Source organism: Paraburkholderia sp. Cy-641, from assembly GCF_011752945.1.
Taxonomy (GTDB): domain Bacteria; phylum Pseudomonadota; class Gammaproteobacteria; order Burkholderiales; family Burkholderiaceae; genus Paraburkholderia.
In genome coordinates this window covers 1-57,671 of sequence record NZ_VWWM01000032.1, presented here as the reverse complement: position 1 = coordinate 57,671, position 57,671 = coordinate 1, and the positions used below count along the sequence as shown (strand labels likewise).

At 65.2% G+C, this 57,671-nt stretch carries 46 protein-coding genes and 1 pseudogene (1 of these 47 running past the window's edge); 19 read left to right on the top strand and 28 right to left on the bottom strand.

Features of this window, described 5'->3' with window-relative positions; translation table 11 throughout:
• The 3 genes from F3J20_RS19025 to F3J20_RS19015 all read left to right on the top strand — a co-directional run.
• Window positions 1–665, top strand: the 3' portion of a protein-coding gene (locus F3J20_RS19025; protein WP_167048902.1) for an isocitrate/isopropylmalate dehydrogenase family protein. The gene continues 409 nt to the left of window position 1, outside the view; only the last 665 of its 1,074 coding nucleotides appear in the window; its start codon lies off the left edge, out of view; it ends in the stop codon at window positions 663–665.
• Between the two features lie 143 nt (window positions 666–808).
• The gene (locus F3J20_RS19020) at window positions 809–2,122 is read left to right on the top strand and encodes an MFS transporter (protein ID WP_167284205.1); all 1,314 of its coding nucleotides are present in this window, start codon (window positions 809–811) and stop codon (window positions 2,120–2,122) included.
• A gap of 44 nt (window positions 2,123–2,166) precedes the next feature.
• A complete protein-coding gene (locus F3J20_RS19015; RefSeq protein WP_167284204.1) occupies window positions 2,167–3,210 on the top strand; it encodes an amidohydrolase family protein in 1,044 nt (347 codons plus the stop codon).
• 14 nt (window positions 3,211–3,224) lie between these two features.
• Here F3J20_RS19015 and F3J20_RS19010 read toward each other — a convergent pair whose 3' ends face one another.
• The 11 genes from F3J20_RS19010 to F3J20_RS18960 form a co-directional block, all read right to left on the bottom strand.
• Window positions 3,225–5,669, bottom strand: coding sequence for a TonB-dependent receptor (locus F3J20_RS19010; protein ID WP_167284203.1), 2,445 nt, complete (start codon window positions 5,667–5,669; stop codon window positions 3,225–3,227).
• 127 nt (window positions 5,670–5,796) lie between these two features.
• On the bottom strand, window positions 5,797–7,170 hold the full coding sequence (locus tag F3J20_RS19005; RefSeq protein WP_167284202.1) for an MFS transporter: 1,374 nt from the start codon (window positions 7,168–7,170) through the stop codon (window positions 5,797–5,799).
• Window positions 7,171–7,226: 56 nt separating this feature from the next.
• Window positions 7,227–8,864, bottom strand: coding sequence for a gamma-glutamyltransferase family protein (locus F3J20_RS19000; RefSeq protein ID WP_167284201.1), 1,638 nt, complete (start codon window positions 8,862–8,864; stop codon window positions 7,227–7,229).
• Between the two features lie 85 nt (window positions 8,865–8,949).
• Window positions 8,950–10,023 carry an ornithine cyclodeaminase gene (locus F3J20_RS18995; protein ID WP_167284200.1) on the bottom strand — a complete coding sequence of 358 codons (1,074 nt, stop codon included), beginning with the start codon at window positions 10,021–10,023 and terminating at the stop codon, window positions 8,950–8,952.
• Between the two features lie 35 nt (window positions 10,024–10,058).
• Window positions 10,059–11,180 (bottom strand): M14 family metallopeptidase, encoded by a 1,122-nt coding sequence (locus F3J20_RS18990; RefSeq protein ID WP_167284199.1) that lies wholly within the window; start codon window positions 11,178–11,180, stop codon window positions 10,059–10,061.
• Window positions 11,181–11,406: 226 nt separating this feature from the next.
• Window positions 11,407–12,336, bottom strand: a complete 930-nt coding sequence (locus tag F3J20_RS18985; RefSeq protein WP_167048916.1) for a LysR substrate-binding domain-containing protein — start codon at window positions 12,334–12,336, stop codon at window positions 11,407–11,409.
• Between the two features lie 166 nt (window positions 12,337–12,502).
• A complete protein-coding gene (locus F3J20_RS18980; RefSeq protein ID WP_167284198.1) occupies window positions 12,503–14,398 on the bottom strand; it encodes an ABC transporter ATP-binding protein in 1,896 nt (631 codons plus the stop codon).
• Entirely contained in the window at window positions 14,395–15,225 is an 831-nt protein-coding gene (locus F3J20_RS18975) for an ABC transporter permease (protein ID WP_167048920.1), read from the bottom strand. The genes F3J20_RS18980 and F3J20_RS18975 overlap by 4 nt, the downstream gene beginning before the upstream one ends.
• On the bottom strand, window positions 15,226–16,167 hold the full coding sequence (locus F3J20_RS18970; RefSeq protein ID WP_167284197.1) for an ABC transporter permease: 942 nt from the start codon (window positions 16,165–16,167) through the stop codon (window positions 15,226–15,228).
• An 8-nt stretch (window positions 16,168–16,175) separates the two neighbouring features.
• A complete protein-coding gene (locus tag F3J20_RS18965) occupies window positions 16,176–17,786 on the bottom strand; it encodes an ABC transporter substrate-binding protein (protein WP_167284196.1) in 1,611 nt (536 codons plus the stop codon).
• A gap of 488 nt (window positions 17,787–18,274) precedes the next feature.
• Window positions 18,275–19,192: a LysR substrate-binding domain-containing protein gene (locus F3J20_RS18960; protein ID WP_167048926.1), complete on the bottom strand. Its 918-nt coding sequence runs from the start codon at window positions 19,190–19,192 to the stop codon at window positions 18,275–18,277.
• Between the two features lie 711 nt (window positions 19,193–19,903).
• Here F3J20_RS18960 and F3J20_RS18955 point away from each other — a divergent pair.
• The gene (locus F3J20_RS18955; RefSeq protein WP_167048928.1) at window positions 19,904–21,106 is read left to right on the top strand and encodes a porin; all 1,203 of its coding nucleotides are present in this window, start codon (window positions 19,904–19,906) and stop codon (window positions 21,104–21,106) included.
• A gap of 132 nt (window positions 21,107–21,238) precedes the next feature.
• Here F3J20_RS18955 and F3J20_RS18950 read toward each other — a convergent pair whose 3' ends face one another.
• The 7 genes from F3J20_RS18950 to F3J20_RS18920 form a co-directional block, all read right to left on the bottom strand.
• Window positions 21,239–22,459, bottom strand: coding sequence for a sialate O-acetylesterase (locus F3J20_RS18950; RefSeq protein ID WP_167284195.1), 1,221 nt, complete (start codon window positions 22,457–22,459; stop codon window positions 21,239–21,241).
• A 133-nt stretch (window positions 22,460–22,592) separates the two neighbouring features.
• Window positions 22,593–23,939: an MFS transporter gene (locus F3J20_RS18945; RefSeq protein WP_167048932.1), complete on the bottom strand. Its 1,347-nt coding sequence runs from the start codon at window positions 23,937–23,939 to the stop codon at window positions 22,593–22,595.
• A gap of 145 nt (window positions 23,940–24,084) precedes the next feature.
• Window positions 24,085–25,416 (bottom strand): MmgE/PrpD family protein, encoded by a 1,332-nt coding sequence (locus F3J20_RS18940; RefSeq protein WP_167284194.1) that lies wholly within the window; start codon window positions 25,414–25,416, stop codon window positions 24,085–24,087.
• A complete protein-coding gene (locus F3J20_RS18935) occupies window positions 25,413–26,510 on the bottom strand; it encodes an aminopeptidase P family N-terminal domain-containing protein (protein WP_167284193.1) in 1,098 nt (365 codons plus the stop codon). The genes F3J20_RS18940 and F3J20_RS18935 overlap by 4 nt, the downstream gene beginning before the upstream one ends.
• Before the next feature lie 26 nt (window positions 26,511–26,536).
• The gene (locus tag F3J20_RS18930; RefSeq protein ID WP_167284192.1) at window positions 26,537–27,640 is read right to left on the bottom strand and encodes a Xaa-Pro peptidase family protein; all 1,104 of its coding nucleotides are present in this window, start codon (window positions 27,638–27,640) and stop codon (window positions 26,537–26,539) included.
• Window positions 27,637–29,373, bottom strand: coding sequence for a hydantoinase B/oxoprolinase family protein (locus tag F3J20_RS18925; RefSeq protein ID WP_167284191.1), 1,737 nt, complete (start codon window positions 29,371–29,373; stop codon window positions 27,637–27,639). Before F3J20_RS18925 ends, F3J20_RS18930 begins: the two co-directional genes overlap by 4 nt.
• Entirely contained in the window at window positions 29,370–31,436 is a 2,067-nt protein-coding gene (locus F3J20_RS18920) for a hydantoinase/oxoprolinase family protein (protein WP_167048942.1), read from the bottom strand. The genes F3J20_RS18925 and F3J20_RS18920 overlap by 4 nt, the downstream gene beginning before the upstream one ends.
• A gap of 78 nt (window positions 31,437–31,514) precedes the next feature.
• Between F3J20_RS18920 and F3J20_RS18915 the strand changes: the two genes are divergently transcribed.
• On the top strand, window positions 31,515–32,555 hold the full coding sequence (locus tag F3J20_RS18915) for a LysR family transcriptional regulator (protein ID WP_167048944.1): 1,041 nt from the start codon (window positions 31,515–31,517) through the stop codon (window positions 32,553–32,555).
• Between the two features lie 126 nt (window positions 32,556–32,681).
• Here the strand turns inward: F3J20_RS18915 and F3J20_RS18910 are convergent, their stop codons facing one another.
• The 9 genes from F3J20_RS18910 to F3J20_RS18870 form a co-directional block, all read right to left on the bottom strand.
• A complete protein-coding gene (locus F3J20_RS18910) occupies window positions 32,682–34,034 on the bottom strand; it encodes an MFS transporter (protein WP_167048946.1) in 1,353 nt (450 codons plus the stop codon).
• 8 nt (window positions 34,035–34,042) lie between these two features.
• Window positions 34,043–35,041 (bottom strand): amidohydrolase family protein, encoded by a 999-nt coding sequence (locus tag F3J20_RS18905; RefSeq protein ID WP_167284190.1) that lies wholly within the window; start codon window positions 35,039–35,041, stop codon window positions 34,043–34,045.
• A gap of 65 nt (window positions 35,042–35,106) precedes the next feature.
• Window positions 35,107–36,087, bottom strand: coding sequence for a porin (locus tag F3J20_RS18900; protein WP_167284189.1), 981 nt, complete (start codon window positions 36,085–36,087; stop codon window positions 35,107–35,109).
• A 325-nt stretch (window positions 36,088–36,412) separates the two neighbouring features.
• Window positions 36,413–36,688 (bottom strand): hypothetical protein, encoded by a 276-nt coding sequence (locus F3J20_RS18895; protein ID WP_167048952.1) that lies wholly within the window; start codon window positions 36,686–36,688, stop codon window positions 36,413–36,415.
• Window positions 36,651–38,276 carry a malonate decarboxylase subunit alpha gene (locus F3J20_RS18890; protein WP_167048954.1) on the bottom strand — a complete coding sequence of 542 codons (1,626 nt, stop codon included), beginning with the start codon at window positions 38,274–38,276 and terminating at the stop codon, window positions 36,651–36,653. The genes F3J20_RS18895 and F3J20_RS18890 overlap by 38 nt, the downstream gene beginning before the upstream one ends.
• 55 nt (window positions 38,277–38,331) lie before the next feature.
• Window positions 38,332–39,078: an amino acid ABC transporter ATP-binding protein gene (locus tag F3J20_RS18885; protein WP_167048956.1), complete on the bottom strand. Its 747-nt coding sequence runs from the start codon at window positions 39,076–39,078 to the stop codon at window positions 38,332–38,334.
• A 2-nt stretch (window positions 39,079–39,080) separates the two neighbouring features.
• Entirely contained in the window at window positions 39,081–40,013 is a 933-nt protein-coding gene (locus tag F3J20_RS18880; protein ID WP_167284188.1) for a dihydrodipicolinate synthase family protein, read from the bottom strand.
• A gap of 51 nt (window positions 40,014–40,064) precedes the next feature.
• On the bottom strand, window positions 40,065–40,745 hold the full coding sequence (locus F3J20_RS18875) for an amino acid ABC transporter permease (RefSeq protein ID WP_167048960.1): 681 nt from the start codon (window positions 40,743–40,745) through the stop codon (window positions 40,065–40,067).
• Window positions 40,746–40,758: 13 nt separating this feature from the next.
• Entirely contained in the window at window positions 40,759–41,610 is an 852-nt protein-coding gene (locus tag F3J20_RS18870; RefSeq protein WP_167284187.1) for a transporter substrate-binding domain-containing protein, read from the bottom strand.
• Between the two features lie 275 nt (window positions 41,611–41,885).
• Here F3J20_RS18870 and F3J20_RS18865 point away from each other — a divergent pair, with 275 nt between their 5' ends.
• The 11 genes and pseudogenes from F3J20_RS18865 (at window position 41,886) to F3J20_RS18820 (ending at window position 52,555) form a co-directional block, all read left to right on the top strand.
• A complete protein-coding gene (locus tag F3J20_RS18865) occupies window positions 41,886–42,830 on the top strand; it encodes a LysR substrate-binding domain-containing protein (protein WP_167284186.1) in 945 nt (314 codons plus the stop codon).
• Between the two features lie 248 nt (window positions 42,831–43,078).
• Window positions 43,079–44,290, top strand: a complete 1,212-nt coding sequence (locus tag F3J20_RS18860; protein WP_167048966.1) for a CaiB/BaiF CoA-transferase family protein — start codon at window positions 43,079–43,081, stop codon at window positions 44,288–44,290.
• A gap of 43 nt (window positions 44,291–44,333) precedes the next feature.
• Window positions 44,334–45,497, top strand: coding sequence for an acyl-CoA dehydrogenase family protein (locus tag F3J20_RS18855; RefSeq protein ID WP_167284185.1), 1,164 nt, complete (start codon window positions 44,334–44,336; stop codon window positions 45,495–45,497).
• A gap of 41 nt (window positions 45,498–45,538) precedes the next feature.
• A complete protein-coding gene (locus F3J20_RS18850) occupies window positions 45,539–45,943 on the top strand; it encodes a MaoC/PaaZ C-terminal domain-containing protein (RefSeq protein ID WP_167048970.1) in 405 nt (134 codons plus the stop codon).
• Between the two features lie 20 nt (window positions 45,944–45,963).
• Window positions 45,964–46,398 (top strand): MaoC/PaaZ C-terminal domain-containing protein, encoded by a 435-nt coding sequence (locus tag F3J20_RS18845; protein ID WP_167048972.1) that lies wholly within the window; start codon window positions 45,964–45,966, stop codon window positions 46,396–46,398.
• A gap of 74 nt (window positions 46,399–46,472) precedes the next feature.
• Window positions 46,473–46,820, top strand: coding sequence for a DUF4286 family protein (locus F3J20_RS18840; RefSeq protein WP_167284184.1), 348 nt, complete (start codon window positions 46,473–46,475; stop codon window positions 46,818–46,820).
• A gap of 654 nt (window positions 46,821–47,474) precedes the next feature.
• Window positions 47,475–49,019, top strand: a complete 1,545-nt coding sequence (locus F3J20_RS18835; RefSeq protein WP_167284183.1) for a PAS domain-containing methyl-accepting chemotaxis protein — start codon at window positions 47,475–47,477, stop codon at window positions 49,017–49,019.
• A gap of 119 nt (window positions 49,020–49,138) precedes the next feature.
• On the top strand, window positions 49,139–49,726 hold the full coding sequence (locus F3J20_RS18830) for a thiamine phosphate synthase (protein WP_167284182.1): 588 nt from the start codon (window positions 49,139–49,141) through the stop codon (window positions 49,724–49,726).
• Between the two features lie 166 nt (window positions 49,727–49,892).
• Window positions 49,893–50,150, top strand: a pseudogene (locus F3J20_RS32165) (porin); the annotation flags it as partial.
• Window positions 50,151–50,212: 62 nt separating this feature from the next.
• The gene (locus F3J20_RS18825) at window positions 50,213–51,532 is read left to right on the top strand and encodes an MFS transporter (protein ID WP_167284181.1); all 1,320 of its coding nucleotides are present in this window, start codon (window positions 50,213–50,215) and stop codon (window positions 51,530–51,532) included.
• A 63-nt stretch (window positions 51,533–51,595) separates the two neighbouring features.
• The gene (locus F3J20_RS18820) at window positions 51,596–52,555 is read left to right on the top strand and encodes a dihydrodipicolinate synthase family protein (protein WP_167048988.1); all 960 of its coding nucleotides are present in this window, start codon (window positions 51,596–51,598) and stop codon (window positions 52,553–52,555) included.
• A 77-nt stretch (window positions 52,556–52,632) separates the two neighbouring features.
• On the opposite strand, the gene F3J20_RS18815 is transcribed toward F3J20_RS18820, so the two are convergent.
• A complete protein-coding gene (locus F3J20_RS18815; protein ID WP_167048990.1) occupies window positions 52,633–53,493 on the bottom strand; it encodes a prohibitin family protein in 861 nt (286 codons plus the stop codon).
• A 721-nt stretch (window positions 53,494–54,214) separates the two neighbouring features.
• Between F3J20_RS18815 and F3J20_RS18810 the strand changes: the two genes are divergently transcribed.
• From F3J20_RS18810 to F3J20_RS18800, 3 genes are all read left to right on the top strand, one after another.
• Window positions 54,215–54,526 (top strand): hypothetical protein, encoded by a 312-nt coding sequence (locus F3J20_RS18810; protein ID WP_167284180.1) that lies wholly within the window; start codon window positions 54,215–54,217, stop codon window positions 54,524–54,526.
• Window positions 54,523–55,572: a multidrug transporter subunit MdtN gene (mdtN, locus tag F3J20_RS18805; RefSeq protein WP_167284179.1), complete on the top strand. Its 1,050-nt coding sequence runs from the start codon at window positions 54,523–54,525 to the stop codon at window positions 55,570–55,572. Before F3J20_RS18810 ends, mdtN begins: the two co-directional genes overlap by 4 nt.
• A partial coding sequence (locus F3J20_RS18800; protein ID WP_167284178.1) for an FUSC family protein occupies window positions 55,553–57,671 on the top strand: 2,119 nt, incomplete at its 3' end. The genes mdtN and F3J20_RS18800, both read left to right, overlap by 20 nt.

Genomic DNA, 57,671 nt, shown 5'->3' with positions numbered 1-57,671 from the left:
ACATGCATCTCGGCTGGGGCGAAATGATGCCGTCGAAGGATATGGCGCTGTCGGTCCGCAAGATTACGCGCCATTGCAGCGAGCGCATCGCGCGGCGCGCTTTCGAACTGGCCATGAAGCGCAAGCGGCGCGTCACCGCGATTCATAAGGCCAACAGCTTCCACATGACCGACGGCCTGTTCCTCGAATGCGTGCGCAACGTGAGCAAGGATTTTCCGGAAGTCGAATTCGACGATCTTCTGATCGACGCCTCGACCGCGCACCTGGTGCGCTCGCCGGAACGCTTCGACGTGATTGTCGCGACTAACTTCTACGGCGACATCCTGAGCGACCTCGCGGCCGAATTGTCCGGCAGTCTCGGGCTGGCCGGCTCGGTCATGGCCGGAGAAACGCTCTGCTGCGCACAGGCCCAGCACGGTTCCGCACCCGACCTCGAAGGCAAGGACACCGCCAACCCGACCTCGATGATGCTGTCGGTCGGCATGCTGATGCGCTGGATCGGCGAACGACGCCGGCTGGCGAACTTCGTGGCAGCCGCAACGGCCATCGAAGCCGCCGTGGACGCCACGCTCGAAAACCCGCTGACTCGCACGGCGGACCTGGGCGGCACGATGGGTTGCAGCGCTTTCGGCAAGCAGGTCGCGCAAGCGCTCGCTGGCGCGTAATCAGGCCAGAGAACGTCGCTCGCCACTCGTACAGGACTGCATCAAGCAGGCAAGCGGGAGAGCCTTTCATCGGGAGCGCACGGCAACGCAAGCGGTCGTGTGCCTCGCCAGGAAAAAGACGCAGCAATAGCGGAGAACGGAAGATGCAAGTCGAATCGATCGGGCGAAATGGCGTTCACACGGCCCAGGAAGCAAGAACCGAGATACAGCGAAGTGCGCTGCGCAAGAATACGTGGCGCTTCATGCCATTGCTTCTGGTCGCGTTCATCATCAACTATCTGGACCGCACCAGCGTCGGTTACGCGGCCCTGACGATGAACTCAGACCTGCGCCTGACGCCCGCGCAGTTCGGATGGGGCGCCGGCATCCTGTTTGCCGGCTATTGTTTTTTTGAAATCCCGAGCAACCTGGCCTTGCATCACTACGGGGCCCGGCGCTGGCTCGCCCGCATCATGATTACGTGGGGACTCGCCGAAGCGGCGACCTCGCTCGTGCAAGGCCCGACCAGTTTCTACATCATGCGCTTCCTGCTCGGTGTCGCCGAGGCCGGTTTCTTTCCCGGGGCCACGCTGTTTCTTTCGTGCTGGTTCCCGCCACGGGAGCGAGTACGCGTGCAGGCGCTGTTCGCGCTCGGCATTCCGCTGTCGGCGATCATCGGCGCGCCGCTGTCGACCTCCATTCTGCGGTGGGGCGGATTCGCGGGGATGCATGGCTGGCAGGCCATGTTTATCATCGAGGGCTTGCCGGCCGTGCTCGTCGGCTTCGTCGTGTACGCCGTCCTGCGGAACAAGCCGGAAGACGCCCACTGGCTGACACCGGACGAGCGGACCGAACTCGCCCAGATGCTCAATGAAGGCACGGGTCAGCACATCAAGAAAGACCTGACCTCCGCCTTGAAGGACCCGCGCGTTCTCATGCTGGCGGCCATTCAGTGCGGCTTCGTGCTGGGCGGCTATGGGGTGGGAGTGTGGCTGCCGCAAATCCTGCGGGGCCACGGCCTGCGGCTGTCGGAAATCGGCCTGCTCGCCACCATCCCGCCGCTCGCCTCCGCCTGCGTCCTGTTGACCTGGTCGTATGTCGTCACGCTCAGGGGGAGGCCCGTGACGAACCTCGCGATCATGTGCCTGATCGGCGGCATCGGCCTCGCACTGGCGGCGCACTTCAACTCGCTGGGGGTCGTCATGCTGGGCATCACCCTGACCTCCGCGTCAACCATCTCGGCCGTCGGCATTCTCTGGACGATCCCCACCACCTTCCTGAGCGAGCGGGCCGCGGCGGGCGGACTCGCATTCATCAATTCGATCGGGACACTCGGCGGCTTTGCGGGGCCGTACATCATCGGCATACTCAAAGAGACGACCGGTGCTTTCTCGGCCGGCATATGGGCGATGTCGGGTTTCCTGTTCGTCTCGGCGATTCTCGCCGCCGTCCTCGTGCGCCTCGTCGAGAGCAAGTAAATCGCGCCCGCTCCGATCGGCCTGATGATTCCCTACCCATTCCCATGCGCCTCGCCTACGACTTCAGAACCAGTAGTTTTCGAACAGCGGCAGAACTCGACGCATGGCATCGGCAAAGTTCCGAGCCGGCTCTCGACCCCGATCTGCCGATCGTCGATTGTCATCATCATCTTTGGCAGCGCAAGAACGGAGACTATCTCGTCGACGACTTTCTCGCGGACCTGACGACCGGCCACCATATTCGAGCGACCGTTTTCGTGGAAGGCGGCACCTCCTATTGCGAGCATGCAAGTCCGGCGTTGCGCCCCGTCGGAGAAACGCGGTTTGCGGTGGCATCCGCGCTCGCGGCGCCCGCGCGATGGCGTAACGCAATCTGCGCCGGCATTGTCGCGAGAGCCGACATGATGCTGGGCGACCAGGTGGTGCCGGTGCTGGAAGCGCAGCATGAAGCAGCGGCAGGCCGCTTGCGGGGCATCCGTTTCCCGATCCGCTGGGATGCAGCCGGCATCGGCATGTGGGGACAGACGTACGCGCAAGGACGCAGCACCGACCGATCCTTTCGCGCGGCATTCCGTCACCTTCGCGCGTTCGACCTGAGTTTCGATGCGTTCGTCTATCACCATCAGTTGAACGAAATCGCCGCTCTGGCGGGAAGTTTTCCCGAGACCCGCATCATCGTGAACCACGTCGGCGGTCCCTTGGGCGTCGGTCCTTACGAGGGCCAACGCGATGCCGTCTTTGCCGAATGGAAGTCGGGGCTCGCACAAGTCGCCGCGCATTCGAACGTGTATATGAAGCTGGGCGGACTCGGCATGCTATACACCGGCTTTCCATTCCATCTGAACGCGGTGCCCCCCGGCTCGGAAGTACTCGCACGCTCCTGGGCCCCGTATGTTCACGAATGTCTGCAAGCGTTCGGCGTGACTCGCTGCATGTTCGAAAGCAATTTCCCCGTGGACCAGCAGAGCGCGAGCTACGGTGTCGTCTGGAATGCATTCAAGCGCTTGACCGCGCGATGCTCGCCTGACGAGAAACGCGCGTTGTTTAGCGCAACGGCGGCCCACGCCTACCGTCTTGCGCTGAGTTGATTCGATTCATGCACTCAGAATTTATAGGAACTGGTCAAGAAAACCAGGCGGCCCGGATTGAGCGTGACGAAATCTACGTAGTACACAGCGTCCTGGTAAAGCGTGCGATTAAAGACGTTCTTGATGCCAAGAATGGTCGACCAGTTTTTGGTTTGATAATGCACATTCAGATCGGTCTGCATCTGCCCGGGAATCTTGTACACCAGCGGTTGCACCGGTATCTCGTAGCTGCTGCGCGCCTGCAGGCCGATGCCGGCCCCCCATCCCCGCAGATGCTCGGACTGCAGATCGTAGCTCAGCCACAGGCCGCCCATATGACGCACGGGTGGAGTATTGTTTGTCGGTAACTGCTGCCCAGTGGTGTACGTATAGTTGAACGTCAGGTTCAAGCCGGGCAGTACCTGGCCCGCCACATTTATTTCGGCACCCCGATAGGCTTCATTTTCCGCCGGAAGGTATCCGCTGGGAGATCCCGGTGCCGGATAGAACGTATTTGACATTGCGGTCCGAAATACGTCGGCCGTGACACTCAGTTGATCGTCGAGCAGATTGAGCTTGACGCCGGCCTCTACCGAACGCCCCAGTGCCGGCGGCACGAGCACGCCCTGAATCAGAGGACTGAATGTATTGGGAACGAAACTCCGGAAGGTGTTGGCGAAGACGGACACATCATCGCTCAACTGATACAGCACACCGATATTAGGCAACCAGGCCGATTGCGCCGGCTGACTGTTCGACCAGGAGGTTCCGCGCGCGAGACTCGCCAATACGCGCAGTCGCCCCCAGCTCATCTGGTCTTGCAGATACAGGTTGTTGAAGTACTGCCTTGAACTGATGTTGTAGAAATCCCCTGCGACCGGCGGGAGTGTCGGCGAAGGAAAAGGGGCGAGGACCCCGGAGGCGATTTCATTGATATTCGTCCGGTAAATCTGGTACTCCCCCCCGAACATCAGGCTATTCTTGACGGCGCCGATCTGGAATGCCGTTTTTATATGATTATCAGTTTCAATCGAAGATGAACTGGTGGTGTATGTCCCGCCCGAATAGGGCATTGATGTCAGGTCGTATCCGAAGGGGAAATAATTATTTTCACTCCAGTCATTGATATTCTGATACTGCGTCCGGCTCTCGACTTCCCAGTCATGCCCCAGTTTCTGTTTGATGTCATAAAACAGCGTGTCGGATTTAATGAACTGGTTGTCCGGAGGGGTAGCACGCGCGTCGAGTCGAAGCGGCCCATCCGGGCCGACAAAAGTAATGGCCGTGGCCGGGAGGTTCTGGGCCTGATGCTGATAGCCGACAACGATGTCCGTCCCCCCCGATTTCCAGCCCAGCGTCGGCGCCACATAGAACGTCCGGTTACCATCGTATCCGCCATAGCTTTCACCAGAACGCTCACCTGACACCACCAGCCGGTAGGTCAGATGGTTATCCGGCGTCAGTGGCCCGCCCAGATCGACTGCGCCCAGCCAGTCCCCATACGATCCCGTCTGAACGGTTAATTCGCGAACCGGGTCCGCGGTCGGCTGCTTCGTCACGATATTGACCACGCCGCCCGGATACATGACGCCGGCCACGATCGAATCCGCGCCCTTGATCACCTCGATCCGCTCGATACCGGCCATGGGAATCGAAAGCGCGGTCTGGTTCCCGCTGACGTCATTGATTCCGTTTCTCATGACATTGGCCGTGAAACCTCTGGAAATAACGGCCGCACTATTTCCCTGAGACTGGCTCACGATCGGCAAGCCGGCCATCTCGAGTGCGTCCAGAACCGATTGCGTCTGGTGGCTTTTGAGTTGATCCGCCGTAATCACCTGGATCGACTGCGGCGTTTCGCTAATCGGCGTGTCGGTACGCGTAGCGGTATTGCTCGAATACGCGAGGAAGCCCGTGTTATCCGAGGGGACATTGCCCGTTACCGTAATCGCCGGCAACACCGTAGCGGCATCCGTGGCACCCGTTGCCGCCTGTTTTGACGACGCCGAGATGACCCATGTCCCCTCCTGCTTCTGTTCGGCTTTGAGATTCGTGCCTTTGAGCAGTTGATCCAGCGCGTCATGGATACTCAGCGTGCCCGACACCGCCGGCGCCATGCGATTTGCCACCGATGCGTCCGACGCAAGAATGTTAACTTTGCCTTGCAGGGAGAGCTTCGCCAGTGCTTCCGACAAGGGCAATGCCGGCAAATCTATTTTCACCGTTTGCGCATTCGCATATCCACTCGCAACCGACAGACAAGCCACGGCGACATAGTGCTTCCATGTTGTTTTTCTCGACGTCTGTTGCTTCATGGTTTTCTTGTAGCGTGTTTGAAAATTCACCACCTCAGCGACGAACCCGAGCGTTGCCGCCTTGTCCGTCAACGCCAGGCGATCGTATCCCCCTCGACAAACACCTGCCTCCCTTGCGGCCGGTGCCGTCTGACGATCCCGAGGTTCTTTTTCCACGTCCCGCATTTAAACCACATCCGGGAACAATTTTCAAATGCGCTACAGGAAAAATGGCGCCTTGATTCGCATCAAGGCGCCATTTTTATCGGCTTCGGCGGCCACGCGCTAAAGCCGATGCATCTTGCCGGTCTATCTATTTGCTGGAAGGAACGGCGCCTGCCGCACCGGCCTCGTCGCGCGCAGCGGCTGCCTGCCGCCGCTCCTCGCTCTCGAGCCTGAACGCGCGCCGCCCCGTGCGCGTGCCCACGACCAGCACGAACGACAGTACGGTCGTACCGACCAGATAAGCCGGCGGAACGAACCGGGCATCGGTAAAGCGCGAGACCACCGAGATATAGAATGGCGCGAGCCCGCCGAACAGCATCACGCCGATGTTGTAGGAGATCGCCACGCCCGTCGAGCGGCCCTGCACCGTGAAGAGCCTCACCAGCATGCCCGGATGCGCGGCGCCTTGCAGCGTCACGAACAGAATGCCGACCAGTTGCACGAGTATCAGCCGCGTCGCCGTGGGCGTGGCCAGCAGGAACCAGAACAGCGGGAACACGCAGATCAGCCAACTGCCGATAAAGAAGCAGAACACCCGGTACGGTCCGACACGATCGGCCAGCGCGCCGAATACCGGCGACAGCACGCACGAGATGATGCTCGTGACGAACACCGCCTGCAGCGAGGAACTGATCGGCAGATGCAGCTGGCTTTGCGCGTAGTGCGGCAGGTACGCATGCCACACATAGAGCAGCGACGTGCCGCCCATGATGATGCCGATCGCGCAAACGAGCGCGTCGCCATTCTCGCCGACGAAGTCGCGTAGGCGGCGACCGAGCGGCAGACGCGCGACGGCATTCGCCTGCATCTGACGGAACTCCGCCGACTCCCCGACGCTATGCCGGATGTAGAAACCGAACGGCCCGACCAGCGCGCCGACCAGGAACGGCAGGCGCCAGCCCCAGGCCAGCATGGCCTCGTGCGACAGATGCCGCGACAGCAGATAGCTGCACCCCGAAGACAGGATGGCTGCGATTCCCCACGTCAGCATGTTGAAACTGCCGTAGAACATCTTCTTGCCCGGCGGCGCCATTTCGTAAATCGTCACCGACGAAAGCGCGAACTGCGCGCCGACCGCGAAGCCCTGCACCAGCCGTCCGGCCACCACCAGCAGCGGCGCGGCGATGCCGATCGCGGCATAGCCCGGCGTCAAACCGAGCAGCAGCGAACCGACCGACATCGCCACCATGATCATCGACAGGGCCTTGACCCGGCCGGCCCGGTCCGCGTACATGCCCATCACGGCGCCGCCGATGGGCCGCACCAGAAAGCCGACGGCAAACGTCGCGAACGTGAGCAACAAGGATTCGGCGCGACTGACGCCGACGAAGAACGTCTGTGCGATCAGCGTCGAAAAGTAGCCGTACACCATGAAGTCGAACCATTCGAGCATGCCGCCGACTATGGTCGATACGATGACTTTCCGGAGCTTGCTGGTTTCGCTGTTTTTATCATTGGTCATATGACGGGCCTCCACCGTGCATCGTGCGAAATACCTTATAAAGAATGAGAAAACGCCTAGAAGCCCGCGGCGAGTCCGTCGCGCCGCGAATCGCTCGCGGCCACGTAGCCGCGCTCCGGGTCGTTGCGATCGAGCCTCCAGATGAACTGGCCCGAACCGAAGTCCATATACGGGTCGTTCATGCTCTTGATCTGATGGCCGCGTTCGCGCAGCCCCTGCACGGTCGCGGGATCGAGCGTCGCTTCGAGGTCGAGCGTGAAGTCGCGGTTGATCTTCCAGCGCGGCGCATCGCATGCGGCCTGCGGCTGCTGGCCGTAGTCGAGCATGCGCACCACGGTTTGCAGATGGCCTTGCGGCTGCATGTCGCCGCCCATCACGCCGAAGCTCATCACCGCTTCCTGCCGGCCATCGACCTGCTGCGTGAGGAACGCCGGAATGATGGTATGAAACGGCCGTTTGCCGCCCGCCACCACGTTCGGCGATTTCGGGTCCATCGAAAAGCCCCAGCCGCGGTTATGCAGCGCGATACCGGTGCCGGGCACCACCACACCGGAGCCGAAGCCCATGTAGTTCGACTGGATGAAGCTGACCATCATGCCGCGCTCGTCCACGGCCGACATATAGATCGTGCCGCCCGAGGCGGGCATGCCGAAGCCGAAATGCGTCGCGCGCTTCGGGTCGATCAGCTTCGCGCGCGATTCGAGGTAAGCGTCGTCGAGCATCTGTTCGGGCGTGACTTCCATCGAACGCGGGTCGGCCACATAGCGATAGATGTCCGCGAACGCGAGCTTCATCGCTTCGATCTGCAGATGCTGCGAATCGACGCTGTCCACCTTCAGCGATTTCACGTCGAACTGCTTGAGAATGCCGAGCGCGATCAGCGCGGCAATGCCCTGCCCGTTCGGCGGAATCTCGTGCACGGTATGGCCGCGATACTCCTTGCCGATCGGCTCGACCCAGTCCGCGCGACAGTTGCGCAGATCGTCCAGCGTCATCGCACCGCCGCACTCGCGCGAAAACGCGGCGATGCGCTCGGCAATCTCGCCTTCGTAATAGGCGCGCGGACCCTGCTCCGCGAGCAGGCGCAAGGTCGCCGCGTGGCCCGGAAAGCACACGCGCTCGCTGACCTCGGGAGCGCGTCCATGCGGCATGAACGTGCCGGCAAAACCGGGCTGATTCTGCAATTCGGGAATCGCGGCATTCCACTTGCGCGCCACCACCCCGGCCACCGCGTGGCCGCGTTCGGCGATTTCGATGGCCGGCTCCATCAGATCGGCGAACGGCAGCGAACCGAACTTCGCATGCAAGGCTTCCCAACCGGCGATCACGCCCGGCACTGTCGCCACGTCCCAGCCGCGTCGGGGCCGTTTCGCGATGCCGTTTTCCTCGCCGTAGCGGCTGCGGAAATAGTCGAGGTTCCACGCGGCGGGCGCCGCGCCCGACGCGTTCAGGCCATGCAGCTTCTGGCCGTCCCACACGAGCGCGAACGCGTCGCCGCCCAGGCCGCACGAGACCGGCTCGACCACGGTGATGGCCGCCGCCGCGGCGATGGCCGCGTCGACGGCGTTGCCGCCCTTCCACAGCATGCGCAGGCCGGCCTGCGCGGCGAGCGGATGCGAGGTCGAAACGATGTTGCGGGCGAACACGGGCGAGCGCGGTGTCGGATACGGGTTTTGCCAGTTGAAGCGCGTCATGGAGAAGAAAACCGGTTGGCGATAAAGCAATGACGAACGGCCAGAAGGGTCAGAAAGGCCGGATGGTGCAACGCTGCCGTCGGGCTCAGGCGGCTCTCGCCGCTGCTTGAGCAGGTGCCGAAGCAAGCGCCGGCGCGTCCAGCGGCGCCGCCACGAACTGGTAGAGATCCTTAGGATTCTCGGGCGCCGGAATCAGATCGATATCGCGGCCGATACCGTACTGGTTCGCGGCATCGCGCAGATAGCGCAGCGCCGAGAAATCTTCGAGCGCGAAGCCCACCGAATCGAACACCGTCACTTCCGAGGCGCTCGTGCGCCCCGCCACCTCGCCCGACAGCACGCGCCACAGCTCGATCACCGGGAATTCCGGCGGCAGTTGCTGGATATCCCCTTCGATGCGCGTTTGCGGTTCGAACTCGACCACCACGCGCGCGCCGGTCAGCACGTCCGCATGCAGTTCGGTCTTGCCCGGGCAGTCGCCGCCGACGGCGTTGACGTGCATGCCCGGCTCGATCATGTCGGGTGTGAGAATGGTCGCGTTGGTCTTGTCGGCCGTCACGGTGGAGACGATGTCGGCGCCGCGCACGGCCTCGGCCGCGCTCGCCGCGCGCACGAGCTTCAGCCCCGGCACGTCGGCGAGATTGCGCATCAGCTTGTCGGTGGCCGCCGGGTCCACGTCGAAGAGACGCACTTCCTCGATGCCGAGCATCGCGCGAAACGCGAGGATCTGGAATTCGCTTTGCGCGCCGTTGCCGATCAGCGCCATCGTGCGCGAGTCGGGTCTTGCCAGCGCCTTCGCGACGAGCGCGGAGGTTGCCGCCGTGCGCAGCGCCGTCATGATGGTGAATTCGCTGAAGAGCACGGGAAAACCCGTCTCCACTTCCGCCAGCACGCCGAACGCCATGACGGTCAGCATGTTGATGCGGGTGTTCTTCGGATGGCCGTTCACGTACTTGAAGCCGTAGAGCGTCGAGTCCGACGCCGGCATCAGCTCGATCACGCCGCCCGGCACATGGTTCGCCACCCGGGCGGACTTCTCGAATTCGTTCCAGCGCAGGTAGTCCGCGCGAATGTACTCGGCCATCTCCGTGATGAGCCGTTGCGTGCCGACCGATGCGGCCAGATGGCGCATGTCGCTTACGTCGATATATCTAGTCATGTTCTCACTCGTCAGTCTGGTGCGATGGTTCAGGATCAGGCGCCCAGCAGATAGCCGCTGCGCAGGGTCTTTTCTCCGGTCACGCGGCCAAGCGGATCGCCCGCCCGCACGTAGCGCACGTCGCGCCGCATGTAGAACACGCCGCTCGTGCTGCTATGCACGGCCGTGCGCGTGCCCTCGACCGGATCGACGACCACGAACATCTCGTCGCCGGCCTGCACGTGCGCGCCCTCTTCCACGCGATGCAGCAGCACGCCCGTGGCCGGCGCGTAGAACTGCTCGCTGCCGGCGAGCGGCGTGGCGGGATGCGGCAAGGGCGGCAGCGGTTCGACCGCTGCGTCGATCATGCCCGCATAGGTCAGGTACGAAATAATTGCTTCGGCATCCTGCCGAGCCAATTCGTCGCTGACGTCGCGTTGGCCGCGATGCTCGATCGTCACCGAAACGCATCCGTTGGGAATCGGATAGCGCCCGCGAAAGCGCTCCTGCAATTGCCACCATGTGAGGCTGTGCGCCTCGTCGAACGACTGGCCGCCGGAATCGAACGCCAGCAGCGAGGCCCGCGCGCCGAGATAGCGTGCGAGCGGCTCGGCCTCGTTCCAGATGGCCTCGCCCGTGTAGATGTGCATGGCCGCCTCGCGCGAGCAATGCAGGTCGAGCACGATGTCGGCGTCGATCGAGAGCTGCATGAGCGTGCGCTGCAGGTCGTCCACGGGGTGGCGCGGCGCGGCCTTGTCGAGCAGTTCGCGCCAGGCTTCGCGCACCACTGCGCGGTTGTGGAGCGCGTCGCCGTTCAGCCGGCCTTCGATGGCGTCGCCAATCTGCGCCGCGAGCATCGGAAAACCGCGATTGAAGTTGCGGCCGCTCGCCAGGTCGAAACGGCCAAGCGGATAGCCGAGCACGGCCTGGCCGAGCCCGATCGGGTTGGCCACGCTCAGCACCACGCACTCGGCGCGCAGGCTGCCCGCTTCCTCGAGTGCCCGCAGGCGCGTCTTCAGCCACGCGGCGACCAGCATGCCGGGCACTTCGTCCGCATGCAGGCCGGCCTGCACGTAAACCTTCCTGCCGGTGCCCGACGGGCCGAAGCGATCAACATACAAATGATGCGCCGTACCGTCGGCGCCCGGCAGCAGCCGGTGAGTGTCGCGAATTGACATGGACCTGGAGTTCCTCGGTTGCGATGCGCGGCTGAAAAGGCAGCGCATCATGGATGACACCATCTTAAGTACGCGCGGCAAGCTCAGGAAGCCAGCTCCGGGCTATCGCGATCCACGATTCAGATCACTAGTATCCAGTTCGCATCTGGTTCGCATTGGGTTCGCGCCCGGTTCGCAAGCAGTTGGCATTTCGCTTGCATTCCGCGCGGGGCGCGCGCCCGCTGCGCTACGTCTTCGCGCCGCTCGTCACGCCACGCCGCAGGCGCGCGTAGGACGCGAGCATGCTCGCCAGCAGTTGTGCCGAGGTGGTGAGCGGCGACGCGCTGCGACGGGTCAGACAAATGTCGCCAGGGCTAAAGGTTTCGCGAACCGGAATCCGGATCAGCGAGCCGGAGAACAGCTTGAAATCGACCAGCACGCCGGGGTCCATCGTCAGATAGTCGGTTTCGCTCACGAAATAGAGCGATTCGAGCAGCGTCTCGGCCGTGATGACGATCTTCGGCACGCCGAGCCCGCGCTCCGAAAATATGCCGACGAGCCGGTTGGCGGCGAATCCGGTAATGCCTTCGCGTTTGAAGCCGATCCACTCGCAGTCGGCCAGCTCGTCGATCGAGGTGGCATTCGCCTTGGGATGCCCCGCGCGCGCGATCACGGCGGGCGACGAGCGATAGAGCCGGTCGATCTCGAGATCGGCATCGTCGATATCGGGCGAGAGCGGACAGAGCGCGAAGTCCAGACGGCCGTCGCGGATACGCTCCAGCAGCATCAGCGACGGGCCGCTCGAGATATGCACGAGCACGTTCGGATAGTCGGCCATGAAGCGCTTGAGCACCGGCATCAACAGATCGGCGAGCGGTTCCGAGGTCACGCCGAGCGCGATTCGCCCCGACGGCATGCCCTCGACCTCGCGGATGTCCTGCTCGATCCGTTCGCAGTTCTTGAGGATCGCGGTTGCGCGCATGAGCAGCATTTCGCCGAACGACGTGAGGCTGATGCCGAGATGCGAGCGCGTCAGCAGCGACACCGAGAGCTCGGCTTCGAGGCTCTGGATCGCATGCGTCAACGCGCTCTGCGCGATGCCGAGCGAACGGGCCGCGGCCCGGAAACTGCCCTGCTCGACCACGGTGCAAAATGCCTTCAGCTGGCCTAAGGTCATCTGAACTTCTCCATTGAGCGGATCGGCGGGCGCGCTGCCGGGTGCGGGTGCAGCGCGGTGTTGCGGTGGCCGCTCACCGGCGTGGACACAGACACCGGCACCGACGCAAACCGGGCGCACCGCCCGCAGGTCCGGCATCGGCCACGCACGGCGTCCTGGCCCGCCTTCAACGCAGCGCGACCGTGTGCGCCGCCGCGCCGTCCACGCGGGTCATCAGCGGCAGCGCGCCCTGCGCGCGATCCGGGTCGAAATAGGCGTCGTCGGGCTGGCGCGGCGGCGGCACCTCGCGCACCTGCACGCGAAATCCGCTCTCGCGGTCGCCCCGCAGTTCCGGCACGGCTCGCAGCAGGCGTCGCGTGTACGGATGACACGGGTCGTCGAACACGGCATCGCGAGTGCCCGCCTCGACGATATAGCCGCGCAGCATCACCAGCACATGCGAGGCGATCTGCTCGACCACGCCGAGATCGTGCGAGATCAGCAGGCACGCGAAGCCGTAGCGCGCCTGCAGCGACGTGAGCATGTCGAGCACCTGCTTCTGCACGGTCACGTCGAGCGCCGACACGGGCTCGTCCGCGATGATGACGGCGGGACGGCTCACCAGGGCGCGCGCGATCGCGACACGCTGCCGCTGGCCGCCGGATAGCTCGTGCACGAAGCGCTGCGCATGCTCGGCAAGCCCCACGTCGGCCAGTGCCGAGCGCACCCGTTCGTCGCGCTGCGCCGCGTCGAGCGTCCGGTCCGCGCGCAGCCCTTCGGCAACGAGTTCGCCCACGCGCATGCGCGGATCGAGCGACGAGTACGGGTCCTGAAACACGATCTGGATGGCGCGCCGCGCCGCCTGCAACGACTTCGGCCCGCCGTCGAGATAGGTCGCGCCATTCAGCAGCACGTTGCCCTCGGCCGGGTTCACGAGGCCGAGCACCGCCTTCGCGAGAGTCGTCTTGCCGCTGCCTGATTCGCCGACGATCGCGAGCGTTTCGCCGGCACGCAACTGCAACGACGTGGGAAAGACGGTGCGTACGCGCGCGGGCGCGCCACCGTGCGGCCGCAGCTTCGCGCGCAGCCAGTTCGCGAGAGTCGCGCGCGGCGCGGCGTAGTCGATCGCGACGTCGCGCATTTCGAGCACGGGTGGCACGCTTTCGCCTGGCGCTTCACCTGGCGCCTCACTTGGCTCATCACCTGGCGCTTCACGCGACGTGTCGGCAAGCGATGCAGTACGGCGCGGCAACGCATCGAGCAGCGCCAGCGTATAAGGATGCGAAGGTCGCGACAGCACGCGCGCGGCCGGCCCCGTTTCGACCGCGACGCCTGCGCGCATGACCAGCACGCTCTCGGTATAAGCGGCGACAAGCGCGAGATTGTGGCTGATGAAGATCAGCGCCGTTCCTTCCTCGCGCGTGAGTTCCGTCATCACGTCGAGCACTTCCTTCTGAACCACGCAATCGAGCGCGGTGGTCGGCTCGTCCGCCACTAGCAGCTTCGGGCGCAGCAGCATCGCCGAGGCGAGCATGATCCGCTGCCGCATGCCGCCCGAAAATTCGTGCGGATAGCGCTTCATGCAGTCTTGCGGATTGCGCACGCGCACCCGTTCGAGCATGACTTCCGCGCGGCGCACCGCTTCGTCGCGCACGAGTCCGCGCCTGCGCACCAGCGCCTCGGTCAGTTGCACGCCGATCCTGAATGCCGGATTGAGCGACACCATCGGCTCCTGAAACACCATGCCGATACCGACGCCGCGCGCCTCGCACCATTGCGCGCGCGTCTGCTCGCGCAACGAATGGCCGTCGAAGCGGACGTCGCCGCCCGCGATCCGCGCGGAGTCGGGCAGCAGCCCCAGCAGCGTCTTGCCGATCATCGTCTTGCCGCTGCCCGATTCGCCGACGATCGCGAGCGAACGGCCCACGTCGAGATCGAAGCTGACGGCATCCACGACTTTCTTCGGCGCGCCGCCCGGCACGTTGAAGGCGAGCGTCAGGTCGCGTACGCTCAGCAGCGGCGCGCCGGACCCGGGCAACGCGGACACGTCGGGCCGCGCCGTGTTCGAAACAGGCGCGCTCATCGCGTCACTCCTTTCATGCGTGGGTCGAGCAGATCGCGCAGCGCGTCGCCGAGCATGTTGATGCCGAGCAGCGCGAGCGAAATCGCCACGCCCGGAAAGATGGCAAGCCAGATCGCGCGGTCGATCGCATCGCGGCTGTCGGCCAGCATGCCGCCCCAGGTCGGCGCGGGCGGCGGCACGCCGAGGCCGAGAAAGCTCAGTGCGCTTTCCGCGAGCAGCGCCGAGCCGAACAGCGAGGTCGCGAAGACCAGTAACGGCGCGACCGTATTCGGCAGGACATGCCGCCACAAGGTCCACGCGCCGCCATTGCCCATCGCCTGAGAAGCGACGACGAAGTCGCGGCTGCGCAGCGAAAGCGTGCCGCTATGGGCGAGCCGCGTGACCGAGGGCGTGTAGGCCAGTCCGAGCGCCAGCACGACCGCGCCTTCCGAAGCGCCGAGCACGGTCATGATGCCGAGCGCGAGCAGCAGGCCGGGAAACGCCATCAGCGCATCGGTCAGCATCAGCACCAGCCGGTCAAACCAGCCGCCGACATAGCCCGACACGGTGCCGAGCGTCGTGCCGACGACGAGCGCGAACAGCACCGAGCCGATGCTGACCGTCACGCTGACGGCGGCGCCCGCCATCACGCGCGAGAGAACGTCGCGGCCGAATTCGTCGGTGCCGAACCAGTGGTGCAGGCTCGGGGCCGCATAGCGCGTAACGAGATCGACCGCGGTCGGATCGTAGGGCGTATAGACGAGACCGAGCAGCGCGGTCAGCACGAGCCAGCCCACCAGTACCGTGCCGATCGCGAGATTGAGCCGTTTGAACAGGGAGAGTTTCATTTACATTTTCAGGCGCGGATCGAAAACCGGATGCAGCAGGTCGACGATCAGATTGACGAGCACGTAGAGCAGCGCGATCACGAGCAGACAGCCTTGCACCACCGGATAGTCGCGCGCGTAGATGCTTTCGACGAGCAGACGGCCCATACCCGGCAGCGTGAAGACCGTTTCGATCACGGCCCCGCCCGCCAGCAGATGGCCGAGCACAAGCCCGATCACGGTGAGCGCCGGACCGAACGCATTCGGCAGCGCGTGGCGCATCAGCACGCGCGGCTCGGAAAGGCCCTTGGCGCGCGCGTGCGCGATGTATTCGAGCCGCAACACTTCGAGGCTGCTCGCGCGCATGATGCGGATGATTACCGCGATCTCGCCGAGCGCGACCGCCACCACGGGCAGCACGAGATAGCGCACGGTGCCCCAGCCCGCATCGCCGAAGCTCTGATAGCCGAAGGTCGGCAGCCAGTGCAGCTTCACGCCGAACACCCACATCAGCAGAATGCCGACCCAGAAGCTCGGCAGCGACACGAACAGGATCGCGGTGAAGACGATCGCGGGGTCCGCGCGCCGGTTCTGCGACCATGCCGCGATAAGACCTGCCGGAATCGCGATCAGGCTGGCCATGAACGTCGCGGCCAGCACGATCTCGGCGGTCACCGGAAAGGTGGTGGCGATCAGTTCGGAAACCGGCTGATGCCGCACGATCGACATGCCGAGGTCGCCATGCATCAGATGCGAGAGCCACAGCAGAAACTGATCGGCGACGGAGCGGTCGAGCCCGAACTGGTGACGCATCTGCGCGAGCAACGCCGGGTCGTTGATGTCGCCGAGCATCAGCGTGGCGGGGTCGCCGGGAATGGCGCGCATCATGCCGAACACGAGCACGGTGACGATCGCCACGGTCGGCACCGCCATTGCAATGCGCTTGAGTAGATAGGACACCATGCTGATCCTTAGTGCTTGATGATGTTGAACACGCGGATGCGCCGCATCGGCCACGAAGCCACGCCTTCGAGGCGGCTGCTTACGAGCAGCAGGTCCGGCGTGTAATACAGCATGATCATCGGCACATCGGCGATCATCATGGCGTGCAGCTGCTCGAAAACCTTCCTGCGCACGGTTTCGTCCGTCTCGCCTTGCAGGCTGCGCAACAGCGCGCGCGCCGCGGGGTTCTCCCATTGCGCCATCGGAATCTTGGTCTTGTCGCCGAGCACGTCGCTATACATCAAGGCCGGATCGAGACGCGCGGAGTAGTCGAACGCCATCATCTGAAAATGACCCGAATGAAAGTCCACTTCCTGCTTGCCCCATTCGACGATGTCGAGTTTCGTCGGGATGCCGGCCTGGGTCAGCAGCGATTGCACATACACCGCCAGCGTGTACATGGACTCGAAACTGCGGTTCGTCTCCAGCGTCAGCGGTTGTCCCTTGTAGCCCGCGGCCGCAAGCAGCTGCTTCACCTGCGCGAGATTCTTCGTGTAGCCCACCGCATCGGCCCGCGTGAACAGCGTGTTCGCGTCGGGCACGAGCGACGGGTTGTAGCGTGCGTGCCCGTCGGTCACCGCGTTGACGATGCCCGGCAGATCGAGTGCGAGGGCAATCGCGCGCCGGATGCGTACGTCGGAGAGCAACGGGTCGCGCGTCTGCATCAGCAGCGCGGCCGGATCGGTGCCGGGCCCGGTGACGAGACGCCAGCGCGGGTCCGGAGGCAGCACGCCGTTCTCGCCGACCGATGTCAGATCGATCTGGCCCGCGACCAGCGCCGACTTCTGCGCAGCCGCATCGGGAATCACGACGAAACGCACGTCGCCGTGCGCGAGCTTCGCGCCGGCGTAACCGCTGGACGGTTCCGGGCGCGGACGGTAGCCGGCAAACGGCTTGAGCAGCACATACTGTCCGCGCTTCCACTCCGAAAACACGAACGGACCGGTGGCCACGGGCTTGAGCCAGTGGCCGTCGGCATCGACGCTCGACGGACTCAGCACGGCGAGCGGACAGCGCGGATCAACCATGCGCGTCAGAAACAGCGCGTAGGGCCGATCGAGTTGGAACACCACCGTATGGGGGTCCGGCGTGCGGACCTCGACGACGCGCACGCCTCGGCTGCCGTCGTAGGCATTACGGCACTCGAAGCCGGAGCTGCGCTTCATCAGGAATTCGAAACTCCACTTGACCTCTTTCGAGGTCATCGGCGTGCCGTCATGAAACAGCACACCGTGGCGCAGATGGAACGTATAGGTCCGGCCATCGGGCGAAATGTCCCAGCTATCCGCGAGCATCGGCCCCACGCTCTGGTCGGCCCGCAAGGCGACCAGCGATTCGACGACGTTGCCGAGGATATTGTCGGTCGTGGTGTTGCGGGCGACGTTGCCGGGCATCGAGGTCGGCGTGTCCGCGACCTGGGCCACGCGAATCTCGCTTTGCGCCGCCGTGCTCATCTCGGCCATGGCGAGGGCCGGCAGCAGCCCGATATGCGCGCAAGCCAGCACGCCGAGCGCCGCCGCTGCGCGCCTTGCCGCAGTCAGACCCGCGAGCCTGCCTGCCCGGAAGCGGCGCGATGTCATAACGGTATCCCGAGCGATGTCCTGAGCAGGTGCCCTGCGCAAGCAAAAGAAAGCGGCCATGGCGCTGGCGTGCTGACATTCGAATCTGACATCCGGTCTCCTGATCGATATCCCTGTCGCGCCGGGCAAACCTGAGTGCCACGGTGTGCGGTGCGCGAGCGCGTTTATCGCGCCGCTGACGACGATGCTAAGCACACGGATAGGCGCAAGGAAGTCTGGTCAAAATATCGCGATCCATATTTCCGATCACCGGATGAAGCACACGCGTACCGCGAAGCCCAAAGCGGCAACGGCAAACGGAGGTCGGGAAAACTGCCGGGAAAGCCGGCGCGCTATGGCCGCGCTATGGCCGCGTTATGGTGGCGCCGGCAGCCTGCGTCGAGGCGACGACGGCTACGGGACCAGGTGCGAAAGAACGAGCACGAGCACGCTCGCGGTACGGAATCGACGCTGCGCCGGTCGAGCCGTCGAGTGAGCGGACTGGCGTGTCAGAGAATCTGCCGATGCGCCATGCGCGAGTACGAAATCATCATGGTGATGAGTTCCTGCATGACCGGCGTGGATGGCGCATTGCGCCTGCGAACGAGGCAGACTTCGCGCGGATCGAAACCTTCCTTGATCGGTATGGAAATCAGCGAGGATTTATACAGTTTGAAATCGACCAGCGCGCGCGGCTCAAGCGTCAGATAGTCCGTTTCCGAAACCATGTGCAGTGTTTCGAGCAGCGACTCCGCGGTAATGACGACCTTCGGAACCCCCAGGCCCTGCGACCTGAACAGGCTGACGAGCCGGCTCTCGGCTCCGCCGATGATATTGCGCGTCAGCAAGCCAATCCATTCGCAGTTAGCCAATTCCCGGATCGACGTTGCGGATGCCTTCGGATGCCCTTTGCGCGCGATGATGCCGGCGGTCGATTCGTAAAGACGCTCGATGTTCATGTCCGCATCGGTGACCTGCGGCGAGATGGGGAAGATCGCGAAATCGAGCCGGCCGTCGCGAATCCGTTCGAGCAATTGCAATGACGATCCGCTCGAAACATGCACGCGTACACGCGGGTAGCTCGCCATGAATCGCTTGAGCACCGGCAGCAGCACTTCCCCGAGCGGCTCCGATGTCATGCCGAGCGAGATCGTGCCGGTCGGTTCCCCGCTCAACTGCTGCATATCTTCGGAAACGCGATCGCAGTCGCTGATGATCGCCCGGGCGCGCGCCAGCAAACGCTCTCCATGCGGAGTCAGGCTAACGCCCTGATGCGAGCGGCTGAGCAGCGTAACGCCGAGTTCGGTTTCAAGACTCTGGATGGACTGAGTCAGCGTGCTCTGCGAGATGTCGAGAGAGCGTGAGGCCGCGCGAAATCCACCTTGATCGAATACCGTGCAAAAGACCCGAAGCTGATTCAACGTCATACGGAAGCCTGTTCAACCGAAGAGCGCCACTGAAGGGAGGACGTGCGATCGTAGCACATCGATCCGCGCCATCCGAGGTCCCGATCCGCTCGACGGCCGCGGCACTCCGCGTTCGCACCCACCCTCCCCGCGCGCCGCGATAGCGGCTCGCCAGGCGGACGATCAGGCCTATCGCGATCTCCAAAAGCAATCGTTATCGCCAATATGGCGTGGCAGACTCCATCCCAATACAAAGCCGGATGAGCGAACCGACAGAACCATCGCTCAGAACAGGCTGTCATCTTGGAGGCTGACAACGTCATGGTTCATCTCGTCGGACGAATTGCGAAAGCGATCTTCATGGATCGCCCCAAACAGGTACGCAGGTTCGCAATGGACTGCTCCGTGAATCGTGCGGGATTATCAAACCGGACCGCGTTTTTGACGAGAGGCAATCCGACCGGCTGCCTTTCGCCTGTCTCGCCGCAACGTTCCTAAGCAGGAAACGCCGCGTGGCGTAGCGTCCTGCACCGGACACACCCGCGCTCATTCCGATTCCCCGACCGGGAATCCAGCGTGCCCGGCCCCCCTTAACCTGCGTTCATGCGGACCTGGCATGCTCGCGCCTCGCAACGGCCGCCTCACAACGGTCATTACTTAGCCATACGAATCAATCAAGGCATTCCTGAATCACCACGACGATAGTCCATATTAAACTTGAGAAAAATCGCAATGAAAAAGACCCTACTTTCCGCATTGATCGGTGCGACCTTAAGCGGCAGTGCCTTTGCACAGAGTTCGGTAACGCTCTATGGCTTGATCGATAGCGGGTTCGTCATCAACAGCAATGCGGGCGGCAAGCGGCAGTTCGAGATGACGTCCGGCAATCTTCAGGGCTCGCGCTGGGGGATGACCGGCACGGAAGACCTGGGCGGCGGTCTGCAGGTACTCTTCAAGCTCGAGAGCGGTTATACCGTCAACAACGGTGCATTGGGCCAGGGCGGCGACCTGTTCGGCCGTGCCGCCTGGGTTGGCTTGCACAACGATCAATACGGCGCACTGCTGCTCGGCCGCCAGTACGACCCCGTCACCGTCAGCCTCGCCCAGTTCACGTCGGCCGGCGCCGCGGGCAACGGCGAAGTCACGGAATGGGCCGGCCCCTTCGGCGCTCACCCGGCCGACCTCGATAACCTCGGCGGCACCAATCGCACGAACAACTCGATCAAATACAATTCGCCGGACTTTCATGGCCTGACGTTCAGCGCGTTCTACAGCCTCGGCGGCGTGGCCGGCAATTTCACGCAGAATCAGATCTATAGCTTCGCATCCGTCTACCGGCACGGCGGCTTCGCGGCCGGCGTCGGCTATATGAATCAGCGCGATCCGAACTATTCGTACTGGGGCGACAAGCCGAGCAGCGCGACGGCAACGTCCGCCAGTTCCCTGAACATGTCCAGTCCGGTGATCAGCGGTCTCGCTTCGGCGGGGCTCATGCAGGGGATCGTGGCCGGTGCGCTGTATAACTTCGGCAGCGTGACGCTCAAAGGCGCCTATAGCAATGTTCGATATCAGGATCTCGGCCATGAGCCGGGCAATGGCCTGAATCCGCAGCACCTGAGCGGGGAAAGCATCTTCAATATCGGCGAAATTTCCGCGTCGTACCACCTTACGCCGGCATTCCAGCTCGGCGCCTCATACGCGCTGACGAACCGTTCGTCGGTGGGCGCGCTGGAGAACGCGACCTATAACCAGGTCAATCTGGCCGCCGACTATGCGCTGTCCAAGCGCACCGATCTTTATCTCGTCGCCATCTATCAGCACGCGAGCGGCCAGGACACGACCGGCAAGAGCGCGGTGGCGGCAATCGACGGGCTGACGGCGTCGTCGAATGATCGCCAGTTCGCCACCACGTTCGGTATTCGCCACCGCTTCTAAGCACTGCAACGTCGAGGCATGCCGGGCACCTGACGGCATGCGCCCGGTGCCCGGCATGGCCGGATGCCGGGGCTCAACACATCACGCGGCGATCACGTCACGGGTGCGTCGCGGACCACCCGCCGCGCCCGTTCAATCGCAGGGCAAGCGGAAAATCACGCAATAGTTCGCAAGCGCATAGCGATTGCCGTGCATGTCGCTCAGATCGCTTGCCGATCGATCCGAATCGCACAGCGTACCGCGCACACCCGAGGCCGGCCCCGCGTTCCAGGCGAGAAACCGCCCCGTGTCATCGCAGTTCATCTGATTGACCGGCGTCAGGCCATAGCCGACCGTTACGGCACCACTCAGCGCACGAGCGGCAACCAGTTCGACCTGTGTCCCATCGACGATCCGCGTGTGCGAGATCGGGACGCGGCCCGTCTGGTCATACAGTTCGAAGCCGTTCATCCCGTCGTCGAGTTGCCGGACCAGCGACGTATCGAAGCGCAGCGGCGGCACCGGCACATGAAAGTCGACGCCAACGCGAACGCTGTCCCGTTGCCGTGCACGCGTCGGCTCGAGCGGCCGCCATTTCTCGCCCGTCGTCAGCCAATGGGCGATGCTTTTTGCCAGATAGTGCCCGTACCAGCGATAGCCGTGATTGGTCAGATGCAGCCCGTCCGCATACGGGAACGGGTACATGGGCGCCACGAGATGCAGGTTCGGGTTGTCGCGTGCTTCCTGCCAATGCGCGAGCGGAATTTCAACCGAGGGATGCAGAGCGGTTCCCGCATAGCGCCCATGGCTGGCGGTCTGATAGAGAAACATCGGAATCGGACGGGTCACGCCGGTCACCGCTTGCAGGTCCGCTTCGAGCGTGCGTTGCAGCAAGGCGACCTGAGCGCGATACCCGACGAGGCCCGTACCGAGCAACGCATCGGCTTCACCCTGCATCAGCGCCAGCGCCGATACGCGGTAGGTCAGTCCGCGGCGCTGCGCTTCCGCGCGCGCCCACCGTACCTGCTCGACGATGTCGCGATAGGGCGGCGTGTCGCGTTGCAGGTTGGCGATTTCTTCGCCGCCCACGCCGACCGCACTGACGATAGTCCGATGCGCCGGCCGGCTCACCGGCCGCAGACGGCCAAGCCAATGGGCAAATCCGGACAGACAGGTTTCGACTTCCGCTTCGAACGCATCGACCAATGCTTGAGGCTGCTTGCCGAGCGCCCGGATACCGGTGTCGTACATGAGCGTGCGCTGGAGCGGCGTGGCGAGCGCAGGCGCACCCTGCGCGCCGATTGCAAGCGATTGCCCCGTGGCAATGAAATGTTCCAGATCGTATTCCGGTACGGGCGGGTGTGAAGTCGTCATGGGGCGGTGGCACACGTTGTCGCGATTCGATGACATGGCAATGTCGGCCGACCATCCTATGTGCGCGGAATGCGGCGCACAAGCCAGATCAGGGTTATCGCGATCAACGATTCCGATCACCCCATGGCAACCCTCACGCGCGCAGCGGAACCGGCGCCGCCTTGCGACGGGTCACGAGCAGCAATACCGCGCACGCCGACAGGAGTTCGAACGCGGCGGCCACGAGAAAGATCGGCGTGAAGTCCCATTGCGCCCGGACCATCGCGCCGCCAATCGCCGGACCGATCATGCCCGCCACCTTGGAAGCGCCATGCGCCCACGCCACGCTGGTCGCGCGCATCTCAGCGGGAGAGATCGTCGCGCAAAAGGCATTCAGCGCGCCCCAACTGCTGTTGTACAGAAAGCCGAGCGCCGCGAACGCGAACGGTGCCCATTGCGAATACACGTCCATGGTCGCAATGACCGCGACGATCAGCGCGGACGCCGTCAGATAGCTCGGCAACACGCGCGCCGCGCCGAAGCGGTCCATCACGAAGCCGCTGCTCGCCGTGCCGATCACGCCCGCAATCGCGCTGACGGCAAGCAGTCCTGCGATGTGCGCCATGGGCATGTGACGCGTGAGGTGCAGCAGCGTCGTGGTCCACGAGTTGTTGATGTAGCTGAAAATGCCGGTCGCGAGGTAAGCCCCCCAGAGCAGCAGCGTAACGGCCGCACGGCCGTTCGTGAACAACACCTTCGGCGAAAGCTTGTACACGCGCTGATGCTTGTCGTGCACGGCATAGCGTTGCCCGGGCGCCGCCACGAACGCCGGATCGAGGCGGCGCAGCGTGTTGCCGATCGCCGGGTTCGCGGGGTCGCGCATCGCCAGGAATTGCAGCGACTCGGGCAGCCATAGCCACAGGCAGCCCGCCAGCACGAGCGGCAGCAGGCCGCCCACCCAGAACGCCGCCTGCCAGCCGAACGGCAGTATCCACGCCTGCACGCTCGCGCCGATCAGGTTGCCGCCCGCATAGCCGCAAAACACCACCGAAACCGCCGCCGAGCGATACTTCGCGGGCGCGAACTCGTTGGCGAGCGTAATGGCGGCGGGAATCACGGCACTGAAGAACAGCGCCGCCGCGAAGCGCATGACGTCGAGTTCCAGCACGCTGCGAACCTGCGAGGTGGCGATCGTCAGCACGGCAAACACGGGCATGGCGACGAGCAGCACGCGCCGTCTGCCGAAGCGGTCCAGCATCGGGCCGGAAACCAGCGTGCCGATCAATAGCGCCAGTTGTTGAAGGACGAAGACCTGGGTCAGCGCGGCCGGATGTACGTTCAGCCCGTGCGAAAGCGCGGGAAGAATCAGCCCCACCATGAAGATGTCATAGCCGTCGACGACCATCGTCGCCGCCAGCAGCGCAACGATCAGGATATGCAGCCACCGCAGCGGCTGATTGCCCAGTAACGTCCCGACGTTGAGCGTCGTCGTTTCGTTCATGCTGTTGTCTCCATTGTCTTTATGTCGTGATGACGGTGCCCGCGATCCGGTCCGCGCAAGCAGGCCGCGGCGGACGCGAACACGTTAGCGAATCGGTTCCGGCCGAAGCAAGCGGCCATTGGGCTATGTCTCTATAGCCCGAACACTATGAGCCCGGCAGATCATGCCAAAACCGCGCGCATAGCGCATCGAGTTGCGCAGGCTCCGTCGCGGCACGCCGGGCCGTGTCGACGAGGTCCGCCGCCGGGTGCGCGCCGAGCATCCGCGTCGCCTTGCCGGCGAGTTCGCCCATGCCGAAACGCAGGGCCGGATCGCCGGCGCTGTCTGCAACGGTAAGCTCGTGCGTGCTCGCACCCGCCCGCACACTCACGCGTGCCGGCCATTTGGCGGGGTACAGGCCGTCGAGCGACGGGTCGGCCATCACTCGCACACGCGCCGCAAAGTCGGCGAGATCGGCCGTCCATCGCAAGCCGTCGCGCGCGACGTCGTCGAGCGACGCCGGCTGCAACGCCGTGAGCGCGAGTTGCCCGCGCACGCTGACGAGGCTCGCGAGCCGGCCGGCCTCGGGCGGCTCGCGATCGAGCATCGCCGCGTAGGCGGACGGCACACGCACCTCTACCGCTTCGATCGCTGCGGGATCGAGGCCATCGGCAAGCAGCGCCTGCAAACCGTGCACCGCTGCCAACGCCTGCTTGGCCGCGCAGTGAGGCTTGACGCTGATCGACTCGCGCGCGGGCGCATCGCTGTCTTTGCGCGCCAGCCACGCAGCATTCGCCGCTTCGCCGCCGATGCGCCCGAGCCACGCATCGTTGAGCAGAGCGACGTCGCCGTCGATGCCGTCGGCCGCCGCCAACGCCGCGACGCAACCGGCACGGACCGCCTGGCCGAACAGCAGCCAGCGGCCCGGACGCTGTCCCGTGGCACGGCCGATCGGCGGCGGCGTTTGCGCCGCCGCCAGCGCGAGCGCATGACGCATCCGCTCCGGCGTCAGGCCGAGCAGCCGGCCCGCCGTCGCCGCCGCGCCGAACGGCGCCACCATGTAGCTCGGCCATCCGCCGCGCGTGAGCAACGACACGCCGCCCAGCGCGAGCGCAAGGCGAATCGACAGTTCCTCGCCGACGAACAGCGCATCGGCAAAGCGCGACGGCGCAGCCTCCCGCGCGAACGACATACGCAGCGTCAGCGCCGCGGGCAGCACGATCGCGCTCGGCGTGACGGCGCTGGACCGGTGAATGTCATCGACTTCGGTCAGCCGCATCGTCGCGGCGAGGCTCGCGCAGGCGGCGAGCGGCCCGCCGTCGGTATCGGCGACGAAGCGCCGCACGGCCTGGCCTTCCGCGCTCGCCGCGCCCGCGAGCAAAGCAATGGCCGAATCGGCGAGTTGCAGGCCGATCGCCTCGCGATGCGGCTCGCTCGACGCCGACGCCGCGAACCCGGCGAGTTCCTCGATGAACGTGGACACAGGCATGCCGCTCATGAGGCGAGCGAGATGCTCTCGCGGCCGTCGGCGGCGACCGCGAGCGGCACGCTGCCGCGCCACGGGCCGTCCGGCAAGGCGAGTTCGACCGAGAGCACCGCGAGGCCGCCGGCGGACAACGCCGCGACCGGTGGCCGGTCATGCGCGGCCACGACCGACAGCGGATACACGCCCACGCTGGTCTCGAGCGTCCACGCGTTCAGCGCGCCGCCGCCCGGCACGTCGGCGAAGCGCGGCGCCGCCTGCGCGACGGAGAGCGACGCAGCGGCATCCGTCAGCCAGCGGCTCGAGGTTTGCCACGACAACGGCTCGCCACCCGACGCGACGCAGCGGTTCACCCGCACCCAGCTACCCTTGTAGGCCACCGACAGCTCCACCGCGTAGCGTTCGCCGAGCGGCGCGTCGCCTTCCATGCGCGAGAGCGTGGCGTTGCGCGTGAAATCCGGTGCGATTCGCAGCAACACTTCTTCCGCGCCCGCGCGGCGTGCCGACGCTTCGATCGCCGCCAGCACCTCGGCGGCACGCGTCGCGCCGGCCGGAATCGCGAGCAGCGCGGCCTCGCCGATCGCCGTGGCGCGTTTCGCGAGATCGAGTTCGGCGCGATCCGCGGTCTGCCGCAATTGCGCGTAGAGCGCACTGGCATCGACGAGACTGTCTTCACCGAATGCCTTCACGAGCGGCTCGCCCACGGACCACGGCAGCCCATCCAGACCAATCACGCCGATGCGCGCCTTGCTATCGGCACGATCTCCGAGCCCCTGCTCGCGCAGAAACTCCCCTGTCTTCTCGCCAAGACGCGGCGCCGACACGACCTCGCCCAGATGCGAAACCTCGCGAATCCACGGATGCACGCGCGGCGTCAGCGCGGCGAGCAGCGTCGGCGCGCCGTGCGGCAACACCACCGCGAGCGCCTCGCTCCAGTACGGCACGAAGTGCGTGAGCCACTGCACGGGCGCGGGCTGCGCGAACGACGTATAGGCCAGCACCGCATCCAGGCGCGCCTCCCGCATCGCCTGCTGCAACCGCGCCACGCGGGCTTCCAGTATCGCTTGCGGGACTTCCTCCCGCGACCAGCTGATCAAACCTCGACGCATAGTCAGGACTCCTTTTACGCAGGCGGTCAGGCCGGCACACTGATGAGATCGCGCGTCGTTCCCGTGAGAACGTCGCAACCGCTCGCCGTCACGCGCACCGTATCGCCGAGCACCATATAGCCGGCCTCGGGGTGATACGTGTTGGGGTGCACGATCAGCGTCATATCGGGCTCGAGCACGAGTTCGACGTTTTCCAGCACGTGCGGCCCGTCGACGAAAAGGCCCACGCCGTGGCCGCGCACCCGCGTATACGCCGACGTCACGTAGTCCCCGAGACCGTGGCGGCGGAACACGTCGTTCTGCGCGCGCGCCACGTCGCCGTGCGTCGCGCCGGGTCGCACCGCCGCGATCCCCGCTTCGAGCGCCTCCCGGTAGACCGCATAGGCGCGCAGCTGCGTGTCGGTCGGCTCGCCGACCACGAGCGTGCGGCAGATCTGCGCGTAGTAGCCGTCGACGCACGGCGTGAGTTCGGTGGTCACGAGATCGCCCGCCGCGATGCGCCTGTCGCCGGGCGGATGCATGCCGCGCACTTCGCGACCGCCCGTGCCGAGAATCACGAAGTTCTCGGGGCATCCCTGGCTGCGGAACCACGCTTCGACTTCGGCGATCAGTTCGTATTCGCTGCAGCCCACGCGCGCCGCGTCCCGGAACACCGCGTAACCGGCGTCGGCCAGCGCGGTGGCGCGCGCCACCGCATCGGCTTCCGCCGCGCTCTTCCTGACCATCAGCCGGTCGAACCACGCGGTGGCCGCCGTCATGCCCGCGCCCAGTGGCCCCCGGGCAAGACGCGTGGGCGCTACGCCGGATGCCACCAGCGCGGCCTGCGCCGCGCCGCGCGCGGCAATCCAGGCTTCGGCTTGCGCGAGCGGATCGGCCGAGCACGACACCTGCACCGCGGGCTGCTCGGCGGCGAATCGCGCAGCCTCGGCGTGACTGGCGACGAACACCCGCGCGGCGCCGTCGCGTTCGATGCAGGCGATGGCCTCGCCTTCCATCGGCGTGAGGTCGAGCGCGTAACGCAGATAGTCGCTGTGCCACGCGTCGCCCGGCACCACCAGCAGATCGAGCCCGGCATCGGCCATCGCGCGCCGCAGACAGCCCGAACGCTCCTGATGAAGTTGCGCGCTCATGGTGTCGCCTCCTCTTCGTCGAGCCGCACGCCGTAGTCGCGCAACGCCCCCGCCACGCTCACATAGCCCTTTTGCAGATCGTCCTCGATACGCTCGCGCGCACGCTCGCGTGCCTCGCCGTAACCGCCGCCGCCCGCGGTCCAGAACGTGATCGTGTCGCCGGCGGCCAGCGCGATATTGCTTTCCTTCGTCACCGAGCGTTCCGCGCCGTCGTGGCGCCGGATCATGGCCGCGTTGCTCGCGCCCGGATTGCCGCCCTTCGCGCCCCACGGCGGTTCGATGATGCGTTCGAGGTTGACGTTGACGGTGCTCTTTTGCAGCGCCTTGTAGCGCAGCACGACACCCAGACCGCCGCGATGCTCGCCCGCGCCGCCGCTGTCCTCGCGCAGCTGGTGGCATTCGACGAGGAACGGATAGCGGATTTCCTGCAGCTCCACCGGCGTGTTGCGCACGTCGCCCTGGCAGATCGACACCGAGGCCGATGCGCCGTCTTCCTTCGCGCGCCCGCCCCAGCCGCCGCCGAAAATATTCATCAGCACGTAGCGCTCGCCGTTTTCCTCGCGCTGCCCGTAGAAGGAGCAGCCGCCCATGTCGCCCTTGTGAGCGGCCGGCACGAAGTCAGGCAGCGCTTGCGAGAGCGCGCGCAGCAGCGTGTCGATCACGGTCGGCAAGGCGATGCTCCACAGGCCGAGCGCCGCGGGCGGGCGCGCGTTGAGCATGGTGCCTTCCGGCGAAATCAGCGTGAGCGCGCGGAAGCAGCCCTCGTTGACGGGCGCGTGCGGCATCGTGATGCATTTGAACGCGACGCGCGCCGCCGACAGGCCGCCCGAGTAGCCGGAGTTGAGCGGCCCCGGCACCTGCTCGTTCATGCCGGAATAGTCGATGGTGAGATTCGAGCCGTCCACGATCACGGTGACCTTCACGCGCAGCGGCACGTCGAGCCGGCGCCCGTCGCTGTCGAGCCGCGATTCGGCGGTATAGACGCCGTCGGGAATGCTCGCCACCACCGCGCGCGCCTCGGCTTCCGCCTGGTCCCACGAGGCCTCGATGCAATCGCTCACGGTCTGCACCGTGTAGCGCCCATAGAGTTCGGCAAGCCGGCGGCCGCCGAGCTGGCAGGCCGCGATCTGCGCGCGCAGGTCGCCGAGCGACGCCTCGGGAAAGCGGATGTTGTCGGAAATCATCTGCCACACGCCTTCGTTGCGGCGGCCGGCCTCGTAGATCTTGATCGAGCGCATCTGGATGCCCTCGTGGAAGATCTCGTAGGTCTGCACGTTGCCGAAGCCCGTGCGCAGGCCACCCACGTCGGCCCAGTGCGCGCGGTTGGCCGCGAACGCCACCACCTTGCCTTCGAAGAAGCACGGCGTGTACACGACGACGTTGTTCAGATGCTGGCCGCACACGCCGGCGTGATTCATGATGATCACGTCGCCGGGTGCGAAGCCGTCCAGGCCGAAACGGTCGATACCGTCCTTGACGGCGATCCCGAGGTCCGCGAGAAAGATCGGCAGGCCGCCTTCGTTCTGGCAGATCATCCGGCCTTCGGTATCGATGAGCCCGCAGCAGAAGTCGCGCACCTCGTAAATCATCATGTTGTACGCGGACTTGCACAGCGCGAGCGCCATTTCCTCGGCGTAGGCGATCAGGGAATTGCCGACCACTTCCAGCGTGATCGGGTCCACGGCGGGACGACGCGCCGCGGCAACCGCTTGAGAGGTTTGCTGGGTCTTCATGGCTGATTTCCTTCGGGCAGTTTGATGGACACGACCATGTGTCCGTGTTCGGTGATGCGGGCGACGTCGCCGGGGAAGATGACGGTGGTCGAATGCGGCTCCTCGATCACGGCTGGTCCTTCCACCGTGAAGCCGGGCGCGAGCGCCGGGCGCCACAGAATGCGCGCCGTGAGCGGACGCTCGGGATCGTCGAAGATCACCTCGCGCACCTGCTCTTCGCGCGCGGCTTCGGCTTCGAACGGCGCGCTGATGAAACTATCGATGGCGTCGCCGCGCGACACGGTCGCGGTGAGCCGCAGATTGACGACCTCGATGATCTCGCCCGCCGCCGAATGCCCGTAGCGCTGATCGTGCAGTTCGTCGAAGCGCTCGCGCATCGCGGTGTTCGTATGCGACAGCGCATCGGGCCCGGCGAGCGGAACCGTGATGCTGTGCTCCTGGCCGCGATAGCGCAGGTCCACGGCAAAATCGAACTGCGCCTTGTCCGCGTCGAGCTCGTCTTCGGCAAGCTGACGCTTCGCCGCCGCCGTCAGTTCGTCGAAGGCCGCGAGCACAGCCTGCTGATCGAGCTGGCCGAGCACGCCCACGAGCGTGCGCACGAGGTCCTGGCGCCACGGCGCGAGCAGCATGCCCATCGCCGAGAAGTTGCCCGGCAGCTTCGGGATCACGAGCGTCGGAATATAGATTTCCTTGCACAGCGCGGCTGCGTGCACCGGCCCCGCACCGCCGAAGGCGATCATCGCCGTATCGCGCGGGTCGACGCCCTTGCGCACCGACACGGCGCGCACCGCGAGCGCCATCGCCGAGTCCGCGATGCGCACCACGCCCATCGCTGCCTCGTTCACGGAGAGATCGAGCCCTTCGCCGACGTATTTCGCCAGTGCGCCCTTCGCGCCTTCGACATCGAGCGCCATGCCACCGCCGAGGAAGCGGCCCGGGTTGAGACGCCCGAGCACGACGTTGGCGTCGGTGATCGTGGGCTCGACGCCGCCGCGGCTGTAGCACACCGGGCCCGGCGCCGCGCCCGCGCTCTGCGGCCCGACGTGCAGACCGCCCGCCTTGTCGCGCCACGCGATGCTGCCGCCGCCCGTGCCCACCTCGACGATCGACACGACGGGCAACTGCATCGGCTGGCCGGTCGCATAACCGCCGATGTAGTAGCCGTCCTCGATCGCCGGAATGCCTTCGGTGATGAGCGTGGCCTTCGCGGTCGTGCCGCCCATGTCGAAGCCGATCGCCTGACGAATGCCGAGCAGCTTCGCGACGTGCCCGGCGCCGATCATGCCCGCCACCGGGCCCGACTCCATCATCGAGACCGGCTCCACGGCCGCATGCGAAAGCGACATGCTGCCGCCGTTCGAGCGCATGATCTGAATCCCGCCGCGAAAACCGCGCTCGTCCAGATGCGACTTCAGCGTCTGCAGATAGCGCCGCACGCGCGGGCCGACATAGGCGTTGAGCGCCGTGGTCGAGGTGCGTTCGTACTCGCGGAACTCGCGCAGGATTTCGTGCGAGAGCGTCACGAACAGGTCCGGGTAAGCCTCGCGCAGAATGCGGCCGGCCGCCAGTTCGTGCTGCGGGTTCGCATAGGCGTGCAAGAAGCAGATCGCCACCGACTCGATGCCTTGCGCGACCAGTTCGGCACCCAGCCCGCGCACGGCGTCTTCGTCGAGGCGCGTCAGCACTTCGCCCTTCGCGTTCAGACGCTCGCGTACTTCGAAGCGCAGGTCGCGCGGAATCAGCGGCTGCGGACGCTGGAAATGAATGTCGAACGCGTCGGGCCGGTTGCCGCGGCCGATCTCGTAGACGTCACGGAAACCTTCGGTCGTGATCAGCGCGGTTGCCGCGCCCTTGCGTTCGAGCACCGTATTGATCGCCATGGTCGAGCCGTGCAGGAACTCGTCGAGCTCGGCCAGCTGCGTGCCGGCCAGCTCCAGCGCCGTCGCCACACCCTGCGTGGGATTGGCCGGCGTGGTCAGGGTCTTGGCCAGCAGAAGCTCCCCCGCCCGATACCCCACGAGGTCCGTGAATGTCCCGCCTATGTCCACACCAACTTGATTCATCGCATATTCCACATAGTCAGATTTGATCAGTAGTGCGATGCGCTCACGCATCGGCACCGCTCATGCAGCAGAACAGGAATGGCCAACGGTGTAGTTGTCTCCTTTTCCTTTTTGTCGTTCTGTGACCCAACCTTAAGTGACCCCGGGGCACGCAGGCAATCCGCCATCAGGCTATGGATCCATAGTAAGATAGCTATGGGTTATTCGCGGAGCGGAGAGGAACAGATGTTGCCGGTTACATTGCGTGGGCTGCAGGTCTTCGTCGCCGTTGTCGACTCGGGTGGTTTCGGCGCGGCAGCCTTAGCGCTCGACATCGCGCAGCCTTCCGTCAGCGTTCATATCCGCGAGCTGGAAGCCAAGATCGGCGGCGCCCTGTTCGAACGCCGCCCGGGCGTGAGCCCGCAACTCACGGCCGCCGGCCGGGCCTTCTACACCTACGCGCTCGAAACGCTCGAGCGCACGACGGCGATCTCCGCCAATCTCAAGAAAAGCAAACGTAAGCTGCGCTTCGCGGCACAGCGCTTCGTCGCCGATTCCGTGCTGTCGAAATCGCTGGGCGAATTTTCCACCGAGTTTCCGCAAATCGAATTAGTCGCGCTGGCCGGCACGTTCGAGGAAGTGCATTCGTTGTGTTCACGCGGCCAGGTCGACCTCGGGTTTCTGCTCAGCAACGGCGAGGTTCCCGGCTTGCCTGCCGAGCCGCTGAGCCGCTACAGGCTTGCGTTCATCGCCGCGCCGGACCATCCGCTCGCGAACGAGACCGACATCAGCATCGACACGCTGGCGCAGTACCCGTTCATCGTGGCCTACGACACTTCGTACTTCGGCCGCACGATCGCCGACATGCTGCGCGCCGCAGGTCTCGCCGAGCCGATCGTGGCCTCGCAGGCGCAGGAAATGAGCATGGTGCGCAATATGGTGATCGCGGGAATCGGCATCTCGTGTTCGCTGCGGCGCTCGGTGCAAAAGGACATTGCCGCCGGCAGCATCGTGGAACTCGACGTGGACGTCCCGCCGATGCACCTCACGCTGCACTACCTGCGCAACGCGAAATCCGACATGCCGGAGATCGACCGGCTCGTCGAGATCGTGCGGGACGCAGAGAGAATGCGCGTTTGATGCAGCTTGGGCTGTGTCTCGCGCGCGGGTAATCACAGATAAGCGTGCAGGTAAGCGCCGATGAGTGCAGATAAGCGCGGGGCATTGCAGATAAGCGCGCCGCATTCGCGGCGCGAGGCCGCGGGCCTAGAAGCCGCGCAGCGAAGGCGTGGTCCGCGCGACGTTGCGCGAGTCCGCATGCACGACGAATGCGGCGGCGGCCGCGCCGAGCATCGGCAGCGCGCCGATCGCGAAGAAGCTCGCGGCGCTCGATCCCATCGTCAACGCGAAGCCGCCCAGCGTGGGCCCGATCACCGCGCCGAAACGGCCCACGCCGATCGCCCAGCCAAGACCCGTCACGCGCATCCCGGTCGGATAGCAGGTCGCCACCAGTGCATCCGAGGCGCCGACTCCACCTATCACGCAGAATCCCACCACGAATATCAGCGCGGTAAGCAACGCGACGTGCGTGCCGGCGAGCCCGAGACTCACGATGCCCGCGAACGCGATCACGAAGGTGACGACCAGCACGAGGAACGGCGCGTAACGGTCGACAAAACGGCCCAGCAGCAGATTGCCGAACGCGCCGCCCACCTGATAGCCGATCGTCACCGCCGCCGCGGTTTCGATGGACAGTCCGGAATCGTGCAGCATGATCGGCACCCAGCTCGACAGCAGATTGAGATCGAGCAGAACCATGAACGTAATGGCCCATAGCAGCAGCGTCATGCGCGTGCGGCCTTCCGTGAACAGCTCGCGCACCACGAAGCCCGCCGCCTTTTTCTCCGTCACGACATAGGCGGCCCGGCCTTCGGGATCGGCCTCGGGCGCAATGCGGCGCACGCAGCGTGCGAGACGCCGCGGATGTTTCCCCGTCGCCGCCAGAAAGCGCAAGGACTCGGGCAACAGCAGCGCTAGCACCACGGCGAGCACGAGCGGGATCACGCCGCCGATCAGGAACACGACCTGCCAGCCGTGCCGCACGATGAGATGCGCGACGGCCCAGCCACCCAGCGCCGCGCCGATCGAGAAACCGCAGAACATGATCATCGTGGCCGTCACGCGCACGCGCGACGGCATGTACTCGCTCGTCAACGCGAGCGCATTGGGCATGCCGCCGCCCAGCCCGAAGCCGATCAGGAAACGCAGCACGGCCAGTTCGCCGACGGACGTGACCCGCATGGTGGCGAGCGAAAGCAGACCGAAGGCCACGCAACTGAACACCATCACGGGCCGCCGGCCGAACCGGTCCGCGAGCGGGCCGACGACCATCGAGCCGAGCATCAGGCCGATCTGGCCCGCCGCGAAGGCGGGTGTCATCGCGGCCCGATCGATGCCCCATGCCTTGATCAGCGCCGGCGCGACATAGCCGATCGCCATCGTGTCGAAACCGTCCACGAGCAACGCGGCCGCGCACAGCACCGCGACGAAAATCTGGAAACCGCCCAGCTTGCGCTGGTCGATCAGCGCTTCGAGATCGATAGAGTGGCGTTCGGGCATGGCAGTGCTCAGGCGGCGTCCGGCAAGCCGAACAGGCGTCGTGCGTTGCCGTAGAAAATCTTCTGCTGGTCTTCTTTCGACACGCCGACTTCCTCGAACAGCCGCACCGCGGTAGCCGGGTCCCAGCAGGGATAGTCGCTGCCGTACATCACATGCTCCGCGCCGTAAAACTCGATCGCGAAACGGATGCCCAGCTCATGCGGCGACACCGTATCGGTATACATGCGCTTGATGTAGGTGCTCGGCGGAGACAGCAGCTTCGCGGCTTTCGCGTTCTTGTCCATGCGTCCCGCCTGATACGGCAGCGCGCCGCCCGTATGCGACATGATCACCTTCAGGTCCGGATGACGCTCCATGATCCCGGAAAGCACGAGCCGGCAGGCCGACACGCTGACGTCGATGACGCGCCCAAGGCTCAGATACAGCGCGCCGTCGTAGCCGTCGAGAATGTCCGGGAAAATCGAGTCGGTCGGATGCAGGAAGAGCGGCACGCCGAGTTTCGCGACGTGCGCATAGAACGGTTCGAGCCGCGCGGCGTCGATGCGGTCGAGCGAACCGACGCTGCCGGGCAAATTGACGCCCACGAGCCCGAGCTTGCCGATGGCATGATCCACCACTTCGAGCGCCACGTCGGTATCGCGCAGCGGCACGGCGGCGGTGGCCCACAGCCGGCCCGGATAGCGGCGCTGCGCGCCGGCCATTTCCTCGTTCCACATCATGGCCGCCTCGCGGCCCTCGTCCACCGGCAGATCGGAGAAATGCAGCGAGAACGGACCGATCGAGGCAATTACGTCGACCTCGTAGCCGAGCGTGTCCATATGCGCCATTTGCCGGTCGAGATCGAACCACTCCGCGCCGAGATTGAAGCGCGCCACGCTGCCTTCCTGCCGCCAATAGGTATAGCCGCCTTTGCCGTTGCTCTGCGCACGCGGAAAACCTTCACGCTTGCACAACGCCTCGAAGATCGAGCGCGGCCACCAGTGAAAATGAGAGTCGAGAATACGCATGTTCCATGCTCCGTCTGGTCACGCCCACCATGGCCGTGACGTCGTGTAACTGTCCGCGATCCGTTTCAGAACCGCTTGCTGATACCGCACCCGACACCGAACTGGTTGCCCTGTCCGTTCGTGATCGCCGTACCGGTAAACCGGGTGTTGTCGATTTCCGCATACAGCAGCGTCTCTTTCGACAGCGAATAGGTGATGCCCGCCATCAGAAGCGTTTTCGAGCCCTTCTTGCCACGCGCATCGTAATCGGTGCGATAGATCGCATCGGTCAGGGCGAATGCCGGGGTGAACGTATAGACCGTGCCGAGCCAGAGATCGCGCGAAAGACTGTCGCCGGCGAGGCCGTCCTGCCGATCGCCAATATAGCCTCCGGTGACGCGGAACGCGCCGATACGATAGTCCGCGCCTGCCGACAACTGATTGCGATTGAGCCCGGGACCGCCGAAATCGTTCCACTCCGTGTAGGCCGCACCGAAGCGCACGCCGCCAATGCGATAGGTGGCGCCGGCCGCCAGCGCCGTCCCGGTCTTGATGCTGCCGGCCACACCGCCCGGCACGTATTCGGCGCGCGCGATCAGGTTGCCGAATTCGCCGGTGTACTGAATGTCGTTGTCGAAGCGATCCGACGAGGTGCCGACGATATCCTTCGACAACGGCGTGATACTCAGGTAATGAAACGTGAACGGGTCGAACGCGGACACCGTGCGCGCGCTGACCGAGAATTGCCGCCCGAGGTTTACGCCGCCCCAGGGGCCGCTCAGGCCGACCGTCGCTTCACGGGTGAACAATGCGCCGGGCGTGCCGAGCGCACCCGTGCCGCTGTCGAATGCCGACTCCAGTTTGAAGTGAGCCTTGAGTCCGCCGCCAAGATCTTCCTCGCCGGTAACGCCAAAGCGATTCGACTCGTACAAGCCCTTGCCTCCGGTGAGAAATTGTCCATCTCCGGCGCTATCCGCATGCGTAAGGTAGCGCAGACTGCCGTCGATGGAACCGTAAAGCGTGACCGCCGATTGGGCACAGGCCACGCCAGGCGCGATTGCTAACATCGTTAGCGTCGCGACATGGGTCGAGAGGCGCACTTCGTTGTCTCCATTCGTTGTATGTAATCTCCGTACCCGTTGCATGGCACAGCGCCGCTGTCGGAGCCTTGCCTTGTCACCGGTACGGAGTCCTGCGATGACAACGCCTGGTGTCGTCTGTCGCGAGGCACTCGTGGCGTTGCTGTGAAGCTTGCTTTGAAGCAATGTAACGACCGGAGAGCGGTCAAACAATTGCCGGGTGGGCTATGACTTCATAGCACCGAGGCTATGAGTTGAAGGGAAGCGACGGTGGGAGCAAACGTCGAGAGGCCGCGTTGCGGCGTCGACGCTGTCAGGCAGGGAAAGAGACGTCTTGTGTGAGCGACGGGCGCAGGGCGCCCGATCTGACGACGTGCGTCGAAGGCATGCGCAGCAGCAAGAGCGCAATGCAGGTGGAGCTTGCGTACGATCTCAAGGCCGTCAAGCTCCACGGCCCGTACAGGTACACGAAGAACGGCTTCGACAAGCCGCCGAGCAGCGCGACATTCGCCGCGGACATCCGGACGACGTGCTCAATCGATCCGCCGGAATCATCGGGATCGCGGGGATCGCGATTCGCCTTCTCCACGCCCCCGCCCACCCGATTCACGCCGCGGCTGCGCGAACGCAATCCGTTCGCGCAGATTCATCGGCCCGGGCCGAAACAGGCAGGCCTCCATCGTCGTGAGCGAGGGGCTGACTTCGACGGGAAATCCAATGCGGGCGAGCACGTCTTCCTGCAAACGCGCGCCCGGTGCAATCTCCGTCATGACGAGACCGTGCTCGCGCAATTCGAACACGGCACGGTCCGTGATATAGGTCACCTGCTGCCCGCGCTCTCGCGCCAACTGGCCGGAAAAACTGATCTGGTCGACGCGCTCGACGAATTTGTCGAATGCCCCGTCGCGGCGAATATGCAGCATGCCTTCGTGCAGATCGAGGTCCGACTCTCCGCCCGTCAGCGATCCGCTGAATACGAGGCGGCGAGTATTCTGCGTCAGGTTGATGAAGCCGCCCGAACCGTCGTAGCGTTTGCCGAAGCGCGTCACGTTGACATTGCCGTCCCGGTCCACCTGGGCAAACGACAGGAACGCGCAGGTCAAGCCGCCGCCGTCGTAAAAGTCGAACTGATAACCCTGGTCGAGAATGACGCGCGGATTGACCGCCGTGCCGAATTCGCGCGTATGGCCGGGCACGCCGCCGACGACGCCCGATTCGACGGTCATCGTCACGAGATCCGCTATGCCTTCCTCGGCCGCGATGTTCGGGATCATCGCGGACAAGCCGGCGCCGAGATTGATGATGTCGCCGCGGCGCAGTTCGAGCGCCGCGCGCCGCGCGATCACACGGCGCACGGTGAGCGGATCGGGCTCGATCATCGCCACCGGCAGGCGCGTCTCGCCGCAGCGTGCCGGATCGTAGCGGGTCGTATAGGTCTGGATCTGCTCGGGATCGACGACGAAATAGTCGATGAGAAAGCCCGGAATCTTGACCATCTGCGGATGCAGGCTGCCACGCTGCACGATGCGCTTGACCTGGCAGATCACGATACCGCCGGCGTTATGAGCGGCCTGGGCAATCGACAGGTCCTCGCGCGTGGTCGCCTCGTGCTCCATGCTCACATAGCCGTCTTCGTCGGCCGAGGTGCCGCGAATGATCGCGATGTCCGGCACACCCGGCGCACGATAGAAAAGACACGCCTCGCCGGCGAGGGTCAGCAGCTCGACCATCGGCTCGGTCGTGCGCGCGTTCATCCGGCCGCCATCCTGGCGTGGATCGATATAGGTCTGCAATCCGGTGCGCGAAATCAGACCGGGCTGCCGCCCCGCCATCGCGCGGCATAGCTGCGTCATCACCCCTTGCGGGAAGTTGTATCCCTCGATCCGGTTTTCGCGGATCAGCTTCATGAACGGCACCTGCATGCCGAAGTTTCCGCCGATCACCCGCCTGACGAGCGTTGCATGGGCGAGCCGGCACAGGCCCTTCTCGTGAACGGCACCGACCCCGGTCACATGGAACAGCGTCAGGTCGTGCGGACCCTCGCCGCGCAGATGGCGACGCTCGAGCGCTTCGAGAATCGATTCGGCCACGCCCGAGCCGGTATTGCCGCCCACCATCAGGAAATCCCGGTCGGATACCAGGGCGGCCGCTTCGTCGGCGGAAATGCATTGAATCACGTCAACTCCCGAAAGAACCTCGTCGAAACATCGGCCTAATCCACGGCACGCCGCATCAGGCGATACTGTTCAGGAAAGCACGCGCGCGCAAATCCTGCGGCCGCGAGAAGAACACGTCCGGCGGCGCGACCTCGAGAATTTCGCCCTTGTCCATGAACACGACGCGATCGGCCACCATGCGGGCAAAGCTCATCTCGTGCGTGACGCAGATCATCGTCATGCCGTCGCGAGCAAGGCCGACCATCACGTCGAGCACTTCCTTGATCATCTCCGGGTCGAGCGCCGAGGTCGGCTCGTCGAACAGCATCACGCGCGGCTTCAGGCACAACGCACGCGCGATCGCCACACGTTGCTGCTGGCCGCCCGACAATTGCCCCGGATACTTGGCCGCGTGCTCCTGAATCCGCACGCGTTCGAGGTAGTGCATCGCAAGCGCGGTGGCGTCCTTGCGCGACAATTTTCTGATCCACATCGGCGCGAGAATCAGGTTGTCGAGCACCGTCATATGCGGGAACAGATTGAACTGCTGAAACACCATCCCGACTTCCTGGCGAACCGCTGCCAGATTGTGCCGCTGCGCGTCGAGCGCGTGTCCGTCCACGACGAGCCGGCCTTGCTGGCAGGCTTCGAGACCGTTGACGCAGCGGATCAGGGTCGATTTGCCGGAACCCGACGGCCCGCAGATCACGATCCGCTCACCCTGCCGCACGGCGAGGTTGATGTCCTTCAGCGCGTGATAACTGCCGTACCACGCATTCACGCCGACGAATTCGACGATGAGCGGTTTAGCGACGTCGCTCATCGCTATCCCCCCGCGAGCAGCGAGCGGTTCGTCTGCGCGAGCGCGAGGTCGATCGCGCGCGCCGCCGTGGCATCGATGGGCTGGAACGGCGACCTCGTCCGCGCCGACGCGATCACGTCGAGACGCTGCAGCGCGTACTTGATGCGGGCATACATTTCGTTGCGCGGCGCCATATAGATCGCGGAGACGAGCGGTTGCAGGCTCGCGCTGACCGCGCGCATCGCGGCGACGTCGCCCCGTTGGGACGCGCGCCACAATTCGACGAGCGGCCGCGGCGCGAGGCTGGCCAAACCGGACAGGATGCCGTCCGCACCGCTCGCGAGCTGCGCGAGAAACCAGTCGAAGTTCGAAGCGAGAATCGCGAATTCCGGGCGCGCCGCTTTCAGCGCGCGAACATTGTCCTCGTAGGCCCGAATCGAATCGCTGCCTTCCTTGACCGCGACCACCGAGGGCAGCGCGGCGAGCCGCACGAGCGTCTCGGTCGAGTACCCATAGCCGGACGCAAGCGGATACTGGAATACGATCACCGGCCGATCGACCGCCTCAGCAATTGCGCGCACATAGGCAACCACCATCTCGGGCCGCGCGCCCGCGAAGGTCGCGGGCGGAAACACGGTCAGCAGGTCCGCGCCGGCCTGCGCAGCCGCGCAAGCCTCCACGACGGCTTCGCGCGTCGATTGCGCGAGAATGCCGGCGATCAGCGGACGCGCCGCGCCGAGCCGCTCGCGCGTGCAACGGATCACGTCTTCGCGCTCGCCGCGGGACAGCGCCCCGCCCTCGCCGGCGTGCCCGTTGACGAACACGGCTTCGATGCCGTCGGGCGAGGCCGCATGCGCGAGCGCGCGCTCGTAGCTGGTCCAGTCGATCGACTCGTCGTCGTTGAACGGCAGCACCGTCGCGACGACGACGCCCGTCAAAGCGTTATTCGATGTCATGTTGCGCGTTTCCCTATCAGGTCATCGGTTCATCGGATCGAGAATCGAATATCAGCCGCGCAACGCCTCGTGCGCCGCGCCGAAATGCCGTTCGAGGCGTTGCTGGAGCACGCCCCATGCGGTCGTCATCAGCAGGTAGAAGATGGCCGCGGCGCAGAACACTTCGAGGACCTCGAACTTCTCCTGCATCAGCATCTGGCTGCGCCGCATCAGTTCTTCCATCGAAATCACCGACGTGATCGACGTCGACTTCAGCAAGCCGTTGACCGAGTTGCCGAGCGACGGCAGCATCAGCCGGAACGCCTGCGGCAGCGTGACCTTCCAGAGCACGAGCCATTTCGGCAGGCCGAGCGCCCCGGCCGCCTCGTACTGGCCGCGCGGCACGCCCATGAAGCCGCTGCGGATGATTTCCGCGAGATACGCGGCCTCGTTGAGGATCAGCGCGAGCAGCGCCGAGCCGACCACGCCGAAGCGCAGCCCGAGCTGCGGCAGTCCCGTATAGATGATGACGAGCTGGATCAGCAGCGGCGTGCCGCGAAAGATCCAGATATAGCCGCGCACGGCAGCGACGACGATCCGCTGGCGCGCCATGCGCAGCAACGCGAGCAGCATGCCGAGCACGAGCCCGCCCACGATCGTGACCATCGTGAGCGCGAGCGTGACGAGCACGCCGCGCAACAGGAATCCGTTCGTCAGGTAACCGAAGAAGTCCGGCAGATTGAACAGGGGCATGGGAGCGCGATCCTCACACCGGACCCGGGCCGCGCACCGTGATCTTCGCGTCGGGCAACGGCGTCATACCGAAGCGCGTCAGCAGCTTCGCATAGCTGCCGTCCGCGCGCATGGCGTCGAGCGCGCCCGCCACGGCCTCGGCCACCGCGCGCGTGCGGAACGCGAGCGTGGTCTGCGTGGCGCCCTGTCCCGTCAGCGCCATCACCGCCTGCTTGCGGTTCACGATATCGACCGCCGTGTAGCTCGGCAATACCGCCATGTCGATCTGCCCGGCGCGCAGCGCGGCGATCACGTCGCTCGCGGTAGTGTAGGCATGCACCTCGATCGCGGCGCCCTTCTCGTCCGTGGCTTCCTTCGCGCGGTCGCGCAGCCAGCGCTCCTGGTACGAGTCGGACTCCACGCCCACCGCGTGACCGCGCAGCGCCTTGACGTCGGCAACGGCGAGCGGGTGCTGCGGCGAGACGACGACGTCCAGCGTCGAGATCGCGTAGGGCACCGTGTACATCATCTTCGAGCGCTCTTCGGTCCAGAACATGCCGGTGTTGATGCCGTCGATGCGAGCCGCCTTCAGCGCGGGAATCATCGCCGGGAAGTCCATCCGCACGAAATCCACCTGCAGGCACAGGCGCTGGCCGATCGACTCGCCCAGTTCGACGTTCATGCCCATCAGCTTGCCCTCGGCGTCGACATACTGGAGCGGCGGCAAGGTCGGGTTCGTCGACATCGACAGATGGCCCGCCGCCACGAGCTGGTTCGACGGAACGCTGCCGACGCAGGTGGCACCGGCGGGCACTGCGTGCGCGAGCGACAGCAGTCCGGCCGTCAGCCACACCGGACAAAAAGAAAGCAGACGCGAGGCAAACATGGAACCTCCTGGGTCGGGTATCAGCGCGTCCGCCCATGCGAACGCCATCCATCCAGACGTTACCGGCTTCTGCGCATCGCGTACCAGTAGAAAAAAATGGCCGACTATAAACCGCTGTTATAGGCGGCGGCCGAAGCACGCCGGCAGGGCCCGGCAAACGGCGCGCGAACTCGCGGCCGCGGGCCGGAACGACGGCCGCGGTAGGGCAAAAGCCCATATCACGCCATTTTTGGCTGGCTACAATGGTTCGTCCCGCAGACGTAGACAGGTAGAGCATGCAGATGAATTCCGGCGCGTCGGCCCGGGTGCTGATCAACCTCCGGCAACTCGAAGTGCTGCGCGCCGTGATGCGCTATCGCACGACCATCGGCGCCGCCGACGAACTCGGCATGTCGCAGCCGGCCGTCAGCAACGCGATCCGGCTCGCGGAAGCCAAGCTCGGCTTTCCGCTGTTCGATCGCGTCAGCAACCGCCTGATCCCGACCGTCGAGGCGAAGATGCTGCTCGACGACGCCGAGCCGCTCTTTCTGGTGCACCAGGCAATCCAGCAGAAGGCTTGGGACCTGCGCACCGGCCGCGCCGGTGTGCTGCGCATCTTCGCGACCGCCGAACTGTCCGAATGGCTTGTGCCGAAGGTGCTGACGCGCTTCGCGGTCGATCACCCGCTCGCGAAGATCAATCTGGAAACGCTGCGCGTCGACAGCATGATCGAAAACCTCGATTCGGGCATGGCCGATATCGGCCTCGCGATGATGGCGCCGTCCCCCGCGAGCCTCGACAAGGAATTGCTCGCGGAATTCGAGGTAATGTGCGTGGCGCCCGTCGGCGATCCGATCGAGGGTCTCACGCACGTGACGCCAGCCGACCTGGAAGGCCGGCGGCTGATCGGTCCGCCGGCCGGCAGCCCGCTCGGGCGGTTGATCGAGCGCGGCCAGGAAGCGAACGGCAGCTGGTTCGCGGCCGATATCGAGGTGCGCTTCTCGAACGTCGCGTGCCGGCTCGTCCGGGAAGGACTCGGCACGGCGTTGGTCGACGAGTTGTCGATCTGCGCGCAGCCGCCCGGCTCGCTCGTCGTACGGCCGTTCCGTCCGCAACTGCCGGTTCCGCTCTCCGTGTTGCTGCCGGGAAACCGGCCTCGCCAGCGGCTCGCCGAGAGCTTTATCCAGCATGCGCGCGCGGTCGTCGGCGAACTCGTGCACGCGCGTTCGAACCCGGGCTGACCGCGCCGCTCTCGCCGCTCTCGCCGCTCTCGCTGGTCTCGCTGGTCTCGCTGGTCTCGCACAAGCGCCGCTTATGGCAGCGCCCGCAGCGTGTCGCGCCGGTTTATGTCCATGACTTATAGTTGCCGGGCGGCAATTAATAGCTGCCATCGCGTTATCGCCAGGGTGTCCTTGATATTCTGAATGGGCTGATCCGTTGCGCGCCGATGCCGTGCCGCGACGGAAGACTTCCTGCTTCCGGAGTGTTCATGGCCGCTTTGCTCGACGGTATTCGCGTAATCAGTTTCAACCACTTCCATGCGGGGCCGATGGCCGCGCAAACGCTCGCCGATCTCGGCGCCGACGTGATCGCGGTGGAGCCGCTGCAGGGCGCGTTCCATCGCAACTGGGCCGTTGCCGACCGCTTCGTCGGCGGGCAGAGCGTGAATCTGCTGACGACGGGGCGCAACAAGCGCAGCGTCGCACTCGACATCAAGCATCCGCAGGGACGCGCGCTGGCCAGGCAGTTGCTGGAGCACGCCGACGTCGTGATGGAAAACTTCCGCCCCGGCGCAATGGCGCGCCTCGGGCTCGGTTACGAAGACATCCGCGTGCTCAATCCGCGCGTGATCTATGCGAGCGCGAGCGGTTACGGTTCGAGCGGCCCATATGTCGATCGGCCGGGCCAGGACCTGCTGCTGCAAGCGCTCTCGGGGCTCGCGGCCCGCACCGGGTCTCGCGCGAGCGGGCCGACGCCGGTCGGTGCCGTCGTCGTGGACCAGCACGCCTCGACGTTGTACGCGATGAGCATTCTCGCCGCGCTCGTGAACCGCGAACGCACCGGCGAGGGACGCCTTGTGGAAGTCAATCTGCTGCAGGCGGCGATCGACCTGCAGGCGGAATCGCTGACCGCTTGGCTGAACGGCGCGCGCGGCGCCGAATCGCGTGCCGAACACGGTCTTGCCGCATGGTTCAGCGCCGGCGCGTATGGCATTCACCCCACCTCCGACGGTCATCTCGCGATTGCGATGGCGTCGCCCCGCGCGCTGGCCGCCGCGCTCGATCTGCCGGCACTCGCCTCGATCGCCGATGCCGATGCGTACCGCGAGCGCGACACGATCGGACGCGCGGTTCACGAGCGTCTGCACACGCAGGACACCGCGCACTGGCTCGCGGTGCTCGGCGAGCACGGCATCTGGCACGCGCCGGTTCAGGACTACGACGATCTGCTCGCCGATCCGCAACTGGATCACCTCGATGCGTTTCGCACCGTCCGCGGCGCAACGGGCGAGGACGTGACGCTGCTCGGCAACCCGATGCGCTTCGACGGCGACACGCTACCGGTACGGCTCGCGCCGCAGCCGCTCGGCGCACAGACGGCCGAGGTCCTGCGCGAGCTCGGCTATCGCGACGACGACATCGCGGCACTGGTGTCGCAGCGGGTCGTCGCGCTCGCCGAGCCCCCGTCCGCCACGGCCTGATCCGCCGGCATGCCCCTTCCAACGCCCTCTCTATCCGACCACGATGATTGATTTCTCCATTCCCTACGAGACCCAGCAACTGATCGATACCGTCCGGCGCTTCGTCACGAACGAGGTTCAACCGCTCGAAGCCGACACCGAGCGCGATGGCCGGATTCCAGCCGAACCACTGCAACGCGTGCGCGAGCAGGCGAAGGCGCTCGGCCTGTTCGCGATGAACATGCCGGATTCGGTCGGCGGTGGCGGCCTGTCGAACGTCGATATGTGCTTCGTCGAAGAAGAGCTCGGCAAGACCTCGGACGCGCTGATCCGGCGCATCTTCGGGCAGGTCTATCCGATGCTGCTCGCCTGCGAGGGCGCGCAGCGCGACGACTACCTGTTGCCGACCGTGCGCGGCGAGCGCATCTGCGCGATGGCGATCACCGAGCCCGGCGCGGGCTCCGACGCGGCCGCGATCGCGACCTCGGCGCAGCTCGACGGCAACGAGTGGGTCATCAACGGCCGCAAGCACTTCATCAGCGACGGCGACATCGCCGACTACGTGATCGTGATGGCCGTGACCGACAAGGACAAACGCGCGCGCGGGGGCATCACGCTGTTCCTCGTCGACAAGGGCACGCCGGGTTTCTCGATCACGGGCGTCCAGCCGATGATGGGCCACCGCGGATACGGCCACGCGGAACTGGTGTTCGAGAATTGCCGCGTGCCGACGGCGAAGGTTCTCGGCGGCGTCGGCGAGGGCTTCCGGCTGATCATGTCGAGCGTCTCGTCGATCCGCCTCGCGCATATCGGCGCGCGCGCGTGCGGCATGGCGCAGCGCGTGCTCGAACTGATGCGCCAGTACGCGGCGGAGCGCCGCCAGTTCGGCCAGCCGATCGGCGAGTTCCAGATGGTCCAGCAAATGATCGCCGATTCGGCCACCGAGATCTTCGCCACCCGCACGATGGTGCAGAACACCGCGTGGGAACTCGACCAGGGGCACGACGTGCGCGACAAGGTGTCGATGGTGAAGCTCTACGCGTCGGAGATGATCGGCCGCGTCGCCGATCGCGGCATCCAGGTGTTCGGCGGCATGGGCTTCACGAAGGAGATGCCGCTCGAACGCATCTACCGCGACAGCCGCGTGACCCGCATCTACGACGGCACGTCCGAAATTCACCGCATGCTGATCGCGCGCAGCGTCATCAAGCACGGCCTGACCCTGTGACCTTGGGCCACCCTCACTCTCTTTTCGAACGGACACCCACCATGACGACCCCAGCGCCGGTCAGTACCGGCACCGAAACGAGCTTTCGCAAAACCATGAGCGTCGCCGAACAGGCGCTGTTTACCGGCATCAGCGGTAATCTCGCGACGCTGCATGTCGACGCGCGTGCCGCGCGCGCGGCCGGCTTCGCTGCGCCGCTGTGCTTCGAGCTGGCACTCGCGTCGCTCGCGACGACCTGCCTGAACCGCATCGGCGGCGCCGGCTGGCGGATCGGCGCGCTGGCACTGGACTTTGCCGCGCCCGTGACGGTCGGCACCACGATCGCGGCCTCGGCGCGCGTGATCGAGGCGACGGAACACAGCATCGTCTGCGAGGTGTCCTGCGCGGCGGATAACGGCGGCTCCGTGATCGCCGGCCGCGCGACGCTCGTGCCGGCGGTGCGCTGACTACGTGACGGGAGCCGATCATGTATGAAGTGAAAACGTTCGACAGCCTGCACGTCGGCGACGAAGTCAGAGTCGACAAGACGATCACGGAAGCGGACGGTACGCTGTATATCGCGGCGACCGGAGACTTCGGCCCGATCCATATCGACGACGGCTATGCGGCCGGCACGCGCTTCGGCCAGCGGCTCGCACCGGGCATCATGGTTGCCGGAATCTGCACCAGCGTATTGACGTCGGATCTCGTCGGCACGCTCGGCGTGTCGATCGAGGACCGCTTCTGGTTCACCGGCGCGGTGTGCTACGGCGATACGCTGAGCTTCCGCGTCTGGATCGACGCGATGGACGAAGCCACCCGCACGGTCGCCTGGCGCGCGAGCGCGACGAACGAAGACGGACGCGAAGTGCTGAAGGCCGAAGCGACGCTGAAGTTTCCAAAGCCGCGGCCTGCCGCCTGACCGCTCATCCGGCCCGTGCCCTAGGCCGGTTCGTCCCTTCTCTTATCCCCCTCTTCCCTCATCCGATTCCGCCCATGCGATTTCCCGAAGGCAGCATTCCGGCCGGCTGCGACGGCCCGTTCATTCATATCGTCCGCGTCGACATCGATCCCGAATACGCGGATGCGTTCAACCGCTGGTACGACGAAGTGCATCTGCCCGCGATTCTCGGCTGCCCCGGCTGGCTTTCGGCCCAGCGCTTCGTCGCGATCGAGGGCTCCCCCGTCTATACGGCGATGTACACGATTGCCGGCGACTGGGTGTACGACACGCCGGAATTTCACGCCGTCAAGGGATTCGGGGAATTCACGCCCTATGTGCGGAATTTCACGCGCCTGCGGCTGGCGCCTCTGCCGGCGCGAGGCGATTCGCAGCAGAGGTAAGGCCGCGGCACAGAACGCAAGCCCGCACCCCTCCGCATTTGTTTTTGTTCGCGAGCACAGTCGGCAATCGGTGACTAAACTCGAAGCGTCACTTTCGCGAGATACGGCATTCATCATGCGTCGAGCGATCTGCACGTTCCTCTGGCTCGCGAGCATGCTCGGCACCAGCACGGTCGCATCGGCTCAATCCATACGCGTAGAATCCGGCACCTACGGCGCAAATTGCGGTGCCCGCGAGAGCAACATCACGCGCGATCTCGCGAGGCGCTGCAATACCCTCGACACTTGCCGATACCCCATCGCCCCGCCCGCGTCCTATCGAGCCCGGCATCTTTGCCAAGCCGACCTGAGCGCCACATGGTCCTGCGGATCGGGAGAGCATCACGATGCGATCGTCCGCGCCGCTGCAAATCATGGCGGGACTCTGGTGCTGACCTGTGTGCCGTCTACGGGAGCGGGCAAGTAACCGCGCACCGGCTCTTCATAAGAAAAGGGCTTTAACCGGGCTGCTTCGACACGGCCTGTTTGTTATCGCCCTAAAAGCCTAAAGGTTTGGATAACCCTACCGTTAACAAGGACAAAAGCAAGGACAAAAGATCGGTAGCGCGCGTCGTGTTGCGTGCCGAATAAAACATTCCAGAGGGCTTTGTATTCATGCGAAATAATCAACCGGTCACGCAGCACGAATTCGAGTTTCCCGACAACGCGACGCTGATGTCGACCACGGACACGCAGAGCTACATCACCTACGCAAACGCGGCCTTTGTCGAAGTCAGCGGCTTCAGTCCCGAGGAAATCCACGGTCAGCCGCACAACATGGTGCGGCATCCGGACATGCCCAAAGAAGCCTTCGCCGATATGTGGGCCACGCTCAAAAGCGGCGAACCCTGGACCGCTTTGGTAAAGAACCGGCGCAAGAACGGCGACCATTACTGGGTCCGCGCCAACGCGACACCCGTCGTGAGAGACGGCCGGCCGGCGGGTTATATGTCCGTGCGGACCAAGGCCTCGCGCGAAGAGATTGCAGCCGCCGAAGCGCTCTATAAGGATTTCCGCGAAGGCAAGGCCGGCAAGCGCCGCTTTCACAAGGGCTTGATCGTGCGCACCGGTCTGATGGGCTGGACTTCGATCCTGCAAACGATGCCCGTGCGCTGGCGCATCCGCTCGACCCTGCTGGCGCTCGTGCCGCTGCTTATCGCCGGAGTCTGGGCGCTCGGCCTGAGCGGCGCCGCGCTCGGTTCCTTTGCCGGAATCGCCGCGCTCGCCTCGGCGTTGGCCTCGTGGTGCCTGGAAGCGCAGATTTCGCGGCCGCTCGAACAGATGCGCAAGCAGGCGTTGCGCGTGGCCTCGGGCGAAAGCCAATCGGTCGTGCATATGAACCGCGTCGACGAAATCGGCATGACGCTGCGCACGATCGGCCAGCTCGGCCTGATGTTTCGCTGGCTGATCGACGACGTCAGCGGGCAGGTTCTCAATGTTCAGACCGCGAGCAACGAAATCGCGCAGGGCAACCATGATTTGAGCGCGCGCACCGAGCAGGCCGCCACGAACGTGCAGGAAACGGCAACCTCGATGACGCAGATGACCGCCACGGTAAAGAGCAATGCCGAAACGGCCACCCAGGCCAACCAGCTTTCGGGCTCGGCAAGCGAGGCGGCGGCGAGAGGCGGACAGGCGGTGTCGGAAGTCGTGACCACGATGAACGAGATCACCGACAGCTCGAAGAGAATCGCCGACATCATCGGCGTCATCGACGGCATCGCGTTTCAGACCAACATCCTGGCGCTCAATGCAGCGGTCGAGGCGGCGCGTGCCGGCGAGCAGGGACGCGGGTTTGCGGTGGTCGCGGCCGAGGTCCGCGCGCTCGCGCAGCGCAGTGCGAGCGCGGCCAAGGAGATCAAAAACCTGATTAGCGCGAGCGTCGAGAAAGTCGAGTCCGGCTCCCGGCTGGTCGACGACGCCGGCAAGACCATGGACGAGATCGTCGTTCAGGTGAAACGGGTCTCGGATCTGATTGCCGAGATCAGCTCCGCAACCCTTGAGCAGAGCAGCGGCATTACGCAGGTGAGTCAGGCGGTCGGCGACCTCGACCACATCACCCAGCAGAACGCCGCGCTGGTCGAGCAAAGCGCGGCAGCATCGGAAAGCCTGAAGCAGCAGACGACGCGCCTTGCCGAAGCGGTCAGCGTTTTTCGCTGACGGTGCCGGACGAGGCGTGCGGGTGATTCCTCAGGACTGTGCATGAGCTGGGATGCTGGGTGCTATTCTCCGGGTGCTATTCTCCAATAGCCACCCACTCCCTTCTCTATCGCGGCAAGATGAAAGCCTCTGTCCTTCCCGACTTTTATCAAATCACACCTGAACCGATTGACCCGCCGCATTTCGACACGTTTCTTCGGCAACTGGCCGCTACGCTCGAAGCGGGAATCCAGCTCGTTCAACTCCGGGCCAAACATCTGGAGAAGCACGATCACCTGAATCTCGCGCGACGCACACGCGATCTGTGCCGTCAGCATGGAGCCATGCTGATGCTCAATGGTCCTATCGAAATGGCGGTGGAGATCGGCTGCGATGGCGTGCATCTGAACAGCCATGCACTCATGTCGCTGAAAGAGCCTCCGGCGCATGATGCCATGCTCGTTTCGGCCGCTTGCCATAGTGCCGGGCAGCTTGCGCAGGCGAACAAGATAGGCGCGGATTTCGTCACGCTTTCGCCGGTTCTTCCGACACGCACGCACCCCGACGCCACGCCGCTCGGCTGGCAACATTTCGGCCAACTCGTTGCCGGTTCACGCGTCCCCGTGTTCGCGCTGGGCGGGATGACCCCAGCCCTGCTGGACGAAGCGAGAAAAGCAGGGGCCTGGGGAATCGCCGCCATTTCGGCGAGCTGGCGCGGTGATGCCTGATGTCGTTGGCGCGCTGAGGGTTTCGCTATTGCGTTTGCACCGGATCGGCGCGCAGTAGTCCCGACAAATGCCCGCTACGGCCATCCCTCTATAGCGCGATCGGTCATCGCCGCACGCGCCTCGACGCCCCAACCACTCATCGTCGCGCAGATAACCGAGCCAGATCGCCGCCGGCTATAGCGACACCCGCGCGCCACCATCGAACGGCATCACGAGCGCGGCCAGCGACAACCCGTTCCACCTGGCGCAGTATTACGTCCTGTCCAGGCGTACCGGCCTGTATGCTCTGGAAGCGTATCAGCACGCGGGCGGCAAGACCATCATCAACGCGACGGCGGATGTCGGCGACGCCCAGAACGGCTCGCCGGCTTCGTCGCGTAGCATGGTCGCCATCGGCGTCGGCATCGTTCACCGCTTCCAATGACCTGAGCAGACCCGGCTGCGCGCCGCCGCAGCCCATCCATAAACAGAGACGGAGACAACAACATGGAACCCACCCCCGCGTCCGAGCAGGCTCCGCGCCGCGTGCGCCGCGCCCAGACCGTGGCGCTGACGCTGCTGATGGTGAGCGGCGTCGTGAACTATCTCGATCGCGGCACGCTCGCGGTCGCCAATTCGCTGATCCGCAACGACCTGGGTCTCTCGCTCGGCGAAATGGGTGTGCTGCTCTCGGCATTCGCCTGGAGCTATGCGCTCTTCCAATTGCCGATCGGCGGTCTCGTCGATCGCGTCGGCCCGCGCAAGCTGCTGGGCCTCGGCCTGATCGTCTGGTCGGCGGCTCAGATCGCGGGCGGTCTCGTGTCCACGTTCGGCTGGTTCGTCGTCGCGCGCATCGTGCTCGGCATCGGCGAGTCGCCTCAGTATCCGTCGGCGGCGCGCGTCGTCAGCAACTGGTTTCCGCTGCGCGCACGCGGCAAGCCGACCGGCATCTACAACTCGGCGTCGCCGCTCGGCTCGGCGCTCGCACCGCTCTGCCTGTCGCCGCTCGTCGTGGCCTTTCACTGGCGCTCGGCGTTCATTCTCACGGGCGTGCTCGGGCTCGTGGTCGCGGTGATCTGGCTCGCGAGTTATCGCGACCCGGACCCGGCGACGCTGACGCCGGAAGAAACGCGCTACCTGAAGGGCGACGCCGTCGCGACGAAACCCGCCGAGATGCTGAGCTTCGCGGACTGGCGCGCGCTGTTCTCGAACATGACGACGTGGGGCATGCTGATCGGCTTTTTCGGCTCGGCGTATCTGAACTGGGTCTATCTGACCTGGCTGCCCGGCTATCTGACGATCGAGCGTCACATGACCATGACGCGCACCGGCATCGCGGCATCCGTGCCGTTCTTCTGCGGCTTTTTCGGCGCGATCATCGCGGGATGGTTCTCCGACCTCATCACGCGCAACAGCACCTCGCCCGTGACGAGCCGGCGCAACGCGGTCGTCATCACGATGCTCGGCATGGTGGCGTTCACCGTGCCGGCCGCGCTCGTCGAAAGCAACACGCTCGCCATTGTCTGCATCTCGGTCGTGATCTTTTTCGCCAACGCGGCGTCCGCCTGTTCATGGTCGCTCGCGACCGCCGCCGCGCCCGCGAACCGGGTCGGCTCGCTCGGCGCGATCCAGAACTTCGGCGCGTTTCTCGGCAGTGCGCTGGCGCCTATTTTCACGGGCTATATCGCCCAAGCGTGGTCGTTCGTGCCGGCGCTGCTGACCGGCGCCGCGATCGCCTTCGTCGGCGCGATGAGCTACCTGTTCCTCGTGCGCAAACCGATCGAAAGTGAAACGGCTTCGGGCGGCGCGGCACGCGCGCCCGCCTGACGAGCGGCCCGTTCAACCCGCTCCGGCAATTCGTTCAACCCTACTCGCGAGGACAACCCCGACATGTCCCTCTCTACTTCTTCGGCACGCCCGTCGCAATCGATCGAAGGTATCGTTCCCGTCATGCTGACGCCCTTCGACGACACCGGCGCCATCGACTACCCCGGGCTCGAACGGCTGATCGAGTGGTATCTCGCCCACGGCTCAGACGCGCTCTTCGCCGTGGCGCAATCGAGCGAGATGCAGTTCCTGAGTCTCGCGGAGCGCGCCGCGCTCGGCCGCTTCGTCGTCGAGCGGGTGGCGGGCCGCGTGCCGGTGGTGGTCTCGGGCCACATCAGCGACGATCCCGACGCGCAGGCCGAGGAACTCAATGCCGCCGCGGCCACCGGCGCCGACGGCATCGTGCTGGTGACGAACCACCTCGATCCGCGCCGCGAAGGCACGGAAGCGTTCTCGGCCAATCTGCGCCGGCTGATGAGCCGCCTGCCTTCCGACATTCCGCTCGGACTATACGAATGTCCGGCGCCCTACCGGCGCCTGCTCTCCGACGACGAACTCAGGCTGTGCATCGACACCGGCCGCTTCGTGATGCTAAAGGACGTGAGCTGCGATCTCGACACGGTGAAGCGCCGCGTCGCCCTGGCAAAGGGATCGCCGATGAAGATCCTGAATGCGAATGCCGCGATTGCCTGGGATGCGATGAAAGCCGGATCGGCGGGATTCAACGGTGTGTTCGCGAACTTTCACCCGGACCTCTACAACTGGCTGCGCAACCGCGCCGACGAGAACCCCGCGCTCGCCCGCGAGCTCTCGGTCTTTCTCGCGCTCGCGGCGGTATCCGAGGCACTCGGCCATCCCGCGCTCTCCAAGATGTACCACCAGCGCATCGGTACGTTCCAGTCGATTCGCTGCCGCGTGATCGACTACGACGTGCGCGAGCGCTTCTGGGGGCTCGACGCGGTGCTCGACAAGATCGTCGAAGGAACCGAGCATTTCCGTTCGCGCATTGCAGCCGGCCGCTGACAGGAGGCGAAAGCATGCGTTGAAGAATGAGCTGCGCCATACGCCAGAAACTGGCGTATGGATAAAACCGCTGACGCTCAGTTCGATTGCCCGATCTTGATCATCGGAATCGAGTTGCCGAGCATGGTCGACGGATAGTGGCCGTCCCACTTTTCGATGCGCATTTTTTCGAGCAGCGACGGGTTGTCCACGAGCGACTTGCCGAGAATGTCGTTGGCCTTCGCCGTGTTCTCCGCGACCTGTAGCGCCGCTTCGCTTTCCACCACGCGCTTCTGGGCTTCCCATCGGGTCTGGGCGATTTCGTTCTCGACACGCTGCGCGTTCTGCTGCGCCGTGATCTTGGCTTCGATCGCGTCGTTGAACTGCTTGCTGAACTGGAAATCGACGATGTTCACCGCACTGACATTCACGCCGATGTTCTGAAAACGGTTCAGCAAGGCCTCGCGCATCTCCTGGCTGACCTGGTCTCGCTTCTGGATCAGATCGGTCGCATCGTAGCGTGCCGTGACGGCTTTCGCGATGTCGTGCACGGCCGGGTCCATCACCGTGGTCCACGGATCGCTGCTATAGGTCACGAAGATCGAAGTAGCCGATGCCGGCAAGATGTTGAAGTTGATCGAAACCTTCATGTCGACCTGCTGCAGGTCTTTCGACGAACCCGCGACATCCGATGTCGCCTTGTTGACGCCGACATAGACGTTATTCATGCTCTGCGCGATCGGAATACGGAAGTGAATGCCGGGCGAGTACATGCTGCTCGACGGAGAACCGAACGTGGTCTTCACGCCGACATAGCCGGCGGGCACCGTGGCGGAAAATGAGGAGGCGGCGACAAGAACGACCAGAACACCCACGCCGATAATAATGCCGCGCATCAATCCCGGCTTTGCGGGGTTTTCGTTTTTCGGCGTGGCGCCGCTCGACTTGAAAATGTTCATGTCATTCTCCAGGTTTAAAAAAATAAGAGACGCTGAGTTCTCGCGGCTGGACTGATGCCACTCGCCGGTTTCTTTCCGGTCATCCCTGCTTCGTCGCGGATACGGACTCGGGCCGCACTGACTGCCGGCCGCCCCGAAACCCGCTTTGCTTGCGCATCCTGCCCGCGCGTTTTGCATGTCCGTTTTGCATGTCCGTTTTACCTGCGCATCCGCGTCCCGCGACATCGATCAAGGTAGGTCGTGCAGCGCTACCGCATGGAATGTAGGCGACATAGTAGGCATGCCCGCACTGTTCGTCCAGACTGCGCCGCACCGGCAGGTCATACGCGAAGCCCCGCTCTCGGGCGGCGATCTGTCATGAGCGTCATGCTCGCCCGGCCTCTCGCGGCGACCGGTTCTGAAAATCGAAAAAAAACGCGCCGACAGCAATATTTTTTTATGAATCGAATGGTCCATTCCGCCGGCTCGTTCGCCTTGGTTATCAGAAGAGTGCCAGCGTAAAGATCATGCAACCGGATACGTATCGTGCAATGGGCTTCGTCCCGTTTGCACGGTCGTATCTCGCGCATTTTCTCCGCAAGGCAGAGGCCGTATACTGGAATCCGAACCGTTAGCCGGGAGGAAGAGAGAAGCGCTCTTCCATCGGCGCTGACATCACGGCACGGCGGGCCGCACGGCGCCGCGCCCGGCACTGACTTCCACTCGTCGAGCCCGTCACATCATGAGAAGAACCTCTCCGCGCGCCCCCCTGCGAGTCAGCGCCGCCCCCACCCTCATGGCCGTCGTCGCGCCAACGCTGCCGCTCGCCGGCTGCGCATCGCATGGCGCACCGTCCTATGCGCTATTCGGCGCCTATTTCCCGCTCTGGCTCGTGAGCGCGATCGCCGGCATCGTCGGCGCGATCGTCGCGCATCGCGTATTCGTCGCGACGGGCTGGGCCGCCATCGTGCCGTACCAGCTCGCCGTCTGCTCGGCCATCGGGCTCGTGGTGGCCGTCATCGCCTGGCTCGCCGGCACGGGGCCGTTCGCATGAAGACCGCCGGACTCCCCCGCCACGCCCTGAAAGGCCGCGTGATCGCGCTGGCGATCGTCGCGCTCGGCATCGCCGCGCTCGCCTATGCGTACTACCGCGCGACGGCCTACCCCTCCACCGACGACGCCTCGATCGACGCGGACGTGGTGCACGTCGCCTCGCCTGTCGGCGGCCGCATCGTGCAGCTCGCGGTACACGAGAACCAGCGCGTCGCCAGGGGCGACCTGCTGTATGAAATCGATCCGGTGCCGTACCAGTTGACGGTCGCACAGGCGCAAGCCGACCTCGAACTCGCGCGCGCCTCGCTCGACACGCGGCGCCGCGCGCTGATCGGCGAACACTCGAACGCGGCGGTCGCCGCCGAACAGGTCAAGCGCGCGGAGCAGAATTACGATCTCGCGGCACGCGACGTGCAGCGGCTCGCCCCGCTCGCCGCACAGGGCTACGTCAGCGCGCAGCAGTTCGACCAGGTGAAGACCCGGCAACACGACGCGGCCGTGTCGCTCGCGCAGGCGCAGGAGCAACAGCGCGCCTCCGCGCAGACGATCGGCACCGACGCCGACGCGATCGCCACGCTGCATGCGCGCGAAGCCGCGCTCGCCCGCGCGCGGCACGCGCTCGACGATACCGTCGTGCGCGCGCCGCATGACGGGCTCGTGACAGGCCTGACGGTGCTGGCCGGCGAAACCGTCGCACCGAGCCAGGCGATCTTCACGCTGATCGACACGAGCGAATGGTTCGCGGTCGGCAATTTCCGCGAGACCGCGCTCGGGCAGATCGAGGTCGGCGACTGCGCCACCGTCTATTCGATGATCGACCGCAAGCGCCCGCTGACCGGCAAGGTCGTCGGCATCGGCGCGGGCGTCGCGGACAGCGATCGCATCAATCTGCCGCGCACGCTGCCGATCGTGCAGCGCTCGGTGAACTGGGTCCACGTCGCGCAGCGCTTCCCGGTGCGCGTGAAGCTCGACGAACCCGACGGCAAGCTCGTGCGCGTCGGCGCCAGCGCCATCGTCGAGGTCCGGCATGGCTCGGCCTGCCGCTGACGTCCGCGCGCCGGGTCCGCGCGAAATCCTGCGGCTGCTCGCGCCGTTTCCGGGGCGCGCGGCAATCGCCGTGCGCGTCGCACTGATCTGCGCGCTGACCCTGCTCGTGACGAGCGGCTACAGCACGCCGAACGCCGCGAACTCCGTGTACATCGTGTTCTTCCTGAACCGGACCGACCGCGTGACGAGCGCCCTGCTCGCGGCCGCGATGCTGGTGCTGGTCACGTTCGTGATCGCGCTCGTGCTCGGCGTGGCGATCTTCAGCATCGACTATCCGGTGCTGCGCGTCGCCTGCATGGCGGTGCTGTCGGTCGGCCTGCTCTACCTGACGTCGGCGAGCAAGCTGCGGCCGGTCGGCGCGACCGTCGCGATGATCACGGGCTTCGGGCTCGACGAACTCGGCCTCGCGCCGCTCGGCGAAGCCGCGACGCGCGGCCTGCTGTATGCCTGGCTGATGGTGGCGATCCCGGTCGGCATCACGCTTGTCGTCAGCCTGCTGATCGCGCCGTCGCCACGCCGGCTCGCGCTCGCGCAACTCGCGCGGCGGCTGCGGCTCGCGGCGCAGCGGCTGCGCAACGGCGATCACGCAAACGGCGAGGCGCGCGCCGGACTCGACGCATGCCTGCGCGAAGGCGACGGACAACTGCTCACATGGCTCAAGCTGTCGAAGCTCGAAGGCACCTCGTCCGCCGCCGATGTCGCCGCGCTGCGGCAGGCCGTCGCGTCGAGCACGGCGCTGCTCGTCGCGCTTGCGCTCGCCGACCGCGAACCGGATGCGCGGCTGCCCGACGCATTCGCGGCGCCGCTCGCGGCCACGCTCGACGAGATGGCCGGCATTCTCGAACAGGGCGGCTATCCGGTCGACGTGACGCTCGCGCTACCGCCCATCGAAACGCTGCCGCCGCTCGCGCGCATCGCCGCGATGGACCTGTACGCGGCGATCGTGCATTTCGCGCAGCCATGCGTAACGAGCGGCGCATCGGGCGATGCGGCAACGGCCACTCCTGCCGCCACCACAACCACCGCAGCCACGCCCTCGACCGGCCCCGAACCCAAACCCGCCGCGCCACGCGGCGGCTTCTTCCTGCCCGACGCCCGCAGCAATCCCGACCATATCCGCTACGCGCTGAAAACGACGGCCGCGGCGATGTTCTGCTACCTGCTGTACTCGCAACTCGACTGGCAGGGCATTCATACCTGCGTCATCACCTGCTACATGGTGTCGCTCGGCTCGACCGCCGAAACGGTCGAAAAGCTCACGCTGCGGATCGCCGGCTGTATCGTCGGCGCGCTGATCGGCACGGCGATGATCGTGTTCGTCGTGCCGTCGCTCTCGTCGATCGGCCATCTGATGGCGCTGGTGTTCGTCGGCGCGGCGCTGTCCGCATGGGTCGCGTTCGGCTCGCCGCGCATCGCCTACGCAGGCTTCCAGGTGGCATTCGCGTTCTTCCTGTGCGTGATCCAGGGCGCCGGTCCCGGTTTCGACCTGACGCTCGCGCGCGACCGCACGATCGGCATCCTGCTCGGCAATCTCGTCGTCTATCTCGTGTTCACGCGCATCTGGCCCGTCAGCATCGGCAAGCAGATCGACGTCGCGCTTGCGGCTCTGCTCGACCAGTGGCGAGGTCTCGCGCGAATCGCGCAACCGGCCGAGCGACGCGTGCAAGCCGCCGATGCGTTGGCGCGCCGCGGCGCGATCGCGCAGCAGCTCGGCCTGATCCACTACGAACCGTCGTGGGTACGGCCGGCCGCGACGTGGCTCGCCGCGCGGCGGCGCGCGCTGGCCGCGCTCGATGCGCTCGAAGGCCCGTTGTTCCTGCTCGCCGAACGCGCGCCGGACGACGCGGCGATCGGCACGCGGCTCGCCCGCGTGGCCGAACTGCGCGACGCAGCCTCCGCGTCGGACTCGCACGAAGCGCGTCGCACCGCCAGCATGCCGGCCGCGCCGTCGGCCGACGAGCGCCCCGACCCCGCGCGCGACGCGCTGCTGCACCTGATCGATACACGGCTCCCCGCTCTCGCCGATGCCGACCGTCAAGCCCCTCCGCAGGCGTCGCCCGCCCCGCTCCCGACCCGACCCGCCCGCCCCGCCCCCGCGT

Excerpts from the sequence above, each read along its gene's own strand:
- F3J20_RS19020 (WP_167284205.1), top strand. The coding sequence starts at position 809 with ATGCAAGTCGAATCGATCGGGCGAAATGGCGTTCACACGGCCCAGGAA.
- F3J20_RS19015 (WP_167284204.1), top strand. The coding sequence starts at position 2,167 with ATGCGCCTCGCCTACGACTTCAGAACCAGTAGTTTTCGAACAGCGGCA.
- F3J20_RS19010 (WP_167284203.1), bottom strand. The coding sequence starts at position 5,669 with ATGCGGGACGTGGAAAAAGAACCTCGGGATCGTCAGACGGCACCGGCC.
- F3J20_RS19005 (WP_167284202.1), bottom strand. The coding sequence starts at position 7,170 with ATGACCAATGATAAAAACAGCGAAACCAGCAAGCTCCGGAAAGTCATC.
- F3J20_RS19000 (WP_167284201.1), bottom strand. The coding sequence starts at position 8,864 with ATGACGCGCTTCAACTGGCAAAACCCGTATCCGACACCGCGCTCGCCC.
- F3J20_RS18995 (WP_167284200.1), bottom strand. The coding sequence starts at position 10,023 with ATGACTAGATATATCGACGTAAGCGACATGCGCCATCTGGCCGCATCG.
- F3J20_RS18990 (WP_167284199.1), bottom strand. The coding sequence starts at position 11,180 with ATGTCAATTCGCGACACTCACCGGCTGCTGCCGGGCGCCGACGGTACG.
- F3J20_RS18985 (WP_167048916.1), bottom strand. The coding sequence starts at position 12,336 with ATGACCTTAGGCCAGCTGAAGGCATTTTGCACCGTGGTCGAGCAGGGC.
- F3J20_RS18980 (WP_167284198.1), bottom strand. The coding sequence starts at position 14,398 with ATGAGCGCGCCTGTTTCGAACACGGCGCGGCCCGACGTGTCCGCGTTG.
- F3J20_RS18975 (WP_167048920.1), bottom strand. The coding sequence starts at position 15,225 with ATGAAACTCTCCCTGTTCAAACGGCTCAATCTCGCGATCGGCACGGTA.
- F3J20_RS18970 (WP_167284197.1), bottom strand. The coding sequence starts at position 16,167 with ATGGTGTCCTATCTACTCAAGCGCATTGCAATGGCGGTGCCGACCGTG.
- F3J20_RS18965 (WP_167284196.1), bottom strand. The coding sequence starts at position 17,786 with ATGACATCGCGCCGCTTCCGGGCAGGCAGGCTCGCGGGTCTGACTGCG.
- F3J20_RS18960 (WP_167048926.1), bottom strand. The coding sequence starts at position 19,192 with ATGACGTTGAATCAGCTTCGGGTCTTTTGCACGGTATTCGATCAAGGT.
- F3J20_RS18955 (WP_167048928.1), top strand. The coding sequence starts at position 19,904 with ATGAAAAAGACCCTACTTTCCGCATTGATCGGTGCGACCTTAAGCGGC.
- F3J20_RS18950 (WP_167284195.1), bottom strand. The coding sequence starts at position 22,459 with ATGACGACTTCACACCCGCCCGTACCGGAATACGATCTGGAACATTTC.
- F3J20_RS18945 (WP_167048932.1), bottom strand. The coding sequence starts at position 23,939 with ATGAACGAAACGACGACGCTCAACGTCGGGACGTTACTGGGCAATCAG.
- F3J20_RS18940 (WP_167284194.1), bottom strand. The coding sequence starts at position 25,416 with ATGAGCGGCATGCCTGTGTCCACGTTCATCGAGGAACTCGCCGGGTTC.
- F3J20_RS18935 (WP_167284193.1), bottom strand. The coding sequence starts at position 26,510 with ATGCGTCGAGGTTTGATCAGCTGGTCGCGGGAGGAAGTCCCGCAAGCG.
- F3J20_RS18930 (WP_167284192.1), bottom strand. The coding sequence starts at position 27,640 with ATGAGCGCGCAACTTCATCAGGAGCGTTCGGGCTGTCTGCGGCGCGCG.
- F3J20_RS18925 (WP_167284191.1), bottom strand. The coding sequence starts at position 29,373 with ATGAAGACCCAGCAAACCTCTCAAGCGGTTGCCGCGGCGCGTCGTCCC.
- F3J20_RS18920 (WP_167048942.1), bottom strand. The coding sequence starts at position 31,436 with ATGAATCAAGTTGGTGTGGACATAGGCGGGACATTCACGGACCTCGTG.
- F3J20_RS18915 (WP_167048944.1), top strand. The coding sequence starts at position 31,515 with ATGGCCAACGGTGTAGTTGTCTCCTTTTCCTTTTTGTCGTTCTGTGAC.
- F3J20_RS18910 (WP_167048946.1), bottom strand. The coding sequence starts at position 34,034 with ATGCCCGAACGCCACTCTATCGATCTCGAAGCGCTGATCGACCAGCGC.
- F3J20_RS18905 (WP_167284190.1), bottom strand. The coding sequence starts at position 35,041 with ATGCGTATTCTCGACTCTCATTTTCACTGGTGGCCGCGCTCGATCTTC.
- F3J20_RS18900 (WP_167284189.1), bottom strand. The coding sequence starts at position 36,087 with ATGTTAGCAATCGCGCCTGGCGTGGCCTGTGCCCAATCGGCGGTCACG.
- F3J20_RS18885 (WP_167048956.1), bottom strand. The coding sequence starts at position 39,078 with ATGAGCGACGTCGCTAAACCGCTCATCGTCGAATTCGTCGGCGTGAAT.
- F3J20_RS18880 (WP_167284188.1), bottom strand. The coding sequence starts at position 40,013 with ATGACATCGAATAACGCTTTGACGGGCGTCGTCGTCGCGACGGTGCTG.
- F3J20_RS18875 (WP_167048960.1), bottom strand. The coding sequence starts at position 40,745 with ATGCCCCTGTTCAATCTGCCGGACTTCTTCGGTTACCTGACGAACGGA.
- F3J20_RS18870 (WP_167284187.1), bottom strand. The coding sequence starts at position 41,610 with ATGTTTGCCTCGCGTCTGCTTTCTTTTTGTCCGGTGTGGCTGACGGCC.
- F3J20_RS18865 (WP_167284186.1), top strand. The coding sequence starts at position 41,886 with ATGCAGATGAATTCCGGCGCGTCGGCCCGGGTGCTGATCAACCTCCGG.
- F3J20_RS18860 (WP_167048966.1), top strand. The coding sequence starts at position 43,079 with ATGGCCGCTTTGCTCGACGGTATTCGCGTAATCAGTTTCAACCACTTC.
- F3J20_RS18855 (WP_167284185.1), top strand. The coding sequence starts at position 44,334 with ATGATTGATTTCTCCATTCCCTACGAGACCCAGCAACTGATCGATACC.
- F3J20_RS18850 (WP_167048970.1), top strand. The coding sequence starts at position 45,539 with ATGACGACCCCAGCGCCGGTCAGTACCGGCACCGAAACGAGCTTTCGC.
- F3J20_RS18845 (WP_167048972.1), top strand. The coding sequence starts at position 45,964 with ATGTATGAAGTGAAAACGTTCGACAGCCTGCACGTCGGCGACGAAGTC.
- F3J20_RS18840 (WP_167284184.1), top strand. The coding sequence starts at position 46,473 with ATGCGATTTCCCGAAGGCAGCATTCCGGCCGGCTGCGACGGCCCGTTC.
- F3J20_RS18835 (WP_167284183.1), top strand. The coding sequence starts at position 47,475 with ATGCGAAATAATCAACCGGTCACGCAGCACGAATTCGAGTTTCCCGAC.
- F3J20_RS18830 (WP_167284182.1), top strand. The coding sequence starts at position 49,139 with ATGAAAGCCTCTGTCCTTCCCGACTTTTATCAAATCACACCTGAACCG.
- F3J20_RS18825 (WP_167284181.1), top strand. The coding sequence starts at position 50,213 with ATGGAACCCACCCCCGCGTCCGAGCAGGCTCCGCGCCGCGTGCGCCGC.
- F3J20_RS18820 (WP_167048988.1), top strand. The coding sequence starts at position 51,596 with ATGTCCCTCTCTACTTCTTCGGCACGCCCGTCGCAATCGATCGAAGGT.
- F3J20_RS18815 (WP_167048990.1), bottom strand. The coding sequence starts at position 53,493 with ATGAACATTTTCAAGTCGAGCGGCGCCACGCCGAAAAACGAAAACCCC.
- F3J20_RS18810 (WP_167284180.1), top strand. The coding sequence starts at position 54,215 with ATGAGAAGAACCTCTCCGCGCGCCCCCCTGCGAGTCAGCGCCGCCCCC.
- mdtN (WP_167284179.1), top strand. The coding sequence starts at position 54,523 with ATGAAGACCGCCGGACTCCCCCGCCACGCCCTGAAAGGCCGCGTGATC.